Source organism: Paenibacillus sp. A14 (genome assembly GCF_036864815.1).
GTDB classification, from domain to species: domain Bacteria; phylum Bacillota; class Bacilli; order Paenibacillales; family Paenibacillaceae; genus Fontibacillus; species Fontibacillus sanfengchensis.
This window is the reverse complement of the sequence record NZ_JBAGJD010000018.1, coordinates 1-57,671: the sequence shown is the minus strand read 5'-3', so window position 1 is coordinate 57,671 and position 57,671 is coordinate 1. Positions and strand designations below refer to the sequence as shown.

Annotated in this window: 53 protein-coding genes, 1 rRNA gene, 1 other RNA gene and 2 riboswitches (1 of these 57 running past the window's edge); of the genes, 39 read left to right on the top strand and 16 right to left on the bottom strand. The window is 53.3% G+C overall.

Features of this window, described 5'->3' with window-relative positions; all coding sequences use genetic code 11:
* Positions 1-398, top strand: the final stretch of a protein-coding gene (locus tag V4U88_RS25405; RefSeq protein WP_334075991.1) for a DUF6612 family protein. Its footprint begins 676 nt before the window's first position; 398 of the gene's 1,074 nt are visible here — the last part of the coding sequence; its start codon lies beyond the left edge, outside the window; its stop codon occupies positions 396-398.
* 82 nt (positions 399-480) lie between these two features.
* Here the strand turns inward: V4U88_RS25405 and tadA are convergent, their stop codons facing one another.
* A complete protein-coding gene (tadA, locus tag V4U88_RS25400) occupies positions 481-996 on the bottom strand; it encodes a tRNA adenosine(34) deaminase TadA (RefSeq protein WP_334075990.1) in 516 nt (171 codons plus the stop codon).
* A 338-nt stretch (positions 997-1,334) separates the two neighbouring features.
* Between tadA and V4U88_RS25395 the strand changes: the two genes are divergently transcribed.
* Together V4U88_RS25395 and V4U88_RS25390 are read left to right on the top strand one after the other, a co-directional pair.
* Positions 1,335-3,224, top strand: coding sequence for an ATP-binding protein (locus V4U88_RS25395; protein WP_334076000.1), 1,890 nt, complete (start codon positions 1,335-1,337; stop codon positions 3,222-3,224).
* Between the two features lie 13 nt (positions 3,225-3,237).
* Positions 3,238-3,942 (top strand): pseudouridine synthase, encoded by a 705-nt coding sequence (locus V4U88_RS25390; protein ID WP_334075989.1) that lies wholly within the window; start codon positions 3,238-3,240, stop codon positions 3,940-3,942.
* An 87-nt stretch (positions 3,943-4,029) separates the two neighbouring features.
* Here the strand turns inward: V4U88_RS25390 and motB are convergent, their stop codons facing one another.
* A complete protein-coding gene (motB, locus tag V4U88_RS25385; protein ID WP_334075988.1) occupies positions 4,030-4,839 on the bottom strand; it encodes a flagellar motor protein MotB in 810 nt (269 codons plus the stop codon).
* Entirely contained in the window at positions 4,823-5,626 is an 804-nt protein-coding gene (motA, locus tag V4U88_RS25380; protein WP_334075987.1) for a flagellar motor stator protein MotA, read from the bottom strand. Before motA ends, motB begins: the two co-directional genes overlap by 17 nt.
* Before the next feature lie 191 nt (positions 5,627-5,817).
* Between motA and V4U88_RS25375 the strand changes: the two genes are divergently transcribed.
* Together V4U88_RS25375 and V4U88_RS25370 are read left to right on the top strand one after the other, a co-directional pair.
* Complete coding sequence (locus tag V4U88_RS25375) at positions 5,818-6,111, top strand: hypothetical protein (protein WP_334075986.1); 294 nt, start codon at positions 5,818-5,820, stop codon at positions 6,109-6,111.
* Positions 6,112-6,347: 236 nt separating this feature from the next.
* Positions 6,348-6,647, top strand: coding sequence for a 4a-hydroxytetrahydrobiopterin dehydratase (locus V4U88_RS25370; RefSeq protein ID WP_334075985.1), 300 nt, complete (start codon positions 6,348-6,350; stop codon positions 6,645-6,647).
* A gap of 94 nt (positions 6,648-6,741) precedes the next feature.
* Here V4U88_RS25370 and V4U88_RS25365 read toward each other — a convergent pair whose 3' ends face one another.
* From V4U88_RS25365 to V4U88_RS25340, 6 genes are all read right to left on the bottom strand, one after another.
* Positions 6,742-7,104 (bottom strand): c-type cytochrome, encoded by a 363-nt coding sequence (locus tag V4U88_RS25365; protein WP_334075984.1) that lies wholly within the window; start codon positions 7,102-7,104, stop codon positions 6,742-6,744.
* A gap of 157 nt (positions 7,105-7,261) precedes the next feature.
* A complete protein-coding gene (locus V4U88_RS25360) occupies positions 7,262-7,765 on the bottom strand; it encodes a GNAT family N-acetyltransferase (RefSeq protein ID WP_334075983.1) in 504 nt (167 codons plus the stop codon).
* A 362-nt stretch (positions 7,766-8,127) separates the two neighbouring features.
* Positions 8,128-8,604 (bottom strand): C40 family peptidase, encoded by a 477-nt coding sequence (locus V4U88_RS25355; RefSeq protein ID WP_334075982.1) that lies wholly within the window; start codon positions 8,602-8,604, stop codon positions 8,128-8,130.
* Between the two features lie 6 nt (positions 8,605-8,610).
* A riboswitch (cyclic di-AMP (ydaO/yuaA leader) is annotated at positions 8,611-8,748 on the bottom strand.
* A gap of 242 nt (positions 8,749-8,990) precedes the next feature.
* Positions 8,991-9,482 (bottom strand): C40 family peptidase, encoded by a 492-nt coding sequence (locus V4U88_RS25350; RefSeq protein ID WP_334075981.1) that lies wholly within the window; start codon positions 9,480-9,482, stop codon positions 8,991-8,993.
* 2 nt (positions 9,483-9,484) lie between these two features.
* Positions 9,485-9,619: riboswitch (cyclic di-AMP (ydaO/yuaA leader) on the bottom strand.
* Between the two features lie 221 nt (positions 9,620-9,840).
* Positions 9,841-10,671 (bottom strand): hypothetical protein, encoded by an 831-nt coding sequence (locus V4U88_RS25345; RefSeq protein WP_334075980.1) that lies wholly within the window; start codon positions 10,669-10,671, stop codon positions 9,841-9,843.
* 157 nt (positions 10,672-10,828) lie between these two features.
* Positions 10,829-12,832: a M1 family metallopeptidase gene (locus tag V4U88_RS25340; RefSeq protein ID WP_334075979.1), complete on the bottom strand. Its 2,004-nt coding sequence runs from the start codon at positions 12,830-12,832 to the stop codon at positions 10,829-10,831.
* Between the two features lie 165 nt (positions 12,833-12,997).
* Here V4U88_RS25340 and V4U88_RS25335 point away from each other — a divergent pair, with 165 nt between their 5' ends.
* The gene (locus V4U88_RS25335) at positions 12,998-13,519 is read left to right on the top strand and encodes a YwhD family protein (protein WP_334075978.1); all 522 of its coding nucleotides are present in this window, start codon (positions 12,998-13,000) and stop codon (positions 13,517-13,519) included.
* 62 nt (positions 13,520-13,581) lie between these two features.
* Here V4U88_RS25335 and V4U88_RS25330 read toward each other — a convergent pair whose 3' ends face one another.
* Positions 13,582-14,742: a copper amine oxidase N-terminal domain-containing protein gene (locus V4U88_RS25330; protein WP_334075977.1), complete on the bottom strand. Its 1,161-nt coding sequence runs from the start codon at positions 14,740-14,742 to the stop codon at positions 13,582-13,584.
* Between the two features lie 246 nt (positions 14,743-14,988).
* Here V4U88_RS25330 and V4U88_RS25325 point away from each other — a divergent pair, with 246 nt between their 5' ends.
* The 10 genes from V4U88_RS25325 (at position 14,989) to V4U88_RS25280 (ending at position 27,726) form a co-directional block, all read left to right on the top strand.
* The gene (locus tag V4U88_RS25325; RefSeq protein ID WP_334075976.1) at positions 14,989-17,742 is read left to right on the top strand and encodes a PAS domain S-box protein; all 2,754 of its coding nucleotides are present in this window, start codon (positions 14,989-14,991) and stop codon (positions 17,740-17,742) included.
* A gap of 29 nt (positions 17,743-17,771) precedes the next feature.
* Complete coding sequence (locus V4U88_RS25320; protein ID WP_334075975.1) at positions 17,772-18,440, top strand: response regulator transcription factor; 669 nt, start codon at positions 17,772-17,774, stop codon at positions 18,438-18,440.
* A 214-nt stretch (positions 18,441-18,654) separates the two neighbouring features.
* On the top strand, positions 18,655-19,107 hold the full coding sequence (locus V4U88_RS25315) for a chemotaxis protein CheX (RefSeq protein WP_334075974.1): 453 nt from the start codon (positions 18,655-18,657) through the stop codon (positions 19,105-19,107).
* 13 nt (positions 19,108-19,120) lie between these two features.
* The gene (locus V4U88_RS25310; protein WP_334075973.1) at positions 19,121-19,483 is read left to right on the top strand and encodes a response regulator; all 363 of its coding nucleotides are present in this window, start codon (positions 19,121-19,123) and stop codon (positions 19,481-19,483) included.
* 143 nt (positions 19,484-19,626) lie between these two features.
* On the top strand, positions 19,627-21,222 hold the full coding sequence (locus V4U88_RS25305) for a methyl-accepting chemotaxis protein (protein ID WP_334075972.1): 1,596 nt from the start codon (positions 19,627-19,629) through the stop codon (positions 21,220-21,222).
* A 15-nt stretch (positions 21,223-21,237) separates the two neighbouring features.
* A complete protein-coding gene (locus V4U88_RS25300; protein WP_334075971.1) occupies positions 21,238-23,223 on the top strand; it encodes a methyl-accepting chemotaxis protein in 1,986 nt (661 codons plus the stop codon).
* Positions 23,224-23,243: 20 nt separating this feature from the next.
* A complete protein-coding gene (locus tag V4U88_RS25295; RefSeq protein ID WP_334075970.1) occupies positions 23,244-23,672 on the top strand; it encodes a chemotaxis protein CheW in 429 nt (142 codons plus the stop codon).
* A gap of 14 nt (positions 23,673-23,686) precedes the next feature.
* Positions 23,687-25,834: a chemotaxis protein CheA gene (locus tag V4U88_RS25290; protein WP_334075969.1), complete on the top strand. Its 2,148-nt coding sequence runs from the start codon at positions 23,687-23,689 to the stop codon at positions 25,832-25,834.
* The gene (locus tag V4U88_RS25285) at positions 25,831-26,631 is read left to right on the top strand and encodes a CheR family methyltransferase (protein WP_334075968.1); all 801 of its coding nucleotides are present in this window, start codon (positions 25,831-25,833) and stop codon (positions 26,629-26,631) included. The genes V4U88_RS25290 and V4U88_RS25285 overlap by 4 nt, the downstream gene beginning before the upstream one ends.
* Before the next feature lie 30 nt (positions 26,632-26,661).
* Entirely contained in the window at positions 26,662-27,726 is a 1,065-nt protein-coding gene (locus tag V4U88_RS25280; RefSeq protein WP_334075967.1) for a protein-glutamate methylesterase/protein-glutamine glutaminase, read from the top strand.
* Positions 27,727-27,746: 20 nt separating this feature from the next.
* Here the strand turns inward: V4U88_RS25280 and V4U88_RS25275 are convergent, their stop codons facing one another.
* Positions 27,747-28,436 (bottom strand): DNA-3-methyladenine glycosylase, encoded by a 690-nt coding sequence (locus V4U88_RS25275; protein ID WP_334075966.1) that lies wholly within the window; start codon positions 28,434-28,436, stop codon positions 27,747-27,749.
* A 352-nt stretch (positions 28,437-28,788) separates the two neighbouring features.
* Complete coding sequence (locus V4U88_RS25270; RefSeq protein WP_334075999.1) at positions 28,789-30,894, bottom strand: transglycosylase domain-containing protein; 2,106 nt, start codon at positions 30,892-30,894, stop codon at positions 28,789-28,791.
* Positions 30,895-31,102: 208 nt separating this feature from the next.
* On the opposite strand from V4U88_RS25270, the gene speE reads away from it, so the two are divergent.
* From speE to imm47, 6 genes are all read left to right on the top strand, one after another.
* Entirely contained in the window at positions 31,103-31,930 is an 828-nt protein-coding gene (gene speE / locus V4U88_RS25265; protein WP_334075965.1) for a polyamine aminopropyltransferase, read from the top strand.
* Positions 31,931-31,945: 15 nt separating this feature from the next.
* The gene (gene speB, locus V4U88_RS25260; protein ID WP_334075964.1) at positions 31,946-32,815 is read left to right on the top strand and encodes an agmatinase; all 870 of its coding nucleotides are present in this window, start codon (positions 31,946-31,948) and stop codon (positions 32,813-32,815) included.
* 165 nt (positions 32,816-32,980) lie between these two features.
* A complete protein-coding gene (locus tag V4U88_RS25255) occupies positions 32,981-34,507 on the top strand; it encodes an ATP-binding protein (RefSeq protein WP_334075963.1) in 1,527 nt (508 codons plus the stop codon).
* Positions 34,507-35,229, top strand: coding sequence for a response regulator (locus tag V4U88_RS25250; protein ID WP_334075962.1), 723 nt, complete (start codon positions 34,507-34,509; stop codon positions 35,227-35,229). Before V4U88_RS25255 ends, V4U88_RS25250 begins: the two co-directional genes overlap by 1 nt.
* On the top strand, positions 35,223-35,534 hold the full coding sequence (locus V4U88_RS25245) for a pentapeptide repeat-containing protein (protein ID WP_334075961.1): 312 nt from the start codon (positions 35,223-35,225) through the stop codon (positions 35,532-35,534). Before V4U88_RS25250 ends, V4U88_RS25245 begins: the two co-directional genes overlap by 7 nt.
* Positions 35,535-35,591: 57 nt before the next feature.
* A complete protein-coding gene (gene imm47 / locus V4U88_RS25240; protein ID WP_334075960.1) occupies positions 35,592-36,383 on the top strand; it encodes an Imm47 family immunity protein in 792 nt (263 codons plus the stop codon).
* On the opposite strand, the gene V4U88_RS25235 is transcribed toward imm47, so the two are convergent.
* Positions 36,384-37,286, bottom strand: coding sequence for a hypothetical protein (locus V4U88_RS25235; protein ID WP_334075959.1), 903 nt, complete (start codon positions 37,284-37,286; stop codon positions 36,384-36,386).
* A 381-nt stretch (positions 37,287-37,667) separates the two neighbouring features.
* On the opposite strand from V4U88_RS25235, the gene V4U88_RS25230 reads away from it, so the two are divergent.
* On the top strand, positions 37,668-38,093 hold the full coding sequence (locus tag V4U88_RS25230; RefSeq protein ID WP_334075958.1) for a DUF1934 domain-containing protein: 426 nt from the start codon (positions 37,668-37,670) through the stop codon (positions 38,091-38,093).
* Complete coding sequence (gene argS, locus V4U88_RS25225; protein WP_334075957.1) at positions 38,090-39,769, top strand: arginine--tRNA ligase; 1,680 nt, start codon at positions 38,090-38,092, stop codon at positions 39,767-39,769. The genes V4U88_RS25230 and argS overlap by 4 nt, the downstream gene beginning before the upstream one ends.
* Before the next feature lie 49 nt (positions 39,770-39,818).
* Here argS and V4U88_RS25220 read toward each other — a convergent pair whose 3' ends face one another.
* Positions 39,819-40,973, bottom strand: coding sequence for a S8 family peptidase (locus tag V4U88_RS25220; RefSeq protein ID WP_334075956.1), 1,155 nt, complete (start codon positions 40,971-40,973; stop codon positions 39,819-39,821).
* Between the two features lie 428 nt (positions 40,974-41,401).
* On the opposite strand from V4U88_RS25220, the gene rpoE reads away from it, so the two are divergent.
* The 7 genes from rpoE (at position 41,402) to V4U88_RS25185 (ending at position 50,391) form a co-directional block, all read left to right on the top strand.
* Entirely contained in the window at positions 41,402-41,974 is a 573-nt protein-coding gene (gene rpoE / locus V4U88_RS25215) for a DNA-directed RNA polymerase subunit delta (protein WP_334075955.1), read from the top strand.
* A gap of 269 nt (positions 41,975-42,243) precedes the next feature.
* A complete protein-coding gene (locus tag V4U88_RS25210) occupies positions 42,244-43,845 on the top strand; it encodes a CTP synthase (RefSeq protein WP_334075954.1) in 1,602 nt (533 codons plus the stop codon).
* Between the two features lie 165 nt (positions 43,846-44,010).
* Positions 44,011-44,388 (top strand): response regulator, encoded by a 378-nt coding sequence (locus V4U88_RS25205; protein ID WP_334075953.1) that lies wholly within the window; start codon positions 44,011-44,013, stop codon positions 44,386-44,388.
* Positions 44,389-45,309: 921 nt separating this feature from the next.
* Positions 45,310-46,164: a class II fructose-bisphosphate aldolase gene (locus V4U88_RS25200; RefSeq protein WP_334075952.1), complete on the top strand. Its 855-nt coding sequence runs from the start codon at positions 45,310-45,312 to the stop codon at positions 46,162-46,164.
* Positions 46,165-46,339: 175 nt separating this feature from the next.
* The gene (locus V4U88_RS25195) at positions 46,340-47,593 is read left to right on the top strand and encodes a UDP-N-acetylglucosamine 1-carboxyvinyltransferase (protein ID WP_334075951.1); all 1,254 of its coding nucleotides are present in this window, start codon (positions 46,340-46,342) and stop codon (positions 47,591-47,593) included.
* 144 nt (positions 47,594-47,737) lie between these two features.
* Positions 47,738-49,084 (top strand): transcription termination factor Rho, encoded by a 1,347-nt coding sequence (gene rho, locus V4U88_RS25190; protein WP_334075950.1) that lies wholly within the window; start codon positions 47,738-47,740, stop codon positions 49,082-49,084.
* Between the two features lie 26 nt (positions 49,085-49,110).
* Entirely contained in the window at positions 49,111-50,391 is a 1,281-nt protein-coding gene (locus V4U88_RS25185; RefSeq protein ID WP_334075949.1) for a radical SAM protein, read from the top strand.
* Between the two features lie 64 nt (positions 50,392-50,455).
* Here the strand turns inward: V4U88_RS25185 and V4U88_RS25180 are convergent, their stop codons facing one another.
* Positions 50,456-51,358, bottom strand: coding sequence for an Rpn family recombination-promoting nuclease/putative transposase (locus tag V4U88_RS25180; RefSeq protein WP_334075948.1), 903 nt, complete (start codon positions 51,356-51,358; stop codon positions 50,456-50,458).
* Between the two features lie 279 nt (positions 51,359-51,637).
* On the opposite strand from V4U88_RS25180, the gene rpmE reads away from it, so the two are divergent.
* Positions 51,638-51,835, top strand: coding sequence for a 50S ribosomal protein L31 (rpmE, locus tag V4U88_RS25175; RefSeq protein WP_148454429.1), 198 nt, complete (start codon positions 51,638-51,640; stop codon positions 51,833-51,835).
* 87 nt (positions 51,836-51,922) lie between these two features.
* Here rpmE and V4U88_RS25170 read toward each other — a convergent pair whose 3' ends face one another.
* Positions 51,923-53,176: a stalk domain-containing protein gene (locus V4U88_RS25170; protein WP_334075947.1), complete on the bottom strand. Its 1,254-nt coding sequence runs from the start codon at positions 53,174-53,176 to the stop codon at positions 51,923-51,925.
* A gap of 156 nt (positions 53,177-53,332) precedes the next feature.
* Between V4U88_RS25170 and ffs the strand changes: the two genes are divergently transcribed.
* The 7 genes from ffs to V4U88_RS25135 all read left to right on the top strand — a co-directional run.
* Positions 53,333-53,600, top strand: an RNA gene (gene ffs, locus V4U88_RS25165) — signal recognition particle sRNA large type.
* A 145-nt stretch (positions 53,601-53,745) separates the two neighbouring features.
* Positions 53,746-55,500, top strand: a complete 1,755-nt coding sequence (gene dnaX / locus V4U88_RS25160) for a DNA polymerase III subunit gamma/tau (RefSeq protein ID WP_334075946.1) — start codon at positions 53,746-53,748, stop codon at positions 55,498-55,500.
* Positions 55,501-55,569: 69 nt separating this feature from the next.
* Positions 55,570-55,881: a YbaB/EbfC family nucleoid-associated protein gene (locus V4U88_RS25155; RefSeq protein WP_334075945.1), complete on the top strand. Its 312-nt coding sequence runs from the start codon at positions 55,570-55,572 to the stop codon at positions 55,879-55,881.
* A gap of 41 nt (positions 55,882-55,922) precedes the next feature.
* Positions 55,923-56,522: a recombination mediator RecR gene (gene recR, locus V4U88_RS25150; protein ID WP_334075944.1), complete on the top strand. Its 600-nt coding sequence runs from the start codon at positions 55,923-55,925 to the stop codon at positions 56,520-56,522.
* 136 nt (positions 56,523-56,658) lie between these two features.
* Positions 56,659-56,934 carry a DUF2508 domain-containing protein gene (locus V4U88_RS25145; protein WP_334075943.1) on the top strand — a complete coding sequence of 92 codons (276 nt, stop codon included), beginning with the start codon at positions 56,659-56,661 and terminating at the stop codon, positions 56,932-56,934.
* Between the two features lie 12 nt (positions 56,935-56,946).
* Entirely contained in the window at positions 56,947-57,210 is a 264-nt protein-coding gene (locus tag V4U88_RS25140; protein WP_334075942.1) for a pro-sigmaK processing inhibitor BofA family protein, read from the top strand.
* A gap of 273 nt (positions 57,211-57,483) precedes the next feature.
* Positions 57,484-57,671: ribosomal RNA gene (locus tag V4U88_RS25135) — 16S ribosomal RNA — on the top strand; the annotation flags it as partial.

Sequence of the window (57,671 nt, the reverse complement as noted above, 5' to 3'; positions counted from 1 at the left end):
ACAACGCGCTTCCGAAAGTGCTGGATATCGTGGGCAAAGAGGAATACCGTGCCATGTTCGATTTGAAGCCCGAGGATATCGAAGAAGCCAAAAAGGCGCTTAAGGAAGGCGACCAAGCTGAACTTGGCAAAGCGCTGGATGAAATGCAGAAGTATCTAAAAGTCAATAAATTCGTAGTCAATACGGCGATCGACAAGAAGGACTTTCCATCGCATTCCGACATGACTATGGATTTGGAAATCAACGATCCGGAATCCGATATGAAGGTGAAGCTGGCGCTGCAAGCGAAGAGCACGTTCAGCAAAATCAATGAGAAAGCTGCATTCTCGATCGGAATTCCGAAGGATACGATTACGTTGGATCAACTGGAACAAGAAATGGGCGGCATGGGTTATTAATCTATCGGATGCGGCCTACGCAAAAACCGTGCGAATCTTATGATTCGCACGGTTTTTTTAGATAGAAAGCCAGCACTTGATCTCATGGGGCGGATTCATCGCTAACCGGTTTCTTTCGAAGCTTCCGAAAGAAATCGCGCAGCAGCGAGCCGCACTCCTCCTCCAGCACGCCGGAAACCAACTCGGTCCGGTGATTGAACCTGGGCTCCTGGAGCAGGTTCATCAGCGTCCCGGCGCAGCCCGCCTTCGGGTCGGGAGCTCCGTACACGACCAGAGGCACGCGGCTCTGGACGATCGCACCGGCGCACATGGGGCAGGGCTCCAGCGTTACGTAAAGCCGGCAGTGCAGAAGCCGCCACGCCTTCAGGCGCTCGCTGGCTTGGCGGATCGCGATCATTTCGGCGTGAGCGGTGCCGTCATGCGTGCTCTCTCTTAAATTGTAGCCCCGGCCAATAATCTCATCGCCGTAAACAATGACGGCGCCGATAGGAACTTCGCCGAGCGCTTCGGCTTTGTGCGCCTCCTGAATCGCCTGCTCCATCCAGTATTCATGCGGTTGCGACGATGGGGGAGGCTCCGGAATCCACGGAAGTGGCATGGTATAAGTTCAGCTCCTTCAACGTAATTCGACATATTTTGTCCAGCGAACAGGTATTCGTTCTTAACATGTTGTGGACAAACTTGTGTATAACCTCCGTTTTATCCCCAATCTTATTCACATATTCCACTATAGCATTGTTTGTATGTTTATAATATGTGGATAACCACTCGAAATTATAAGGATATTCACAAGGGTGAGTAGGTATTTTTTCTTATTGTAGGGAAATCAACTGGGAAATTCAACGTCTTTGCAAATCTTGTCGTTACAGGTATGATGGGGATAGCAACAGCATGTGCCAATTATCACCATTTTCCGCCTGAGGGGTGAAGATTCTTTTGTCGATTAAAACCAAACTCGCCCTCATTATGACGGCTTTTACCGTGACTTTGCTTTCTATTAACATTGTACTCAGTTACCTTACGACCCAGGATAACTTACGCAGAGACCGCGAAGCGGATATGCTGCTGACCGCCAAACAGATTGCTTTGGCCGTAGAGCAGAGCCGCTCGGTTTATGAATATGTGAAGAATATGATCGACCCGAAGGCCAGCCGCGACTTTGTCGATGAAACGCTAAGAATGACGAGCCCGGAACGAATCGCCGATGAATCTTTGCGAGCGAACCGGCACTTGCTTGAGATTTCCGGCTTGCAGCCGGGGAGAAGCGATCAACAGCCTACGCTTTTGTTCGGCACTTATCAGTATCGAAAAGACCCGAATGTTGGCGATATGGCGCGAAATGCGCTGCTTAAAGGGACTAACCTGCTTCAGGAAACGGAAATCAACGGTCAGCGGGTGTTGGAGAGCTATATTCCGATTCAGCCGCACTATCAGGAGTCCTATGTGATCCGCATCATTTCCAGCTATCAGCCGATCTCCTCGGTCATTTACAAGCATATGGTTAGCCAAATATCGGTATCTATTGTGCTGTTGGTGGTGGTGATTATTGCCAGCAGTATTTTGGCGGGCCAGCTGATCCGGCCTATTCAGGATATTTTGGGAAGAGTCAGCCGACTTTCTTCCGGCGATTTTGATGCGCGAATCCAAATGAACCGGAGAGATGAGCTCGGACAGCTCGCCGGTCAAATCGATGCGATGGCGAATAGTTTGGGGCATTATATGACCGTTCTAAAGCAAAAGAGCGAAGAAAACCGCTTGATGAAGGAACATTTGGAATCGATTATTAATCAAACCGCCGATGCGATTCATGTCATCGATTTGGAAGGCAGAGTGCTGCGGGTTAACTCGGCCTTTGAAGAATTGTTCGGCTGGACTAGCGAGGAGATCATCGGCACCAAGCCGGAGTTCATTTCCCCCATTCTACTAAGTGAAGGGGAGAGTTCCAGGGAGACCCGGCGAGGAAAACCCTTTGTTTTGACGGAGACCGTTCGGCTGCGGAAGGATGGGAGCGAAGTCCACGTCAGCATCAGCGAATCTCCGATTTATGATGAGCACGGGCGGATTATAGCTTATATCAGCATCACACGCGATATGACCGAGCATAATAAAATGGAGGAGCTGCTGCGCCGATCGGAGAAATTAACCACGGTCGGCCAGTTGGCGGCCGGCGTCGCTCATGAGATTCGCAATCCCCTCACAACGTTGCGGGGATTTCTTCAGATGCAGCAGCGGACCAAGTCGATCAATCAATTGCATACCGATATTATGCTGTCCGAGCTTGACCGGATTAATTTGATTGTGAGTGAGTTTCTGATTCTCGCCAAACCGCAAGCCGTTCAGTTTGAAGTGAGGGATGTCCGCTTTACTTTGGGAGATGTGATTTCTCTGCTGGATAGCGAGGCGCATTTACATAATATTGAGTTCCACCCCCATTTCTCGGCGTCTCCGGTTCTGGTACACTGTGAAGAGAACCAACTTAAGCAGGTGTTTATCAATATTTTGAAAAATGCGATGGAGGCCATGCCGGGCGGCGGAGCAATCCGGCTGCAGCTTGCGGAAGAGAGCGGTGCCGCCGTCATCCGAGTAACCGATGAAGGGGAAGGCATCTCCAAGGAGCGGTTGGAGAAGCTGGGAGAGCCCTTTTATACCAATAAAGAAAAGGGAACCGGTCTCGGGCTGATGGTCACTCAACGAATTATTGAGGGGCATAAAGGCACAATGCGGATTGAAAGCGAGCTTGGCAAGGGAACCTGCGTAACCATTATTCTTCCAAGTGCCGATGCCAAGTCCGATACGGACAAGGGCGGGAAGCAGAGTTTAGCATGAAAGGTGACTAGGCGTGAGAATCAATAAATTTATCAGTGAGACAGGGTACTGCTCCCGGCGGGAGGCGGATAAGCTGATCGACGCGGGCAAGGTGACCATTAACGGTCAGACGGCCATGCTCGGCAGCCAGGCGGAAGAAGGCGACGATGTCCGGATTGACGGTAAGCCGATCCAGCAGAAGCGGAGCCGCCACGTATATATCGCTCTGAACAAGCCGCCGGGAATTACGAGTACCACAGAAAGCCATGTCCGGGGAAATATCGTCGATTTCGTCGGACACTCGGAGCGGATTTTTCCGATCGGCCGTCTGGACAAGGATTCCGAAGGACTGATTCTCTTGACTAGCGACGGAGATATCGTCAACAAGATCTTGCGGGCCGAAGGAAAGCATGAGAAGGAATATATCGTGACGGTGGATAAGCCGATCATCCCTTCCTTTTTGAAAGCGATGGGAGAAGGGGTCAAAATCCTGGGCGAGATGACGCTGCCGTGCAAGATCACACGGGTAACGGATCGGGTGTTCCGGATTATTTTGACGGAAGGAAAGAACCGGCAGATCCGCAGAATGTGCAGCGCGCTCGGCTATGAGGTGAGGAAGCTGCAGCGAATCCGCATTATGAATATTCATCTGGGCGATCAGAAGGTGGGAACCTGGAGGGAACTGACTCTCCAAGAAAAGCAGGAGCTCGGACAGGCCCTGAATTACGAACTCACCTAAACGCCCCGACTTAGATGCATGCTAACTGGGGGTCTTACACAAGAAAAAGCTGCCCAAGCGGGCAGCTTTCTTTGGTATACGTATGGTTTATTGTTCGTGCGTCGCCGGCATGCCGATTTGCTGATCCCCGTCCTGGTACTTCCGGATAATCGAAACCTCCACCCGCCGGTTCTGCGCCCGGCCGACATTGGTATCGTTACTGGCGACAGGATGGTATTCACCGTAACCGATCGCGCTGAATTTCTTCGGATCCAGGTTTTCGTTAAGCAGCAGAATTTTCATAAAATTCAAAGCCCGAACAGAGCTGAGGTCCCAGTTGGACGCGAACTCATGATTCGAAATCGGAACGTTATCGGTGTGCCCCGAGACGATGACTTCATAATCGGGGAATTTTTGCAGCATATTCGAAATCGCCTTGGCCAAGACACGGGCGTCCGGCTTCACCTGGGCTTCCCCCGAAGGGAAGAGGGCGTTATCGCTGATCGTTATCATCAGTTGGGATTGGTTCAGCTTGGTGTCCAACTGCGTGGTAAGCCCGTTATTCTTGATGTAGTTATCGAGCTGTTTCTTCAACGCCTCCAGGCTCTCCTGCTCTTTCCGCATCAGTTCCTTCTTCTGCTTCATCAGGTTGTCGGAAGTTTTGGAAATGTCCTCCGGATTCGGGGAGGTCTTGGTGTTGCTCTCCAGCGCGGTTTGATCCAGGACTCCCGCACCGCCGGTAAGCACGCTTTGAAAGGCTTCGCTCATTTCCTCAAATTTCTTGGCGTCCACGGTACTCATGCCGAACAAAACGATAAATAACGCGAGCAGAAGGGTCATCAAGTCCGAATAAGGCAGCAGCCAGCTCTCGTCCGAATGCTCCTCATGTTCCTGGTGCTTCTTATTCTTTTTGCTCACCTTCACCCGCCCCCTTTTCTAAAATTTGCGCACGCTCTGCAGGGGTTAAGAAAACGGCCAGCTTTTGTTGAATCGCAATTGTAGATACACCGGATTGAATGGAAAGTAAGCCTTCCACCATCATCAGCCGAACTTCCATCTCTTTCTTCGAGAGACGCTTCAGTTTATTGGCGATCGGGTGCCACATGACATAACCTGTGAAAATACCGAAAACTGTTGCGATAAAAGCACCGGAAATCGCGTGGGACAATTTGTCGATATCACTCATATCGGACAATGCGGCGATGAGTCCGACAACCGCCCCGAGTACCCCTAGGGTAGGCGCGTACATCCCGGCCTGGGAGAAGATTTGCGCCCCCGCCTTATGACGCTCTTCGGTGGCTGCGATATCTTCCGTAAGGACGTCTTGAACGAAATCCTGATCGTTACCGTCGATGATCATCCGCATCCCGCCGCGTAAAAAATCATCTTCAATTTCCTCCACCTTGGCTTCCAAAGCAAGCAGACCTTCACGGCGGGTAATGGTCGCCCATTCCATGAACAGGGTAATCAGCTCAGCCTTGCTGATCATTTTGGGCTTTGACATGGTGAGTTTGAGCAACACGGGGAATTTCTTGATGTCCGAAAGCGGAAATGCCACAAACAGCGTCGCTGCCGTCCCTACAAAGATAATGACAAAGGCCGCAGGGTTCGAGACCAAGCTTTCAATAGGTGCACCTTTCAGGAACATTCCTAAAATAAGCGCCACGAAACCGAGAATAAGTCCAATAATCGTTGAAATTTCCATTGCACACCTCGTCCTTGAGATAATTGTTTCCATTTTTCTGTCTCCCGCATCCTTGCTGGAGGCATTACAACCTTGTCCGAAAAACGGTTTATCTTTTTTATCGACAGAATTCCCTTTTTTTTTAAGGTGTTTTTTCCGGTATAATGAGAATACAGTCTGTATTAGACTACTAAGAAGGGAGCCATTAGGCGGTGGGAGTAAAGCACGGAAGAGATTATGAACATATTTTGGCAGATCTGACGGAAGCGGTTGGACGCATTCCGGATAGCTATGAATTTTTTGAAATGGAGGCTGCGGAGTGGGCGGACCTTTCCGGCGAAGAACGTTATGAGGTCCAAGAGGCATTGGCGGAAGATTTGTTCTTTGCGCTGGGGACCGAACCCGTGATTAGCGTGGGCAGCGCTGTGGTTATTCACGATGCTGAGGGCCACAGAATCAATGTGCTCATCGGCGAAGACGAGTTGACCTCCGTGGCTTTGATTTGACAGCGGGGCGTTTTTTTGGAATATTGTTCGGGAGCATGGTAAAATAAAGACTTAGAAGATCGACACGCTAGACCTGCTCGGACGGGCAGGGTAAATCAGGAAAAGCCTTCCGCGCATGAACAGCCGATCCATGGAATACAATAAATGGATGCTCATGCCGGGCTGGAGACGAAGAATAAAATCCTTCACTGCAGGATTACATACAGGGAAGTTTGAGGAAACGGGGAGGAAGAACAATGCCGTTTACGCCGCAAGAAGTAGAGGCGCATTTGGAAAGGCTGGAAGGTTGGGAGCTGGAGGAGGGACGCTGGATCGTCCGCAAATATACCTTCTCCAACTTTATGAAAGGGATTGCGTTTGTGGACGAGGTTGCCGCCATTTCGGAAGCGTTTAACCATCACCCCTTTATAACCATCGATCACAAAACGGTGACGCTTCGCCTGACCTCCTGGGAGGAAGGCGGCATCACGGCCGTGGATATCAAGGAAGCGCAGCAATATAATGAAGCATTCGAGAAGGCCCGTTCTGCCGGTTGAGAAACGAATGCAGGAAAGCAAGATAATCGAGGCTGCAGAAAAGCGCCCGCCGAAAACCTGGACCCAGGCCCCGGCGGGCGTATTGTTGTAAGCGTTATTTCTTTTCGGAAAGATAAAGCGCGACGTTGGCGATTTCCTCTTCCTTCAACTTATCCTTGAAGGAAGGCATCATGCCTCCGCCTTTCCCTTTGGTAATGATCCCAAACAACTGGTCAGCCGACAGCGCGGAACCTACTTTTTGCAGGTTCGGACCGGCTCCGCCTTTCAATTCATCACCATGACAGCTGATGCAGTTCGCCTTTATAACGGCCTCGGCTTGTTCCGCATTTAACGTGACTTCAGGCATCTGAGGCTTCTCTTCCTGAGCTACCTGTTCCCGGCCGGGCAATGTAAACATTAACACGGCTGCAAAGGCGCAAGCCACGACGAGTAATCCGCTCATGATCCACTTCTGCATTCCGATCGTCCCTCCTATGTAAGTTACCCCTTCCATTATAGCGGAACAGGCTCATTGATCATAGCGTTTGTGACAAAAAAAGTAACGAATTACTCCGGTTTTTTAAATATTTCCCCAAATGACGTGCCGTTTATCACAGACAACCTCGCAATATAGATTAAGGTGAGACTGGGGCACCTTTGTAAACCATACAGTAGTAAGGTTTGGAAATACCGCCCGGGGTCATTTTTTCGTACAAATCGGTAATGACGAAGCCGGCTTTTTGATAAGCGCGAATCGCCCGGGTGTTCCAGGTCAATACCTCCAGGTCGATGACATTCTGCGGTTTCCGCCGCCGGGCTTCCTCCACGATCGTCAGCACAAAGGTTTTACCCAGTCCCTGGCCGCATAAATCGGGCCGCATCCCGATGCCGAGCCGTGTCACCCCTTCCATCGGAAAGTACTGGGCAAATCCGGCGAGCTCATCATCAGGGGTCATTAATGAGACATATTGTTGCGCTCTTAAGGCCGGGTTCCCAAACTCCACGTCGAGCGCTTTCATTTGTTCCCAGGGGAGCCAGCTATAGATATCGTATGGGGAATCGTATTTCCAGGTACAGATAGCCGCGCCGTGGCTCTCCTCCATGGGAACGATCCGGAATGTAGTGACTGGTTTTTCCATGTTTGCGCCTCCTTTAAACAATGGGAATGGATATTATATCGCGGGGCTGTCTTTTCATCGATTAGAAAATTCCGTTTACCCTCACTCTAACGGGAAATGGGTTGCTTGTAAAGATAGGAAGACGTAGGTGTTTCGTCCTCGGTCAGAGGGGTAATGTGGAGTATGGGAAGATTTGGACAGTGGAGTCCGGGAGAGGAAACGGCGATCGTGAAAAAATAAATTTTGGCGGAAAGGCCATATTTGGAAACCTTTTTGAACGGACTTTCGTTATATGGTATATAGCGAAAAAAACGCAGTGGTTCCGGCAAGAACCACTGCGGTATTAACTAAGTTGAGGTGAGCGCCTCAATTTGGCGTAGGGGTCATGATTCTGCGGCATATGTGGAATAACCGGTTTTGCTGAGAATTCTTTTGGCCCCGACATATTTTGATTTATAGTAACTGCTGTTTAATTTATCCGTACGAATTCCTTTGGATGAAGAGGCGTGCGCAAATTTCCCCTCACCGATGTAAATGCCGACATGGGATACTTTATTCTTGCCCAAGGTATTGAAGAATACGAGATCCCCCGGCTTTAACTGGCTTTTGGCGACAGGCGTGCCTTGTTTGTACTGGGCTGAAGAGACCCGGGCGAGCTTGACCCCCATCTGCTTGAACACATATCTCGTAAATCCGGAGCAATCAAATCCGCTTGTGGAGACACCCCCGTATTTATAAGGCGTTCCGTAAACAGAGTTAACCACGCTGTTCAAGGTCGTGTCTTCGGCCGATACGCTCCCTGTCCCCAAGGTGAACAGAATCGCCAAACTTGTCGCTGCTGCTGCAAATGTCTTTCTCATGATGTAAAGTTCTCCTTCCAATGCCTGCGAGGTTAGCTTGAGGATTCGGTTGAAGGTTCCCTATGATTCCTATGTATCGGTAATCAATTCACCCAAAATGGTTCCCCCGTTTCCCGGGTGCCGGGAATTCGGCTAGTCTAGTTGAATGCACCCAAAGTTGTGACGTGGCGAACAATGTTTACAAAGTTGTTACTATTTACTTTGGTTATTGTACCAAGCCTAACTTGCTTTGGCAAGCTATTCTAGGGTTGCCGGATATTTTAATTCTATTGTCCTGTTTATGCCGGGGAGAGACGGGTAATTTCTCCTAAACGGGATTTCCCAAACAGCCATGAAAAAACCCGCAGTCTACGACTCGAAAGAATCGCTGCGGGCCTTTGCCGGAATTATTCTACATCGTCATGCTCTTGGGAGTCGGTGGTGACTTCTTCGTACTTATCGGTACTCAGAATCCGTTTCGCTCCGACATAACGCTGTACATAATACTTCTCACTCAGTTTGCTGATGACTACGCCCTTGGAAGAAGATGCGTGGGCAAACTTGCCATCACCAACATAAACGCCGACATGAGAAACGCCTTTACCGGAAGTGTTGAAGAACACGAGATCGCCGGCAATCAGCTCTTCCTTCTCTACGGCCGTTCCCATCTTGTATTGGGCACCGGATTGATGGGGCAGTTTAATACCGATCTTCGAAAAGACGTACATGGTAAATCCGGAACAATCGAAGCCGGACGTTGTAGTGCCGCCGGAAGAGTACTCCGTTCCCAAGGCCGTATCGATGACGCCGTCCAACGTGGAATCGGCGAAAGCGCTCCCAGTGCCAACGGAGAAAAGAATGGCCAGACTTACTGCTGCTGCGGTCAACTGTTTCTTCAAGAAAATGCTCCTTCCAATGCCTACGAGGTTAGCTTAAGGATTCGGTTGAAGGTCCCCTATGATCCCTCTCTTGCGAGATCAATTCACCCAAAGTGGTTCCCCCGTTCCCCGCCAAGGGAATTCGGCTGTAGTTTACATCCGATTTACTTACATATTCGACACCCGACATGATTCTCCTGCCAAGGTGACAAAAATAATTACAAAATCGTTACTGAATTGTGCTGTTGCTATTGTAACAAAGGCAAGTATATTTTGGCAACGGCTATTTAGCAAGATTCAGAGGCGAAAACACAGGGAAAAGCCCCCGCTTTTCCGCGGAGGCCTTGTGGTGCAAGGGATAGACAAAGATGAAAAAAATTTAACCTTTATGTAACTTGGTCTGCCAGAGTTCATATTGAGAGGATATACTCCAAATTTGAAATAGGCTGCGGATAAAAGGATAGGTTTGCTGTAAAACCATGGCGGCCAACCCGGTCCAGATCCAAGAGAAGGCCCCGCAGATGAGAAATAAGACGGCTCCGGCCGTGCCGAGGATGAGGGAGATGGCGATGCCGGGCAGCAGGTGTCTGAGGCTGATTAGAAGGGAGTTCCAAACTCCCGTCTTGAACAGATAGCCAAATTGGGAGAACAATAGGAGCTGGCGAATGAGCCAGCCGTAGGCCGCCCACCCCAAAAGCAGCCCGATGATCGCCAGCAGGGGGCCCAGACGGCCGCCCCCCGGGATGAGCCAAGGCCAGAGGGCCGCTAACTTCGGGATGATCCATAACCCCGGCAGGGCGAGCAGAATCAGCTCCAGCAGGAAAAAGAGAGTGACCGGCTTCCAGAATTCCTTCATGCCGCGGAAGAGCGGAAGCCCGGCCCCTTGCTCCTCCGGAGGTTTCATGCCGTAAAGAATACCGGCTTGAAACAACGGGGTCATCAGCAGACGCAGGGCAATCAGGCCGAACAGCATCCACAAATACTGGTGGATCGCCGGGCTCCGTCCGAGCTCGATTTGTCCCTCGATCAAGTAAAGAACCTGGCTCAACTCATTCGGTGGGGGATCGGGATACCGCGACAGCAAGGCGATCACGGCCGAGTGAATTAGCCGGTAGAAGAACAACCCCCAAAGCAGCTGGTACAGAAACAGGATGATCACAGAGGGAAATTGGCTTCGAACAAGCCCCCATCCATTCCGTACGTAGGTCATTATTTTCCCTCCTAAAAGTTTTGTGAGCGTTACATCTTAGAGATAGCTGCGTACAAAACTTACTTCGAAAGCATAGGCCTGGTTTTGTGAGCGTTACATCTTAGAGATAGCTGCGTACAAAACTTACTTCGAAAGCATAGGCCTGGTTTTGTGAGCCCTACCAGACGAGCGTCCCCAGCAGCGCTTCCAGCAGTTTTACGACGCCAAGCGTAGCCCGGGTGCCGGTTGGCTCGGCAATTTCGGCCCTCATGTAATTGTTGATGTGTTTGTTCTCGAGAACCAGCGAATAATCGGGATCGACCTGCACCCAGTCCAAAGGTTCTTTATACTGCAGCTTCATCTGAACGGTTCCACCTTCGCCGTTCCAGACTTTGCGGACCGTATGTCCGTCCTTGAAGCTGAAGAGAAGCGGAATTTTGGGGGCGTTTCCGCCCCGACGGCTTAAAGTAACCTTTGATTCATACAGGGGCGCCCCGTTCTTGTTGGCGATTTGATTGACTATGATACGGTCCACCGAGAAGTCGGCCATTTTACCATCGTACACATACTGGTTGAAATAAGCCTTCCAGCTGCGGCTGGTGGACTGCTCGACGACACGTTGGAAATCGGCGGTCGTCGGATGCTTGAAACGGTATTTTTGACTGTAACTGTAAAGAATCCGCTTCATGGCTTTGGCTCCGACCTGTCGCTCGATATCCAGCAGAATCAATTTGCCCCGGGAATATACGTTTTTGGCGTAAGCATCGCCGGAACCAAACTTCCAGGAGGCTTGTGTCAAAGAGGCCGGGGAGGAGATAAGCGCGGCCTGCAGCGGCAGATTGGGCGCAATCCCGAACTCCTGCTCCATCAATTTGTCCTCCGCGTAGGAGGCGAAGGCTTCGTCAAGCCAGGCTTCTTCAAACTCGTTATTGGCCACCATCCCATAAAAAAACTGATGGGCTACTTCATGAATCACAGTGCGCTCCAATTCGTCGTAACCCGGAGAGTCGCTCCCCGCGCCAAAGGCCGTGACCAAGGTCGGATATTCCATGCCGCCGGCACCGTTGCCCTGGATGGGCGGAACGACGACGGACAGGGTGGAGTACGGGTAGCGCCCATACCATTTGCTGAAGTTGGAGAGGGCTACTTTAGCCGCGTAAAAATACCGCTCCTTCAGATCCTTGTGCGCCGGATCGAGGTATAGCTTGATGCGGACTCCCGGGACTTCCGCCGAGGAAAACGGCTCTTCGGCGTAAACGAAGTGGGGGGAAGCCGACCAGGCAAAATCGTGGACATCGTCGGCATAGAATTGAACCGTCTTCCGGCCGTCTTTTCGAACCGCAGGCTTGGTCTGGAATCCGGTCGCGGCCACCGTGTACGTTTCGGGCACATTGATGCTGACGCTATATATGCCGAAATCGGAGTAGAATTCCGATTTTCCATGATATTGGTGCAGGTTCCAGCCCTCATTTTTGCGGCCACGCGTTCCGGCAGGCTCATATACGCTGACCTTGGGGAACCATTGGCCCGCCATGACAAAATCGCCGGCGGTGCCCATGCGGGCAAACACCTTGGGCAGCTTCACTTTAAATTTGATTTTCAGCGTCAGGTCTTCACCTCCGCGCACGGTGACGGGCAGACGGATTTTGGCCAATGTCTTGTCATGCGTATTTCCATCGTCGGGCTGAACGTACTGAAGGCGGTGAAGCAGGGAAATGCCGTCCGTAGTCCGGATCTCCGTCAATTCCATGCCGCCCCATCCGTCCTTGGGCATGACGTCCCCGCGCAGCTTCCCGCCGGATTCCTTCATAAACGTGGATTCCCCGGAGGCAAAGGCGTTGGGATACAGGTGGAGGAAAAGCTCATTCACGGCTTTATTGCCGGGATGTGTCCAGGTTAGCGTTTCGGTGCCGATCAGCGCATGGTTCTTTTCGTCGAGACGCACCTGGATGTGATATTCCGTAAGCCGGTTGCTAAGCACCTCCACCGTCGGTTTTTGTATGCTTTCGGTCAGAGGGAGCGCGGGAGCGGGCCCGTTTTTGGCCGAGTCCTGAGGCTTGGCCTTTTTGGGCGCAAAGGAAGAAAGGTGCGAAGGCTCCAGGCTCAGCGTGTACCGGATGGTACCGGCGATGAGGCACAGGGCAAGAAGAGAAATGCCGATGAATAAAGTACGTCGGGTCATACAATGGATACCTCCCGTTGACAAGCATCTACAGCATGTATATGTTTGCATTTGGGAGATTATTAGCTAAAATTAAATAAATGAATGAAACCCGCGCAAATGGCGGCTTCCCGCCGCTTGGCATAAACATCGGCCTTAGGAACAGGACTATTTGGGGAGGGAATTATGGAGAACAATTCGGAATCGCAGAAAACAGGCAAAAAGATCTTCGCGTTGAACATTATCAGCAATGAGGAAAAGAGCAAGCACAAAGGTTTCGGCGCAGGCTCGATCGACTTGAACAGCATGTCACCGGTGATCATCGACGGCAGTGAGGCTTACATCGATATCGGGGCGATGCATGCCAAGAGCAAGGTGGAGAAGGGGATCAAATTCTCCACCAACCGGGAGGACGTGCCGGCCGGCCGTCAGGTATGGATCGTGTGGGTCGCTGTGGACCGTTCGCCCGAGGGGCAATTTTACGGCGGGCTCACGGCCTGCGAAATGTGGATCGATTCGGAAGCCCGCCGCGGGTGGAAGATTCTTGCCGACCATGTCAACAAGATGGATTACGCATTGAAGCGCCGGATTATCCTGGACGGACTTTCGGCGGAGCAAAAGAGCACGCTCAAACAGCTATTGATCGATACGAATCAAGAGTGGTACGAACGCTCTTCCGACGAGCTGAAGGCGGCATTGGAAGCATAATAGAGAAAGAGGTTGGCCTCAAGTCATCGCGGATGACGGGGGCCAACCTCTTTTTTAATGTATCATTTGCCAAGCTCATAGGTTACGGTCTCGGCTCGTTTGCCGGAGCCGGGCAGAGCCCACTGGAAGCTGAGCCGATTGCCGTCCCGGCCGGTGTAAACCAGCCCGTCGCCGGAGCTCCAGTCACTGCTGTCGATCTTCCCGATGCTGGCTTGATCCAGCAGCTTTCGATAAAGCGGCGTGGACTTGCCGGTAGCGCGGTCGACGACGAGCAGAGCGCCCGTGGAGAACGGGCGGATCAGCAAAAAGTCGGGCTCGACGGCTTCCAGCCCGTATTCGTCGTCCGGCCCGCCGAGTTTCGCCAGATCGATCGTTTCGGCGACTTTGCCGTCCGGTGTGACGAGCTGCGCGGTTTGGCCTTCGTTCAGCACGATTCTTCCGTCGGCGGAAAGAGCGGCATTGTTCAAGCGGACCTGGGAGACGCCGCCCCCGTAGGACAAGCTCGACTGGGCAACGACCGAGCCGTCGTGGATGAGTGCCCGGTGAAGGCTGCTGAAAATATGCGGCTCCCCATAAGCGTTATCGATGTCGACGACATAGGCGGTGTCACCGACTTTGCGCGCACTCAGGTTTAGTGTATCGGGAAATTCGATGTTGACGGTGCCGAGCCGGGTGGGAAGCTGCCCGGTTTCGCCGCCATAAAGCACGCCCTGCTTGCGGTTTAACCAGAAAAGGGTACCGTCCGCCTGCGTCAGCCGGTATTTCGAAGAGTAGACATAGCTGATCTTCTGCGTTCCCGCGGCGCTCACCGGAATGCCGAACAGCTTGGAAAACAGGGAGGCCGGCACATAAGTTACGCCATATCTGATTTGAACGGGAGCGCCCAGGGAGACGGGAACGGCGTTCTTCCCCACGGCTTGGGCGCTTCCCGGTTGGAGTTTGGCGTACTGGGCGACCCCGGTAAGCTCCAAGGCTTTGGTCTGTGCGTTAAAAGTCAAATGCAAGTCGAACAGCGCGGCGGTATCCCGCAGCGGGACATACAGCTGCCCGGATTGCTTGAATACGGGATACTTGACGGGATAGACCACTTTTTGATTCGCTGTGACGGCGGCGGCCGCCGTTTGAGGCGAAGTCAAGCCGGGCAAGGCTCCGGCGGCCGTGGCGATACCAAGAGCCAAAGCCGCCAAGGCGGTTTTGGAGAGTGCCGTTCTCTTTTTCTTCATAAAGGAACCTCCTTTTCTACATACCTATAAAAACGCAAAAAGGCCGGTAAAGTTGTTCCCGTCAAATCCGGATTTGCATGTTCAGTACTCCCTCTCTCATATGCCCATAATTTTCTATAGTTATAATTCCGCGCCAGTCTTAGCAAAGCCGAGGCAATTGCCGATATAAAAATTAAAAGTAGTCACGAAAAGTTAGTAACCCCGTTGATAGGCAGTGGACATCAGGATGGCAAAGGGGAGACCGGGTTGTACAGTATAAGCTTGGAAATCGTCGTGTCGGTTGGCATCATCTTACTATTGACGTTGTTTGGGTTAGGGTATTCATACCGCAACCGGATCAGGGAGCTTGAATTCAAGCTGGAGCAAGCGGAGCAGAGGGCCCGGTTGATGGAAGATATGCTGAACAATATAGATGTGGGGACATGGTCTTACGACAACGAGACGGACAGCGTCTCGTTCGTTTCCAGAGCTTTTTTAGGGATTACCGGGTATGTACCGGAGAATTTTACGAGCAAAACGGCTTGGGAACGGATCGTTTATCCGGAAGATATGCATCGCCTCTCTACGCTGGCCGCTCAGGTCAAACAGGGTGAAACTGTCGTGGATTCGCACCGCATTGTTCACAGCGATGGCGAGGTCCGGTGGATTGAGCTAAGAATGATTCCGACGATGAATGAGTTCGGGCAAATCGTCCGGCTCGATGGCATTCTCACCGATATTACGGACAATAGAAGGATTGAGGAGGAACTGCAGGAAGTCGAGCAGCGATTCTACCGGTTTACCGAGCTCTCGCCCCATCCGATGGTCGTGCAGAAGGACGGGCGGCTGGTTTACGTCAACCCCGCGGGGCTGCGGATGATCGGGATGAAGAAGCTGGACGACATCGTCGGGGAGGAGATTTATTGCCTCCTGCCTTCGGGCGAGTGGGAGAAGGCCCGAAGGCGTATCAGCGCCATCGCGGAAGAGAAGTTTGGAGAAGCGGTGGAATACCAGATACTGGGGCCGGGCGGACGAATCATCCAAACCGAAGTCACCGGAGTTTATGACGCGCATACGGGAGCAACCGTGCATGTGTTTTATGATATTTCCGAGCGCAAAAAGATGGAGACGGCCCTAAAGGAAAGCATGGAGCGGTACCGAAGGCTGGTGGAGCTGTCTCCCGTAGCCATCGCCTTATGTCATGCCGGAATGATCGTCTATGTGAATCCCGCAGGGTTGCGGATTTTGGGAGCAACAAAACTGTCGGACGTCGTCGGAACGACGCCTTGGGACTGGGTCTGCCAAGAAGATCGGGCGTGGGCCAAGTCGCTTATCCAGGAGCTGGTCGCAAGCGGCTCTCTGCCTCCGGAAGAAATGACTCTGGTTCGGACGGACGGGGAGGAGCTGGAGGCATTGGTCGTCGGTATATATGACGCCGCTCATTCCTCCATCGAAATTGTTTTTGAAGACATTACATCCCGGAAGAAGGCGGAAAGAGCGCTTTTGGCCAGTGAAGAGCTAAATCGGCACCTGGTGGAGTTGTCTCCGCTCTCCATTATATTGCACCATAATTACCGGATCACCTATATCAACCCGGCCGGAATCGCTTTATACGGCGCCAAGGCTCCGGAGGAGATGCTGGGACTGAACCTGCTGGAACTGCTTGAACCGGAGGACGTCGATGAGGTCATGTGCTGGGTATCCGGGCAGTTGGAAAGCCAGGAGAACACGCCGCTAATCCAGCATCGGATGATCCGCCATGACGGCGGTATCCTTGAGGTAGAGTCGGTCACCACCGGCCTCCCCCATTTGGGGCAAGGGACAGCGATGACCTTGGTCTGGGATGTGACAACGCGGAAAAAGGCCGAAGAAGAGCGGCAAAATGCCGAGCGGAAGATTCGGGAAAGCGAAGACCGCTACTTCCGGCTGCAAATGAGTCTGGATCAGTTTTCTTCCGATCTTTTCGGCGTGGTCAAAGTGGAGGAATTAAACGGCCGGCTGGTGAGGGAAGCGCGGCAGGTATTGGATTCTTGCCGGGTCAGTTTGATGAAAATCGACCCGGGGGGCGGAGTGATTATCACCCATGGGGGGAAGGAAATTCCCGACGGCGTACTGCAAAGCATACGGGAGAGGGGGGCGGACCGGCTGCCTCTTTGCCAACTGTTCGACACCTTGGACGGACATTATGTGAAAATCGGGGAAGTGAACGGGGAGAGCCGGATCTTGTGCATAGGGGAAAGCTCGGCGCTGCTCCTCATTCAGGCAAAAAGAGTTTGGCTGGAAACGCTCTCCCGGTATGTGAATGTGTTATATGACAACTTCCGTGTAATAGAAGACTTAAGAAGAAATGTGGATCAACTGGCCTCCGGGCAAATGATGCCGCAATGGCTGCTGCGGTTCATGTTCCATTTGTCCGAAAATGAACGGAAGCGTCTCTCCCAGGATCTTCACGATGCGGCCCTTCAGGAACAGATCATTTGGTATCGCCGGTTGAATCAATTATCGGGGAATACCGACCTTCCGGCCCGGTACCGGGAACAGCTGGAGGAAATTGAGCAGGGGCTCCTGGATGTCGTGTACCAGATCCGGATTACCTGCAACGAGCTTCGTCCTCCGCTGCTTCAGGAGGAAGGACTGGAGCGGTCGTTGGAAACATTGTTTGAATTTACCCAGATGCGTACCGATTACGCCATTCAGTTTGATTATTCGGATCTCGGTTATGTGATCCACGATGATGTCATTATCGGGCTGTACCGGATTGTGCAGGAGATGCTGTCCAATGCGACCAAGCATTCGAGGGCAACCCGGGTCGTCATCAAATTATTTTCCAACAAGGACCGGATTTATTTGCATTATGAGGACAACGGCGTGGGGATGGATGTGGACAAGACGGCCAACACCTTTAACAGCATGGGCATCTATGGGATGAAAGAGCGGATTCGCAGTATGGAAGGATACATCGAATTCGATTCTCCGGCGGAGGGCGGATTATTTATTCGTATTTCCATTCCGGTCCGGTAGACAACAGGACAATCAAGGAGGTTGCGGAAATGATCGGAATTTTACTGGTGGACGACCATCCCGCCGTGATGGAGGGGACGAAAGTCTTGCTGGAGCAGGAAGGGGACATGGCGGTGACCCTTGCGGATGCGGTGGAGAAAGCGGTGGAGCTGGTCAGGCAGCAGCGGTATGATCTCATGCTAATCGATCTTCACATGCCGAATCTCAACGGGATCGATCTGGCCAAACAATTGCTGGCCATCGCCCCGGACACGGCTATTCTGATCTATACCGGATTTGAATTTACCAATCACTTTAATTTAATGGTAGAGGCCGGCATTTCGGGCTTCGTCCTCAAGACGGCAAATAAGGAGCAACTGGTGACCGCCGTTCGCTGTGCCTTGCGCGGGGAAGTCGTTCTGCCGTTGACGCTGGTGAAGCAGTTAAGGAGAATTTCCGTTCAAGAAGCGGAAGCGGCTGGCGGCGGCTCGGCGGCCGGGGTTATCTCGAATAAGGAATACGATATTTTAAAACAGATCGCAAGAGGGAAGAGCAACAAGGAAATCGCCGAGAATATGCTGGTGAGCCAGCGGTCGTTGGAATATACACTAACCAGCCTGTTTCAGAAGTTGGGCGTTAAATCCCGGATTGAAGCGGCTATGAAAGCTAAGAACCTGGGGTTGTTGTCCGATTCGGATTTTTCCGTTCCTCCCAAATAGCATAACTTTATATTAGTTCGGAAGTCCTGCTTGTAAGTCTGCGGGGCTTCTTTTTTTCGACATAAATCATCATATAATTACATTATTCCGCATTATTCCGCAATATTTTTGCGCGGTCACGCAATAAATTTTCGGTTACCGTGGCTTTTGACGCATGTATCATGATAATCAATTAGTCCTTAGGTCATTTATCACAGAAAGAAGGTATAACATAGTGCAAAAGTATGACGGGGCGACGGATTTGCTAAACAGCACGATAGAGTCGATGAAACATGTATTTTCTTGTCCACTGCAAGTGGGGGCGCCTCTTTTATTCGATCAATCCATGATCCAAAGCGATGTCGGCGTATTGGTCGGGATTGTGGGGGATTTGGAAGGCCGGTTGATTATCGAGGGGGAGAGCCGGATTTTCACCTACTTAAGCCAGAGTATGTTCGGCATGCCGCTGGAGGGAGAAATGCTGCACAGCTTCGTTGGGGAAATGGCAAACATGATTGCCGGTAACACATCCACTATGCTGGCCAACCTTGGAAAACGCATCGATATCACGCCGCCGACCGTAATGGTGGGGCAACTGCAAATGTACGGGTTTAGCCGGGGAATTAAAATCGCGGTAGAGCTTGAGGCTGTCGGACCGGTAAATACCATATTATTGCTTCAAGGCTAAGGGGGAAATTTTCGTGAAAAAAATATTGGTTGTCGATGACGCCGCATTTATGCGTTTGATGTTAAAAGGAATTTTGAGCAAAAACGGCTATGAGATTGTCGGCGAAGCCGAGAACGGCGAGGAAGCTGTTGAGAAGTACCGCAGCTTGGCTCCGGACCTGGTGACGATGGATATCACGATGCCGATCATGGAAGGCGTAGAGGCCGTGAGGCAAATCAAAAAACTGGATCCCAACGCAAAAATCATCATGTGCTCGGCGATGGGGCAGCAGACGATGGTTGTGGAGTCCCTCCAGGCGGGGGCCAAAGATTTCATAGTAAAACCGTTTCAGGAGGAACGGGTGCTGGAATCCATTCGCAAGACCCTGGGAGCTTAACAAGAGGCAAAGGCGGGTATCACTGTGAATTTTTTTCGTACTCATCATCACGAACAATTGTCGGGGGAAGATCTTGAGAAGATTTTGGAGCACCTGGAAGCCGAATTAGAGCAGGTCAAAGACGAGGATAGCGAGGGATAGAGATGGGATGGTACCGTAACTTGAAGATTGCAGCGAAGCTAAATCTGGGATTCTTGTTTATGTCTGTCATGCTGGTGTTTGTAGGGTATTTCGGTTTAAACAGCTTGAGCAAGATGAGCGTCAGCCTTTCGGGAATGTACGACAATAATCTGGTTCCCGTGAGAGATATGTCCGACTCATATGGGATGTACCAGCGTTTGCGCGTAAACATCCGCGACATGTGGCTGATATCGGAAACGCAAGCGGATCGGGACGAATACAGCAAAAAGATCGACAGCTTCATCAGCGAGATTGATCAAAACATCGCCCAGTACCAAGGTACCGTGATGACCCCCAAAGAAGTGGAGATGCTGGATTCGTTTGCTCCGGTTTGGGAGTCCTACAAAAAGCTTGTGGACCAGTCAAGGGAACTCATCAACGCGCAGAAGTCCGATGAATTCGTAGCCTTGCTGAAGGGAGACTTGGAAACGACCGGAGATGAAGTGATGACTCTCCTGCAGGATCTGGTGAAAATAAATGTCCAACTGGCCGAGGAACGTAACTTGGAAGGGGACTCTCTATATGCGGCCTCGAGAAACATCACCATCTTGGTCCTTGTTATATCCATTCTCCTGAGCATCTCTTTCGGTTTTATGCTCTCGCGGAGCATTTCCAGACCGCTGCGCCGGGTTGTGGACCTTGTCGAACGAGTATCGGAAGGGGATCTTCGGGACACGATCGATATTTCCGCAAAAGACGAGGTCGGACAGCTTGCCGCCGCTATGAACAACATGATTGGCGGGCTGCGTGCGATCGTCGGGGGCGTGGTCTCCTCGGCCGGGGGCGTATCGGCAGCCGCTCAGCAAATTTCCGCCAGCACCGAGGAAATTGCCGGGGGAAGCACCAGTCAGGCGCATGCCGCCCAAACCATCAACGAGCTGTTTAAAGAACTGACGACGGCGACCCACTCCGTGGCCCTGATTGCGGAGCAGGCGTCGGATATTTCCGCCGACACGATGGACATCGCCGCGCAGGGCGGCAAAGTGGTCCGTTCCTCGGTGGAAGGGATGAACGTCGTCAACGAACAAGTGGCCAAGCTGGAGGAAGATTCGAACCGGATCGGTGAAATTATCGAGGTGATCGATGACATTGCGGAGCAAACGAACTTGCTTGCCCTGAACGCGGCGATTGAAGCGGCCCGGGCTGGAGACCAGGGACGCGGCTTTGCGGTCGTGGCGGATGAAGTCCGGAAACTTGCGGAGCGAAGCGGCGAGGCCACCAAACAGATCACGGCCATCATCAAGGGCATGCAGGAAAATACGCGGCACAGCGTCAAGGCTACCCGGGATGGGGTGGCTTACTCCAAACAGACCGGTGAGGCGTTTGAATTGATCATCAACAAGATCAACGAGTCGGCGGGCAAAGTTACGGAAATTGCCGCGGCGAGCCAGCAGCAGGCCGCCCAATCGGCCGAGGTCATGGCGGCGGTCGAAAGTATTTCGGCCGCTACCGAGGAAGCCGCAGCAAGCTGTGAGGAGACCGCCTCCGCGGCGCAGTCCCTGGCGGGGCTGGCGGAGGAACTGGACCACACCATTTCCGTGTTTAAGATGAATTCATAAGAGGCGGTGTCTAGCGTGAAATTGAAGCAAGCAGCTTTTTCCATGAAACTCAGGGCTCGCATGTTGCTCACTATTCTCGGGTCCATTGTCCTCCTGCTCGCTTTCCTGGTGACCTTTGTTAGTGTCAGTACCCGAAACGACTCGATCGATGCGGCGATGTCCCTATCCGAAGCGTCGGGAGAAAAAATCGGGGTCGAAGTCCAGCAAGAGTTTGACAAGACGATCATTTCCGCCCGCAACTTGGCCGATGCATTCAAGAGTATGAAGCAGACGAATACGGCCAGCCGGGAAACGGTAAACGCGTTGCTTAAAAATATGCTTGAAAACAACCCCTCCTATATCGGGGCATGGACGGTTTGGGAACCGAATGCGTTCGACGGCAAGGATGAAGCATTTCGCAATAAGCCGGGATCGGATGAGACCGGAAGATTGCTGCCCTACTATCAAAGAACCGGAAGCGGCCCCAAGCTGACGGTAAGCGAGGATTATGAGGTTCAGGGGGTGGGGGACTACTACCTGCTCTCCAAAAACAGCGGCAAGGAAGTCATCCTGGATCCCTACAGTTTTAACATTGAAGGGAAGGATGTCATGATGACGTCCATCACTGTGCCGGTTAAAGAAGACGGCAAGGTCGTCGGGGTTGTCGGAGTAGATTTGGAGCTTGAATATCTTCAAAATATGATGAGCCAGTTTAAGCTGTACGACACCGGTTTTGCCCACATCTATTCCCATGAGGGAACCATCGTGACAAACCCCGACCGGGAAGCCGTCGGGAAGAAATTGGGGGAAGTTTTCCCTACAGCGGATGTACAAGACATTATGACCTCGATTCAAGGCGGCGACAGCTATTCGACGAACTGGGAAGGGTCCTATCTTCTGTATACGCCGATCTCGATCGGACAGACGGAAACGCCGTGGTCGGTGGCAACGGTTATCCCAATGAAGGAAATTACAGCTGATTCGGATCGGCTGCTAATAACGATTATCTTGGTCGGGGTGATTACCACGCTCGTCCTAGGCGCGGTTATCGTCTGGCTGACCGGCAGCATCGTAAAACCGCTCAACCGGACCGTGGAGGTCGGGGAATACATGGCCCGCGGCGATTTCACGAAGGAGCTGCCGGAAAGGCTGCTGCGCCGTGGCGATGAAATCGGCGTATTGGGCAGGGTATTTCATGAAATCACCCGGAGCATGGGAGCCATGCTGGGTCAGGTAAATCAAAATGCCGCCCAGGTCGCCGCCGCTTCCCAGCAAATCTCGGCCAGCGCGGAGGAGCTGGCGTCGGGCAGCGGGGATCAGGCGTACTCGGTGCAAACGATCAACGAGCTATTCAGAGAGCTCTCCAGTGCCATCAATGCCGTGGCGGTCAGCGCGGCGTCGGCGTCGGAGTTGACCAACAAAACGGCGGGTGTAGCCGGAGAAGGCGGGGCGGTAGTACAGCGCTCGATCGAAGAGATGAGTACGGTGAGCCGCCAGGTTCTCCGCCTCGAAGAGGACTCGACCCGGATCGGCGAAATCATCGAGGTCATCGACGATATCGCCGAACAGACCAACCTGCTTGCGCTGAATGCCGCGATCGAAGCGGCCCGGGCCGGAGAGCAGGGACGCGGGTTTGCCGTCGTCGCCGACGAGGTCCGGAAATTGGCGGAACGCAGCGGGGAGGCGACGAAGCAGATCGCAGGCATCATCAAGGGCATGCAGAACAATACGGCGGAAACCGTGAGAGCGGTGGAAGCCGGGGTAGTCTCCACCGGCAAATCCGGGGAAGCGTTCGATCATATCGCTGCGATGATCAGCGAATCGGCCAGCCGGGTGATGGAAATTGCCGCCGCAAGCGAGGAGCAGGCCGCCCAGGCGACCGATGTGGTGTCCGCGATCGAGAACATTTCGGCCGCGACGGAGGAAACGGCGGCAAGCAGCGAGGAAACGGCCTCGACGGCGGGAGCGCTGGCCGAACTGGCCGAGGAATTGAACCGCATGGTTGCGGCGTTCAAAATCTGATCATGCGGAGGTAGAAAAACATGCAGGCAAGCGGTCAGGAACAGTATGTCGAATTCGGAATCGAGCAGGAGCAATACGCGATCCGAATCGAGGACATCCACGAAATCATTAAAATTCAGGATATTACCGTGATTCCCAACGTCAAGGACTACGTTAAAGGCGTCATCAATCTGCGGGGACGCATTGTCCCCGTCATCAGCCTTCGGTGCTTCTTCGGGAGCGAGGAAGCCCCCTTCACGAAAAGCAGCAGAATCGTCGTCATTCATCATCAAGAGGAGGCGGTTGGCATCATCGTCGACCGTGTCAACAAGGTGACCACGTTTTCGGATATTCAGCCTCCGCCGGAACGGGTGGGGGGCATACAGGGGAGCTTTTTCACAGGAATCGGGCTTGCGGAGAGCGGACTGGTCGGGATTTTGCGGCTGGATGAAGTTCTTTTGCATGAATAAGGGGGCCAACCGGGGTGCTGTCTGAATATAGAGAGGTTTTCCTGGAGGAGCTGGAGGAACAGCTCCAACTGATGGATGAGGAAATTCTAAAGCTGGAGCAGGAAGAGGATTGCTCGCAGGTGGTCCAGAGTCTATTCCGGGCCGCTCATACCTTGAAGGGCTCCTCCGCTGCCATGGGCTATGATGTGATGAAGCACTTGACGCATGAAATGGAGCAGCTGCTGGATCTGGTCCGCAGCGGCAAACGGAGGGTCACCGGCAAACTGATTGACCGATTGTTTTATGCCCTGGACCATCTCAAGCTGCTGAAGCTGGATATCGTCGATGGCGGCGGCGGAACGGGAATCGACATCTCCGTGTGTGTCCGGCAACTGCAGAGCTATGCCAGCGGAGAAGAGGCGGACGAAGAAACTCCGGCAAAGGCGGTAGCGGAGATGGAGATGGAGGCGGAGGTCAGCGAACCGGCAGGAAATGAGGCCTCAAATGCTCGGCAGCCGGCTAACTCAAAACCTTCATTGCCGTTAAATGTTCGCTTGAAGGCAGGCGAGTGCCTGGATCAAGGGCTGCAAGCGCATTGGGTTTTCGTGCGGATTGCAGAGTCCTGTGCGATCAAAGGGGCCCGGGCTTTTGTTATTCAGTCCGGCTTGACCGAATGGGGCGAGGTGCTGTTTGCCTGTCCGGAAATGGAGGAGCTGCCGGAGCAGGGCGGGGAGTCGGCGGAGATCGTCTTCCTGCATGCCGGGGGGGAACGAAGCCGGGAAGAACTACAGGCGCTCGTAGCCAATATGATGGACGTTGCCGAGGTGAGGGTTGAGGCGGTTTTGCCCGAGGAGCTTGAATTGGTGCAGCCGCAGCTGTCCGCGGCGAATCCTTCGACCGAGCCGGCAGCGCCAGCCGCACAGGTTCTGCGGAACGAGGAGCGCGGGGCGGGAACCTCCGCCAAAGGCAAGGCCCAAACGATTCGGGTCAGCGTCGAGCGACTGGAGCATTTGATGAACCTCGTCGGCGAGCTGGTCATCGACCAGACCCGCATTCACGAGGTAGAGCGAGTCCAACGGAGACGTTTCAACGATTCCTCGGTGGAGGAACTGGGGCATATCTCCGATCATCTTTCGAGAATTATCGGCGATTTGCAGGAAAGCGTCATGAAGACGCGTATGCTGCCGATCGAACAGCTGTTCAATCGGTTCCCCCGCATGATCCGGGACTTGTCGCGCGATTTGGAAAAAGAGATCGAGCTGGTCATCGAGGGGAAAGACACCGAGCTGGACCGGACGCTCATTGAGGAGATTGCCGATCCCCTGATTCACCTGATCCGGAATGCGTTGGACCATGGCATCGAGAAGCCGGAAATTCGCGAGTCCAAAGGCAAGCCGGCCAAGGGGACGCTTACGATCCGGGCGGCCCATGAGGATAACCAGGTCGTCATTTATGTGATCGATGACGGGGCGGGCATCGACGCGCAAAAGGTACGCAGCTCGGCGATCGGCAAAGGGGTGCTTACCGAGGAGGAGGCCGCTTATTTATCGGAGCGCGAGTCCGTCGAATTGATTTTCCGGCCCGGGTTCTCGACCGCCGCGGTCGTCAGTGACGTATCCGGCCGGGGCGTCGGCATGGATATCGTAAGGAGCCATATCGAGAAGCTGAACGGCTTGATCGAGATTGAGACCGCCGTCGGGCAAGGGACCTGCTTCAAAATCAAGCTGCCTTTGACCCTGGCGATTATCGAAGGCTTGTTGGTGAAGTTGACCGGACAAACCTATATTATCCCGATGAGCAACATCGCGGAAATTGTTCGCGTGACGCCGGAGGACCTCAAAACGGTGCGGGGACAATCGGTTATTTTGCTGCGGAACCAGGTGATTCCGGTGGCCTGGATACATGAATATTTTCGTTTGCCGAAGCCGGAGGGCCACAAAAAGCATATTTCTCTGGTGATCGTCGGCTCTGCGGAAAAGCGGCTGGCGATGGTGGTGGACGAGTTGATCGGAAACCAGGAAATCGTGATCAAATCGCTCGGTTCTTACATCGGCAAAGTGGCGGGAATCGCCGGGGGGACGATTTTGGGGGACGGCAGTGTCTCGCTGATCATGGAAATCGCCGGCATTATCGGAAAAATCGGCGGAAAGGCGCCCTATCACAAGGAGGATCAAGTGGGATGAAAAGTTCAGTGCAGCCGGAACAGGATTTTGAGCGTTTTATTCAACTGGTAAAAGGCAAATCCGGGATCGATCTGGCTCTATACAAGGAGGCCCAGATGAAGCGGCGGCTGACCAGTCTCCGGGAACGCCGGGGATACAAGAGCTTCAGCGACTTTTTCCAGGCTTTTTCCGCGGATCCCGCTCTTTACGCCGAGTTTCTGGATCAGATGACCATAAACGTTTCCGAGTTTTACCGGAATCCGCAGAGATGGGATGTGCTGGCCAACAAGGTAATTCCGGAACTGCTCAGCCGCAGTCCCCGACTAAAATGCTGGAGCGCCGCCTGCTCCACGGGAGAGGAGCCGTATTCCATCGCAATGGTCCTGTCCCAGTTTATGGACCTGAAGGAGATTCAAGTGCTCGCCAGCGATTTGGATCAGAATGCGATCGAACGGGCCAAGATCGGTAACTATCAGGCTTCCGCGGTAAAAGACGTGCCGCAGGCGCATTTGAACAGCTTTTTTACCAAGCAAGGGGAACGTTATCTGGTCTCGGATTCCTTGAAACGCTGTGTGCAATACAAAAGGCAGAATTTATTGGCGGATGCTTACGATACGGGATTCGACTTGATCGTATGCCGGAATGTGCTCATTTATTTTACCGACGAAGCCAAGGAAACCGTATTCTCCAAATTCAGCCAGGCTTTAAAGCCGGGGGGCTATTTGTTTATCGGGGGGACCGAACAGATCTTCCAACCGCAGCAGTATGATTTGGAGGCGACGGAAACCTTTTTCTACAGAAAGCGTTTGGCCCGTTAACAGATCACATAACAAAGGAAGATACCAGTCATGGGAAAAATCAAGGTGCTCGTCGTAGACGATTCGCTGTTTATGCGAAGAATGATCGTTCGGCTGGTCGAAGAGGATGCGGATATTGAAGTAATCGGTACCGCGCGGAACGGGGCGGAAGGCGTGAGAATGGTCAAGGAGCTCCGGCCCGATGTGGTGACGATGGATATCGAAATGCCCGAAATGAACGGCATTGAAGCGTTGGGGAAAATCATGGAAGAGCTGCCGACGCGGGTGATCATGCTCAGCTCCCTTACCCGGGAAGGGGCCGAGGAGACGATTACGGCTTTGCAGAGCGGGGCGGTGGATTTTCTCCCGAAACCTTCGGGCACGGCAACCGCCGGACTGGCCGGGGTGAAGGAAGAGATTGTCGGCAAAATCAAGGCGGCCGCGCGCACGCCGTTATCGGTGTTGATCGCGGCGCGCCGGGGCGCTGCCCGGCAGACGTCTTGGGAGCCGAAGCGGGCCGCTTCGGAAGGGGCGAAGGAATTCCGGCAAATCGTCGCCATCGGTACCTCCACCGGAGGGCCGAAAGCGCTGGAGACGGTGTTGACCGGCCTGCCGGCGGATTTCCCGCACCCCGTGCTCGTCGTGCAGCATATGCCGGCGAAGTTTACGCTGTCTTTGGCGCAGCGGCTGAACAACCTGTGCCGCATCCGCGTGGTGGAGGCGGAGAACGGCCAGGTCGTTCAGGGAGGGACGGCCTACATTGCGCCCGGCGGCTATCATATGACCCTGGTCCGGAGGCAGCAGGAAGTCCGGATCGTCCTGAATCAGGAGCCGCCGCAAAACGGTCATCGTCCTTCCGTGGATACGATGTTCGAGTCGGTGTCAGCCTTGCCGGGGCTGAAAAAGCACTTTGTGCTTATGACCGGCATGGGCAGCGACGGGGCAAAAGCGATGGCGCAGGCCAAGCGGCAGGGCGCCGAATCGACGATGGCGGAAGCGCAGGAAACCTGCGTGGTCTTCGGGATGCCGCGGGCGGCGATCAACCTGGGATGCGTCGACCACGTCGTTCCCCTAACGGTGATTGCCGCGAAAATTCGGCAGTTGACCGGACATTAAACGATAGGGGCATTCCCGGGTTAGTAGGGAATGCCCCTATCGTTGTCGATGACCGAGACATAAGGATTGTCTCGGTAGTAAAACCGCCACGGCAGGTCGGCGTATTCCGCCGCGTAGGCGATGTTGATGCGCGGCGCCGCGATGATCGCGGGCGGTGGCGCGGCTTCGCCGCCGGGCCCGCCCGCTTCCAGGCGGAGCGGGCTGTCGCTGCGGTGCAGCAGCGCGCCGTTCAGCGACTTGTCGATCTCCAGGGCCCGGCACAGTTTGCCGGGACCCCCCGACAAGTCCACGGGCCGGCGCGCGCGGGAGCCGCGGCGGGCGCGCATGAGCGCCTCGTCGCCCGGCGTGAGCGGCTCCACCGCCCGGATCAGGACGGCCTGCGGATCGTCCGGCGGGCCGGTGACCACGTTCAGGCAGTGGTACATGCCGTAGATCAGGTAGATGTAAGCGGCCCCGCCCTCGCCGAACATGATCTCGGTGCGGGCGGTCCGGCGGCCGCCATAGGCGTGGCTGCCCTTGTCCTCGACGCCGCCGTAGCTTTCCGTCTCGACGATCCGGCAGCGGATCGCCCCTTCTTCGGTCTCCCGGACGAGGACTTGTCCGAGCAGCCGGGGCGCCGCCTCCAGGGCGGAGTCGGCGTAAAAAGAAAGCGGGAGCAGTTCTCCCGCGCGGAAACCTGCAGGTTCGGGCTTTCCGGGTTGGCTTATCATCGCAGCATCAACTCCCATTGGGTCTGGTAACATGAGCTCATGAACTCATGTTACTCAATCCGCCTCTTTACGCGCAAGTTGCTGCACGCTCTCCCTCATCGTTATGTAATCAGCGTCGTCAATTAGCGGGAAAAAGCGGAGCTAAATTCCGGGTAATTGCCCTCGCGGCTCAATTACCTGGAAAAACTCCCGCTAATCGCTCCCACCTTTCGGCAAATCTACCGATCGGGTGGGATTTAGCGGGAGTTTTTCCATCTAATCATTTATCCGGCTCGGCCAAGGGAAAAATAACGGGAGGAAATCCCGTTACTTTCTACGTCGGCGGCGACGCCAGCCCTTGCCGTCTTCTGCGCTAATCCATCCACCAGCGCTTCAGATCGCTCCACCAGGAGCGGCTTTCCTCCTTCTTCTGCACCGGGAGCGGCTTCGCGGGTTCCTCTCCGCCGCCGTGCTCGCCGCAGAACTCGGCGGGTTCCGTGCCCCGCACGAACACCTCCAGCTTTTTGGACGGGCAATCGGGGGTGGCCAGCTTGCCCGTAGCGGTATCGATATAGACGCTGACCACATCGTCCGGCATCGGAAAAATTTTCGGCGGCACCTTCTCCAGCGCCTTCTCCGTGAACTTGGCGAAGATCGGTGCCGCTTTGCGCGACTCGGCCGTGCCGAGCGTCTTGCCCTTGTCGTAACCGACCCAGACGGCCGTCGACAGCTCCGGCGTGAAGCCGACCAGCCAGGCGTCCGTGCTGGTCGTGCCGGTCTTGCCGGCGACCGGCCGCTTGATCTCGGCCGATACCCGGTTGCCGGTGCCGCCGGTTTCAAACACACTTTCCATCAACCGGGTCAGCACATAGGCGGCCGCCGGCTCCACGATTTTTCCCGGTTTAGGGGCGGGCGCCTCATACAAGATGTGCCCCTCGGAATCGGTGATTTTCTGTACGGCGAACGGCTTAACGCTGCGTCCATGGTTGCTTATTACCGCGAAGGCGGTCGCCATTTCGAACGGGCTAACCGGCGAGGTGCCGAGCGCCAGCGAGGGCACGGCCTGAAGCGGGCTCGTGATGCCCATTTTCCGCCCCAGCTCGATAACCTGCTCGGCTCCGACCTTCAGGATCGTGTTGACGGCGTAAATATTGTCCGAGGCCGCAATTGCCTGGCGCATGTCGATGTCGCCCAGATATTTGTCGCCGAAATTTCTCGGGCTGTAGGTTTTGCGGTTGTCATCGTAGTGGAACAAGGTCGGCTCGCTGCTGAACTTACTCGCGCTGGTCAGCTTGCCGGAGGCCAGCGCCGATAAATACATGATCGGCTTGAAGCTCGATCCCGGCTGCCGGGTTGTGGCGAATACGTGATTGTACTGGCTTTGCGTATAGTTGCGGCCGCCTACGAGCGCCTTGATCTCCCCGGTACGCGGGTCGATGGAGACGAGCGCCGCTTCCAGCTCCGGCGCGCCGGCGAGCTCGGAAGCGACCGCGGCTTCCGCCGCCTGCTGTGCGGTCATATCTAGCGTGGTGTGAATCCGAAGTCCGCCATGCTCCAGCAAGCTCTCGTCGATCCCCAGCTCGCCCACCACAATGCTCCGGACGTAATCGCGGAAATAGGGAGCCTGACTGGCTGTCGTCCGCTCCTCTCGGGAGCGGAAGGTCAGGAGCTCCGCGTAGGCTTTGTCCGCCTCGGACTGCGTGATGGCTCCCGTTTCGACCATGACCGAAAGGACGGTTTTTTGCCGGTCTTTTGCATTTTTCATATGGTTAAAGGGTGAGTAATACGTCGGTCCCTTAGGAACGCCCGCCAGCAGGGCGCTCTCCGCCAGGGTGAGTTCTTTGGCCGGTTTGCCGAAATACAGCTGCGATGCCGCCTCGATCCCGTAAGCTCCGTGCCCGTAATAGATTTCGTTCAAATACATCCTTAATATCTCGTCTTTGCTGTATTTCATCTCCAACTGCGTCGTATACATCGCTTCCCGAAGTTTCCGGGACCAGGTGCGCTCGTGGGTCAGATACAGATTCCGGGCGAGCTGCTGCGTCAATGTGCTGGCCCCCTGCAGCTTCCCCATCCCTTTCAGGTTGACAAGGGTCGCGCGGGCCATGCCCTTGAGGTCGAAGCCGAAATGCTCGTAGAACTGCCGGTCCTCGGTCGCCAGTGTAGCTTGAATCAGCCAGGGGGAAATCTCCGCCAGGGCGACGCTTTTCCGATTCCGCTGACCGTCCGAAAATACGGCGATCTCTTTGCCCTGGGCATCCAGCAGCACGGAGTTTTTGTCCGAATTCGCCAGCGGCAAATCGGCCTGAAACAAATACAAGAGCAGGGCTCCGGCCGCGCAGAGGCCGACCAGGCTTAGCGCTCCCAACCATTTCAGCCACAGCCAGCGGCTGCGGCGTCCCGGTTTGCTTTTGCCGCCGCTACGGGTAAGTCTTTGCAAGGGCGGGCGCCTCCTTCCAAACTTCTGGTGTGCTTCCATCTCGATCTTTTTACGATCAGTATGGGAAAGTTTGGGGCACCCCATTCATTTTAAAATGGTTGCATTTTCGGCCTGTTTTAATATAATACAATTTGTTTGGTACAATATAGGAAGTGGAAACTTTGCAAGAAGTGAAACTGGAACCCCGCGTTCGGTATGGGTTGATATGACGGCTAAACACTATTCTGGCGGAAAGAAGGGTTGTACGATGGAATTGTGGTTTACGGAGAAACAAACGCCCGTCTTTGGCATCACGGCAAAAATTCGGGAAACATTGGTAACGGAGAAGACGGATTTTCAGGACCTGGCGATGATCGATACCGAGGAGTTCGGGCGGATGCTCGTGCTGGACGGTATGGTGATGACGACCATCAAGGACGAGTTTGTTTATCATGAGATGGTGGCCCATCCGGCCCTGTTTACCCATCCGAATCCTAAGCATGTGCTCGTGGTCGGCGGCGGTGACGGTGGTGTAATCCGTGAGGTAATTAAGCACCCTGGCGTCGAAAAGGCGGTCCTGGTTGAAATTGACGGGAAAGTTATCGAATATTCGAAAAAATATCTGCCGGAAATCGCCGGTGAACTGGACAACCCTCGGGTTGAGGTTCAGGTGAACGACGGCTATATGCATATCATTGAGAGCAAGAACAAATACGACGTTATTATGGTCGATTCTACGGAACCGGTGGGTCCGGCGGCACCGCTGTTCGAGCGCGGCTTCTATCAAGGCATTTACGAGGCGCTGAAGGATGACGGCATTTTCGTGGCGCAAACGGACAACCCTTGGTTCAAGGCGGACTTGATCCAAAAGGTGAACAAAGACGTGAAGGAAATTTTCCCGATCGTTCGCGTATACGGCGCCAATATCCCTACTTATCCAAGCGGTCTGTGGACTTTCACCATGGGCAGCAAAACCTATGATCCGCTCGAAGTCGACGAGACGAAGATTCCGGAGCTGGATACGAAGTACTATACGCCACGCCTGCATAAAGCGGCCTTCGTGCTGCCGAAGTTCGTGGAAGATCTCGTAAAGTAGGGGGCGAACGATAGAATGAAATTGGACCAAGCTTATTCCGGCAATGTGTTTATTTGCAGTTCGGAGGACTATGCCTCTTCCAAGGCGGTCATCTATGGGATGCCGATGGACTTCACGGTCAGCTACCGTCCGGGCTCCCGGTTCGGCCCCGCCCGAATCCGCCAGGCTTCGGTCGGGCTGGAGGAGTACAGCCCCTACCTGGACAAAAGCATCCTGGACGCGAAATATTTCGATGCCGGGGATTTGCTGCTGCCGTTCGGCAACGCGGCCCGCAGCCTGGATGTGATCGGCGAGTATGTCCGCGGATTGCTGGCGGACGATAAGTTCCCGATCGGTCTTGGCGGCGAGCATCTGGTGTCCTGGCCGGTCATTCAGGCCGTGTACGAGAAGTATCCGGACCTTGCCCTGATTCATATCGATGCCCACGCCGATTTGCGTGAACAGTATGAAGGCGAGCCGCTGTCCCACTCGACGCCGGTCCGTAAAGCCGCTGAGCTGATGGGCGGCAAGAATATTTATCAATTCGGCATCCGTTCCGGCTCCAAAGAAGAGTTCCTGTACGGACGCGAAAATATCAATTTCTATCCGTTTGAGGTTGCGGCCCCGCTGAAGAGCGCGCTTCCGAAGATGGGGCAGCGCCCGGTCTACGTGACGATTGACATCGACGTACTCGATCCGTCCTGCGCACCGGGAACCGGTACGGCCGAAGCCGGCGGCATCACCTCCAAGGAATTGCTGGAAGCGGTCCATCTGATTGCCGGTTCCGACGTGAACGTCGTCGGGTGCGATTTGGTCGAAGTGGCCCCGATCTATGATCCGACCGAGCAAACGCAAATCGTGGCGGCAAAGCTGATTCGCGAGATGCTGCTTGGCTTTGTGAAATAATCTGCCGTATTCATCGCAACAGAAGCACCCTGTTCCCGAATATTTCGGAAGGGGTGCTTTTATATTTTTTTCGCCTTGCCCCCGATGAAAACCCCTTCCGGGCGGTTGCCTAAAAGACGGGGCTTCTATAAGATGAAGCTGTATAGACAATAGGATGTGACCTTTATGAAGCATAAAACCGCCTATTTTTGGATTACTGTCTCCATCATAGGCTTGACGCTGGTCTTAAAGAAGTTTGAGCTTGCCTTCGACCTGGTCAATATCGCTCTTATGTATCTACTGCCGGTGTTGTTTGCTTCGGTTTATGGAGGGAAGGGACCTTCTTTTTACGCGGCGGGGGTGGGCGTGCTGGCCTTTGACTTTTTCTTTGTCCCCCCGTTCCTGAGTTTTACGGTGAAGGACCTGCGGTATGTGCTCTCCTTGATCATTTTTCTGGCCGTTGCCGGCCTGACGGCCAGCTTGGCTACCCGGTTGAAAGAACAGCTTGAGTATTCAAGACAGAGGGAGATTCATACGGCATCCTTGTATGCTTTAAGCCGGGAACTGAGCCATTTTACGGACCTGCATGACCTGCTCGATAACATCTCCAAGCAGGTGTCCCAGACGTTGGGCGCCAAGTCGGCCTTTTACTTGCCCAATCACCGGAACGATTTGGAGTTGACGGCCCCCTCCGCGGTTTCCTCCGGGGAACCGCAAGGAGAGGACGAACGGGCGATCGCCAAATGGGTTTACCAACACGGGAAAACGGCGGGAACAGGAGCGGCCGCCTTCAGTCAATCCTTGAGCCGGTATATTCCCCTGCGGACCGAGGAAGGTATTCATGGCGTTCTGGCAGTCCATCTCGAGAATGTTTCGCTTACTTCCGACATGGAGCGTTTTCTGGAAGCTTTAGGGGGGCTTGCCGCAAGTGCCATCGCACGGGTCAAATTAAGCGAGGAAGCCAAGTTGGCGCATCTTACCGCGGAATCGGAGAAGCTTCGGACCGCGATTCTCGATTCCGTTTCCCACGAACTGCGGACTCCATTGGCCACGATTACTGGCTCCGCCACCGCCTTGATCGAAGGAGAAGGCCTTTTTACTCCGGAGGATCGAAAAGATCTGCTGACTACGATCCAAGACGGGGCTTCCCGGATGAATCGGCTGGTGGCCAATTTGTTGGGCATGGTCAAGCTGGAAAGCGGAATGCTCAGCCTTCGGCACAAATGGTGCGATATCGAGGATTTAATCGGGGTTGTTCTGAAGCAGGTCAAGGATTTCCAGCAGAACCGAAAGCTGCGTGTACGGTTGCCGGACGAGATGCCGCTCATCCGAGGAGATGAAATTCTCCTCGAGCAGGTTCTGGCCAACGTCGTAAGCAACGCCATTAAATATTCGCCGGATTTTAGCGAAGTGGATATTGACGTCCATGCGGAATCGGAGTCGCTGTTCGTCTCCGTCACCGATGCCGGCATCGGCATCCGGGAGGAGGAGAAGGAACGTATTTTTGATAAATTTTACCGGTCGGACCGGACCAAGCATGTGACGGGAACGGGACTGGGTCTGGCCATCTGCAAGGGGATCGTAGAACTTCACGGGGGAACGATCTCGGCGGAGCCTAGAGAGGGTCAGGGGACGGTGGTGACGATTTCTCTACCATTAGAAGCCCCGCATGACGACCCCACTTTTTTACTTCGGACGGGGAGCAGTGAATAATGAGTATGACGGAAAAAGGAGCGCGAATTTTGGTCATTGACGACGAGCCCCAAATTCGCAAGCTGCTCAAAGTAACTTTACAGGCCCATCACTATGAAATTCATGAGGCCGCCGCGGGAGAGGAAGGGGTTGCACAGGCCTCCGTCAATCCCCCCGATTTGATCATCCTGGACTTGGGGCTGCCGGATCTGAGCGGTCTGGAGGTACTGAAACGGATACGCGAATGGTCTCCGGTTCCGATCATCGTCCTCACCGCCAAAGATCGGGAAGAGGATAAGATTGTGGCACTGGATAGCGGGGCCGATGATTATGTGACGAAGCCTTTCGGCATGGGCGAACTGGTCGCAAGAATCCGCGTCGCACTCCGCCATGTGGCCAAAACCGCCCATGAACCGATTTTGAAGTTCGGCGAGCTGGTGATCGACCTGGCACAACGAAACGTGGAACTGGGCGGGGAACGGGTGAAATTAACCCCGACGGAATACGATCTGCTGAAGATTCTGGCCTCCAACGCGGGGAAGGTGGTCACGCAAAGGCAGCTACTGCAGCAGGTTTGGGGCAGTCATTACAACGAATCGGACAGTCACTATTTGCGGGTCTACATCGGGCATTTGCGCAAGAAGCTGGAGGAGGATTCGACCCGGCCCAAATATATTTTGACCGAGCCCGGGATTGGTTACCGGTTTATCGCGCAGGATGAAGGGGGAACGAGCGAATGCTGACGCAGCAAGCCCTGAATCAAATGGCTGAGGATCACGCCTTATGGATCTCTGTGAAGGCCTGTTTCGTATTCTCCACCCTAAGCAGCACAAAATTTATCAATTGTCGGTTAACCAGAGCCTCTTTCAAGAATTCCAGACTGCAAGATGTGGATTTTACCGGTGCCGACCTGTCGGATGCGGATTTCTCCAACGCACAGTTAAGCCGGGTTACTTTTAACGGGGCTTATTTTAATGAAAAAACGATATGGCCGGAGCATTTCAATCCAACCCAAGCCGGAATGATTCTTACTATGATGAAGAGCTGATGTGTTACTGGATCAAGGAGGATCGATCTACCGGCCGATAAGGAAGTGAAAACACCGATGTGGACCAACTATAGAAGCAGCGGCACGTGGTATGGACCCGTTTCGGACTGCGATATTCTACAAATTAAAGAGGGTATGGTACGCGCAAAAACGGAAAAAGAGCTTTTACGGCTCCTTTTGGAACTATTCAAGTGGGGTGATTTTTCGCAGAAGCCGCTTTTCATTGAACTGTTGAACCATACGGACGATGAAGTGGTGTTGCATTTGGGCATCAAGGTCTTTTGCTCCATCTGCACGCATGAGGATTTACGGGATCCGGACAACCTGTACTTCTTGGGAGATGCCGATGCCGAGGCGGTTCAGGTCTTTGCGTCGGCAGCCGTGTCCACGCTTTCCCTCGAGGTCATTCCCTATCTTTTGGCCTTACTTGAGCATTGGGATGAACGTGCCGATACTTCGAGGGAGCTCCGAGACACGATCGATACGTTTACGGATTGCCGAAAAGTCATAGGTAACCGGGCCACTGTCGATGAATTAGGGCAGGCCTATATCGACTACACCGAAGCGCTGGATATGCAAAAATATTACTATCGCACAAAACCGGCGTTTCCCGGGGATTTGACAAAGGTCCTCATGGAACGGGTCTTCATGGCGGCAAATCAGGGACACCCGCTCGGCATGGAACAAATCCCCGCCCTTCTGTCGATTTGGTCGGGTGAGAAGGTGCCCGGGGAATCACATACGGTGATTCACTCGGGCAACTATCAACACTTTGTAGCCTATGTACAAAGCCTGGCAAAGAAATCGTGGGAAAAAGGCGCCAAGTACTTTTACGGACATCAACTGTAATCAGTCCATAAACATGGTCGTAACGAGACGCGCTTCGATTAGAAGGGGAGCGCCCGCCTGAAATTTGAAAGTAGCCACCGCTTCATTCGTAAAATAGACAAGGAAGGTATAAGCCTCCTGGTTATGAAGCTCCCCTTCTCCCATCACGCCCCGAATTTGTTCCATAGAGATGTCGAAAGGCGCAGGCACGGTGATGGCATAAATATAGCCATCGCATAATTCCATCTGAAAGCTCCCGAAATCGCAGTGATCGCCCTCTATGGCAAGAGGAGACTTCGGACCGATGTTTCCTTGAATAAACGACGCAGCTTCTGCGCCAAGGGGAAATCCCCGGTAGATATGGTTTTGGACAGACTCGCGAATTTCTTCCATCCATGCTTGGAAGCCCAAGTCTTCCCCAAGCCGAATCGGCTCGTAACTCATAGCCCGTTCTATGATTTCCTCCGGCTCCAAGTCCTCCCAATAAACCAGGTCGGACACCCCCGGCATCGGTACGTTGGCCTCAAGCAGCTGCAGACAGAACATCGATTCTCCATGAGATATCTCGCTGTCTTGCAGCCGGCGCACGATCTCCACCAACTCTTCCCGGGTAATGTCGGGCACGCGCCGGGGTTCCGGGCTGCAGGCCTCCTCAACCAAGTCCTCCAGAGACATGGATCTCCAGTAGTTTGCAAAAACGTAAACATCATAATTCCTGCCCGTCGCCTCATTAAATGCGGCCATTTCTTTCCCGGCATCTTTTCCCTCATCAAGGATGGCTTCAATCTGTTCGATCTCTTGTTTCAATTTGGATTTAAACGCGGCATCCCGTTGCAGGGGGCGCAGGCATTCTCGCAATTCGATGGGGTTCACGTCCTTTGGGTTTAATCGGCCGACAATTTCCGGCTTTTTCTGAATAATCATACCATATAGTGGTATATTGGTCTCATAAGGGTCTCAATCGAACTCGGAAGAAATCTTCATGAGGCAGCCGTCAAACAATCACCTCACTTTAAGAGAAAAGTCTGCAAATCTGCAGGCATTTCTGTCTTCCCGAAGAGCTTTGGGCAAATAGATGCGATTGTGCAGGAATTTGAAAAGAAGCAGCTCCATATTTAAAAATACCTGCGGATTTGCACGTTTTCATAAATCAATGAAGCAGTAATCTAGACTGTGAAGCCCATCGTGTACCGTTCGTATCATCTGAGTATAGGCTTGTTCCGTATTGAATTGCGGAAATGAACTGGATATAGTAGTACAATAGGGTACAATGTATTAATGTATTAGAGAATGGAGAATCCAGACATGCCGGATCAAATCAGGGCCAAAATCGTGATGACGAGCCGCCAGGGCGGGGATGAGACCGTTCAGGAGCTGGCGGGCGAGGTGTTTGCCCGGGGAGATACGGCCTACATTCGCTACGAGGAGCCGGAACGGGGGCCGACAGGCGGGGCGACGCGGACCATGGTCAAAATCTCTGGCGGAACTTTGAAAATCATGCGCCACGGCGAGGTCGAATCGGAGCAGAATTTCCAGGTCGGGCGCAAGCTTCCGGGCTTTTACCGCTCGCCTTTTACGACATTTAACTTGTCCACGCATACGAAATCGCTGGAAACCCGTTTGAATGGAGCATTTGGGCATATCGCCTGGGAATATGATTTGTACGTGTTTGAAGAATTATCGGGACATTTCGCCATTAGTTTACATATACAGGAGGACATTTCAAGATGACAGTAAATCCATTGGAACAGATCAATCAGGCTTTAAAAGAAGCCATCCTTGACGCCATCGTCGGCGCGGGACTCGCACAACGCGAAGAAATTCCGGCCATCGTACTGGAGGTGCCGAAAGATAAGGCGCACGGCGACCTGGCTACCAACGCGGCCATGCAGTTGTCCCGAATCGCCAAGAAGAACCCGCGCCAGATTGCCGAAGAGATCGTCGGCCATTTGGACTACGCCAAGGCGGGCATCGAGAAGGCGGAGATTGCGGGCCCGGGCTTCATTAACTTCACGCTCGGCAAAAGCTACCTATATCCCGTGATCGGCGAAGTGCACCGTCAAGGCGAAAATTATGGCCGGGTCACCAAGGGGAGCGGACAGAAGGTTCAGGTGGAATTCGTGAGCGCCAACCCGACGGGAAGCCTGCACTTGGGACATGCCCGCGGGGCGGCCGTGGGCGACGTGCTCTGCAATGTGCTTGATTTTGCGGGCTACAAGGTTACCCGGGAGTACTATATTAATGATGCCGGAAATCAGGTCGTGAATCTGAGCAGGTCGATCGAGGCCCGTTATTTGCAGGAGTTGGGACAAGACGCCGAAATGCCGGAAGACGGCTACCACGGGGAAGACATCAAGGGCTTTGCCAAAGAACTCGTCGCGGAGAAGGGGGACGCCCTGCTGTCCATGCCTCCGGAGGAGCGGGCTGCCTTTTTACGGACCTATGGTCTGGAAAAAGAACTCGCCAAGATCAAACGCGATCTCGGCCGGTTCCGTGTCGGCTTTGATGTATGGTTCAGCGAAACCTCGCTGTACGAGAACGGACAGGTCGAAGCGTCCCTGAAGGAGCTTAGCGACAAAGGCCAAACCTATGAGCAGGACGATGCCGTTTGGCTGCGGACGACCGATTATGGCGACGACAAGGACCGCGTGCTTGTCAAAAACGACGGAACGTATACGTACCTGACGCCGGATATCGCCTACCACCGCAACAAATACGACCGCGGCTTCGATCGGATGATCAACATTTGGGGTGCCGATCACCACGGCTATATTCCGCGCGTCAAGGCCGCCATGCAGGCCATCGGCAACGACCCGGACAAGCTGACGGTGCTGATCGCCCAGATGGTCAGCCTGTTCCAGGACGGCGAAAAGGTAAAAATGTCGAAACGGACCGGCAAGGCCGTAACGATGGTCGATTTGATGGATGAAGTGGGCGTCGACGCCATCCGCTATTTCTTCACGATGCGGAGCATGGACTCGCATCTGGATTTCGATATGGATCTCGCGATTTCGACATCGAACGAGAACCCGGTTTACTACGTGCAGTACGCGCATGCGCGGATCTGCAGCATTTTCCGCCAGGCCGAGGAGCAGGGCGTTGCGATTCCTTCGTCGGAGCAGGCGAACCTGGGCAAGCTGACGGCGGAACACGAGTTCGACTTGCTGCGGAAAATGGGCGAGCTGCCGGAGGAAATCGCCGTAGCGGCCGAGAACTACGCTCCGCACCGCCTTGTGCGCTATGTGTACGAGCTGTCTGCCATGCTGCACAGCTACTACAGAGCGGAGCGGGTCATCACCGAGGACGCGGAGCAAACCGCCGCGCGCCTCGTGCTGCTCGGAGCCGTTCGCACCGTCATTGCGAACGTTTTGAAGCTCATCGGCGTGTCCGCGCCGGAGCGTATGTAGCAGGCAGCCCCCGGCCTAAGCCGCCGGGGCTGCCCGAAAGCCGTCAGGGTCAAGACTTCCCTGACGGCTTTTTGCCGGCTGCGGCGGGTCTGCCGCGCAGCAGCCGGGCAGCGTGCACTTCCCCGGGGCCGGATTTGGCCCCCGGGGAGGACAGCTTGCGCGCGGTGCGGCGCAGCCGCCGCTTGATCTCGCCCGGCGTGAGCCCCGGGCGGAGCGCCAGCAGCAGCGCGATCGACCCGCTGACGTGCGAGGTGGCCATCGAGGTCCCGTTCATTTCGCGGTACCCGCCGCCGAGCCAGCACGACTTGATCTTTTCGCCGGGCGCGTAAATGTCGATGCACGGCCCGTGGTTGCTGAACGGAGCGACGCGCCCGTCCCGGCCGGTCGCTCCGACGGAGATCGTGTGGGGGTACCGGGCGGGGTAGTCGGCACTGCGGCTTTTTTTATCGTTGCCCGAGGAGGCCACGACGACGATCCCCGCGTGGTAAGCCCGGCGGATTGTGTTCTGAAGCGACATGCTTTTGTTTTTCATCCCAAAGCTCATATTAATGATATGCATGCGGTTTTGGACGCACCAATCGATGCCGAGGATAATGTCGGATACGTAGGCGGACCCGTTGTGGTCGAACGCTTTGACCGGATAGATCAAGGAGCGGGGCGCTACGCCCATCATCCCCCGGGAGCCGCCGGAAGCGGCGATGGTTCCCGCGATATGCGTGCCATGGCCGTTATCGTCATAGGGGAGACTCATCTGGTTCAATAGATTGACGCCCCTGGCCAGGGAATGCCGAAGATCGGGATGGCTGAAATCGGCCCCCGTGTCGATGACTCCGATACGGATTTGATTGCCGGTGGAGACCGACCAGGCTTCGGGGGCGCCGATCCGCCGGACTCCCCAAGGAACCCCTGCGGCGGGATCCTTGCTAGGCGTGGCGGCGTGAACCGAGACCCGGATATCCTCCTCGACGAGAAGGCCGAACCGGTCCCGGATTCCTCCAGCCGGAGCCATAGGGCAAAACAGGGCTTGAAGCAAGGAGGAGCTTCGCACCCGCCGCAGAGCCGGATAGTGGCTCTTCCGCCTCCGCAGTTGGCGCGTCATTTCGGCAAAAATCGCCGGATGCGTAAAGCGGATGATATGTCGACCGCTTTTTCCGGAGGTGTCAATGTGGTCATTCAAATACCGCAGGAAGCTGGAGTAATCCATTCAAGGTAGCCCTCCTGACGAAGCGTGTTGCAGTATTGTATGACAGCACCCCACACTCGGAATGGGGAAGTGGCCCTTCTCCCGGCAAAATGGGCAGTTTCGGCATGGCGGAGGGAAGGGCTTCCCCCGGATTTGTAAAGTTGGGCCATCCCATACCGTGTCAAAGCGGGAAAATGGACATAGGATAAGGTGAAGGCCGCCTAAGGCTTTCACCATCTTCCGCGGGGGCGCAGGCATCCTCCGAAGTGGATACAGTCATGGGGTGAAGAGCTTCGGCTCTTCGCCTCTTCGCCATGAACGGACACGGTTTGGGCACAACTAAAAACTTGCTTTTTAATGACAAATAAGGTTTACTATTTTGTGATATGGATATGTTAGTTAGGAAATCAACCTTTTTGTGAAATTGCGTGAGAGGAAGTGTCCGTTTCGTGAGTACCCCGCTCAATTTGAAAATCGACCCGGAGAAAGTGCACGAAATCCCGATGGTCGACTTGGCCTTTATGATTTTGAAGGCGGCGAATACGCCGTATTATTACCGCGACCTGATGAACGAGGTGGCCAAACTCCGCGGCATGTCGGAGGAAGAAATCAACGAAGCGATCGCTCAGCTATACACCGAGATTAACATCGACGGCCGTTTCGCCTGTGTCGGCACTAATCTGTGGGGGCTGAAACGCTGGTACCCGATCGAGCGTTCGGAGGATCCGGTAGGGAACTCCAAGCGTCCGCGCATCATTAACGATGACGACGATGATTTGGATGATGATGTATTTGCCGAGGAAGAAGAGGATACCTTCGCTTCGGACGACGAAGATGACGATTTCGACGCGGTCGATGAGGACTCGGACGACGATTTGTTCTCCGATGACGACGATGAGGAAGTCGAGGAAGTCGAGGACGACGCTATTCTGGACGATGAAGATCTGGATGAGGACGATGATCTGGAGGAAGAAGCCGACGAAGAGGGCGACTTTGATGACAACGATGAACTGGATCGGTAAGGTGTGAAACCGGGCCCGCTCCTTCACCGTTTTGCCTTTTTACCTTCTCTTGACACAGGGTAAGGTAACGGGTAAACTATTGCATGGGCTTATGATTCAAACCTATAAAAGTATGTAAATAAAAAGTGCCCCGACCTGTTCGGGTGTCACTTTTTTGTTTTTTTATGCCTATTTTTGCTATGTTTTACAGCGGAATGGGTTACGCTACGCATATTGATCTACAAGTCGCCTGAAGGCAACCCGTAACTAATTTAGGAGGTTTTTGAACTGTGGCAAAATATATTTTCGTGACAGGCGGGGTCGTATCCTCCCTGGGTAAAGGGATTACGGCCGCGTCGCTCGGCAGGCTGCTTAAGAACAGGGGTCTGAAAGTAACGATTCAGAAGTTTGACCCTTACATCAACGTCGACCCGGGAACAATGAGCCCGTATCAGCATGGGGAAGTCTTCGTTACGGACGATGGGGCGGAAACCGACCTGGACCTCGGCCATTACGAGCGTTTTATCGACATCAACCTGTCCAAGAACAGCAACGTAACAACGGGCAAAGTCTATTCCTCCGTCATCGGCAAAGAACGCCGCGGGGAGTATTTGGGCGGAACGGTTCAAGTTATTCCGCATATCACCAATGAAATTAAGGAACGGGTATTCCGCGCCGGCCGCGAAGCGGGCTCCGATGTGGTTATTACGGAGATCGGCGGGACGGTCGGCGATATCGAGAGCCTTCCGTTTTTGGAAGCGATCCGCCAAATCAAGAGTGATATCGGACGAGAGAATGTGATGTACATTCACGTTACCTTGATTCCATATATTAAAGCTGCCGGCGAAGTCAAAACCAAGCCGACGCAACACAGCGTCAAAGAGCTCCGCAGCATCGGCATTCAGCCTAACGTCATTGTATGCCGGACGGAGCATGAGCTTTCGGACGACATGAAGGCGAAAATCGCCTTGTTCTGCGACATTGATCCGAACGCCGTCGTGGAATGCCGCGACGCCGACACGCTGTACGAGGTACCGCTGAACCTGCGCGACGAAGGTCTCGACGAAATCGTGGTGAACCATCTCAAATTGACGACGCCTGCGCCGGATATGACCGAGTGGGAAGGACTTGTGGAGCGGATCAACAAGCTGGAGAAGACCGTGGAAATCGCGATCGTCGGGAAATATGTCGCTCTTCATGACGCTTACCTGAGCGTCGTGGAGTCGCTCTCCCACGCCGGGTTCGATGCGAACGCCGATGTGAGAATCCGCTGGGTGAACGCGGAGGAAGTGACGGAGGAGAACGTACACGAGCAACTGAAGGGCGTCGGCGGCATTTTGGTGCCGGGCGGCTTCGGGGACCGCGGGATCGAGGGGAAAATTACGACGATCCGCTATGCGCGTGAGAACAACATCCCGTTCTTCGGCATTTGCTTAGGCATGCAGGTCGCCGTAATCGAGTACGCCCGCTCCATGGTCGGTTTGCAGGGAGCCAACAGCTCGGAGATCAATCCGTCCACCGAATATCCGGTCATCGACCTGCTTCCGGAGCAGAAGGATATCGAAGATCTGGGGGGAACGATGCGTCTCGGACTCTATCCGTGCAAATTGCAGCCGAATTCCCTGGCCATGCAGTGCTATGATGATGAGCTCGTATACGAAAGACATCGGCACCGGTATGAGTTTAACAACTCGTTCCGCGAAGCGATCGAATCGGCCGGGCTGCGCATTTCGGGGACTTCTCCGGACGGCCGCCTTGTCGAAATTGTCGAATTGCCGGGCCATCCGTGGTTCCTGGCGGTGCAATTCCATCCGGAATTCACCTCCCGGCCAACGCGTCCGCAGCCGCTATTCCGCGAGTTCGTCAAGGCTTCCATCGCCCACCAGTCCTAAGCCGGCGGGTGCTTTCCCGGCGCTCCCCCCGGTTCCACCTTTTGAGTAATACTTAGTCTTTATGTTTTTTAAGTCTCTTTTTTCCAGATTAGAAGGGAATTCCAAGACAAAGGCGAATTATTACATTACAAGATTAAAAGGGTGGACTTGTAGGAGGGTTACGACGTGGAAGAGAAAAAGGTGTTGATTGTCGACGATCAGAACGGAATCCGCATTTTGCTAATGGAAGTGTTCAGCAGCGAAGGGTATAAGACTTACCAGGCTGCCAACGGTAAGCTGGCCCTGGAAATTGTGCGCAGCGATGCGCCTGACCTGGTGCTTCTCGACATGAAGATCCCGGGTATGGACGGGCTGGAAATTCTCAAACACATCAAGGAAGTCAATCCCGAGATCAAAGTCATTATGATGACGGCTTACGGAGAGTTGGACATGATCAAGGAAGCTACGGAGCTGGGAGCGTTGATGCATTTTACCAAACCGTTTGATATCGATGAGATGCGTTCGGCGGTAAACATGCAGTTGAAGGGCGCCGCCCCTCTTTAGGCGGCATTGAAGTCAAAGCGAATAAGGCCTTCATTAGAAGGACGGTGTGAAGATCACCCGGACCTCTAAAGAAGGTCTCTTTTTTTATGGCCGGCTTGAATCAATGGGACAGACTGCAAACCTGCGTATGATTCTGAGCTATCAGTCGAATATATTAAAGTTTCAACTCCTAAAACAAATTATACTGTGCATCTTCGCGATAAAGTGAACCTGATGGGAAGTAAGTGAAACTTATCAGGATGGGGAGCTTCAAGATGAAATATTATAGGTTGTTGGTAAATGTGAAATGGTTTCGGCAAAAACGTTGCCAACATCCACAGTTGTAGATATAAAGCGTCACCGTCGGCGTCTAAAACACTAACGGGAAAACCTCCCGTTAATGCACCGCTCCTGGCCCTTGAGCCGGATTTAGCTGGAAAAGCTCCACTTATTTCGTGGCCCAATGGCCGATATACACAATTTCAGGCGGATTAGCGGGAGGTTTTCCAGCTAAATCGCCTCTGCAGCCGTATAGGCACCGAATTAACGGGAAGAATTCCCTTTAATTTGAACCAAACTATGAGCTGTAGGCCAAGATTGTGAAAAGAACCCCTCACCCGCTGTCTAAAAGGCAAATCAATAGTTCAACCTATACGGTTGTGTCTGAGGGTGGAAGAGAGTAAGTTCTATTGGGAGATCATACAACTGGAAAACTGCAGGATAACCCTAATTAAGCGAAAGAAGGACCTTAATTCAACCGTAACTTGGGAATTAAGGCTCTTTTGTTTTTAGTAATTCAACTTTGGGTACAATTTAGTACAAATCCGTTCACAACCCCCAGGAAAGCATGAATAGTAATTTTCACAGGTTGTGGTATAATAAAACATGTGTGAATGTCGGCTAATAAAAGATAATCCAACATCCTTAGGAGGATTGAAACCCATGCCATTAGTATCTATGACAGACATGTTGAACAAAGCGCTTGAGGGGAAATACGCAGTAGGTCAATACAACATCAACAACCTTGAGTGGACGCAAGCGATTCTGGCTGCAGCGGAAGAGGAGAAATCTCCGGTCATTCTCGGGGTATCCGAAGGTGCTGCACGCCATATGGGCGGCTTCTATACTGTAGTTAAAATGGTTGAAGGTCTTTTGCATGACATGAAGATTACCGTTCCTGTCGCAATTCATCTCGACCACGGTTCCAGCTTCGACAAATGTAAAGAAGCGATCGACGCAGGCTTTACTTCCGTTATGATCGATGGTTCCCACCATCCGATCGACGAGAACATCGCCATGACGAAGAAAGTCGTAGAGTACGCTCATGCCAAAGGCGTTTCCGTTGAAGCTGAAGTAGGTACCGTTGGCGGACAAGAAGACGACGTCATCGGTGGCATTCAATATGCCGACCTGCAAGAATGCATCCGGATCGTAAACGAAACCGGAATCGACACGCTGGCTCCAGCCCTGGGTTCCGTTCATGGCCCTTACAAAGGCGAACCGAACCTTGGTTTCAAAGAGATGGAACAAATTCGTGATGCCGTGAAGCTTCCGCTGGTTCTTCATGGGGGTACAGGCATTCCAACGCACGACATTCAAAAATCCATTTCCCTCGGTACTTCGAAAATCAACGTAAATACCGAAAACCAAATCGCTTTCACCAAAGCGGTTCGTGAAGTATTGGCTGCAAAACCGGAAGCATATGATCCTCGTAAATACATCGTGCCTGGCCGCGATGCGATCAAAGCGACGGTAGTCGGCAAAATCCGCGAATTTGGTTCCAACAACAAAGCATAATTTAAATTACTGGGTTAACCAGTTAAATAGGAAATTCATGGAAAGCACACCGCTTAGACGGTGTCTTTCCCTTTTTCATAGCAAAAAATTTGAATATATGATCCGACTTGTGGATAATGGAAGAGTTAGAAGCCGGTCTTCCGGCTGCATTATACGTAGGGGGACCCTTGAGCTTATGGAAAAACTAATGATTAGCGGCGGACGTCCGCTGCGCGGTACCGTATCCATCAGCGGTGCGAAAAATAGTGCGATAGCGCTTATACCTGCCGCGATTCTGGCCGAATCCGAAGTTGTGCTGGATAATTTGCCGCACTTGAGCGACGTTGCTGTGTACTCGGAGATTTTGGAAGAGCTGGGTGCCCGCGTATTTTGGGAAGGCAGTCAGATGCGAATCGACCCTTCCGAGGTGATATCCATCCCGATGCCGAACGGGCCCGTTAAGAAGCTCCGGGCTTCTTATTATATGATGGGGGCGCTGTTGGGACGTTTTAAAGAAGCGACGATCGGACTGCCGGGCGGATGCAATTTCGAGCCTCGGCCAATTGACCAGCATATTAAAGGTTTTGAAGCTTTGGGTGCGACGGTAACGAATGAGCATGGCTCTATTCACCTGCATGCCAAGGAACTGCGCGGCGCCAAGATCTATCTGGATGTCAGCAGTGTGGGTGCAACCATCAACATTATGCTGGCGGCCACCCGTGCCAAAGGCTCCACAATTATCGAAAATGCGGCCAAAGAGCCTGAGATTATAGATGTAGCAACACTTTTAAATGCCATGGGCGCAAGCATCAAGGGTGCCGGTACCGAGACGATCCGGATCGAAGGCGTATCCGAGCTGAAGGGCTGCCGTCACTCAATTATTCCCGACCGGATTCAGGCGGGAACCTATATGATCGCAGCAGCGGCTACTCGCGGCGATGTCGTGATCGATGGCGTAATCCCGAAACACCTGGAGGCCCTGACGGCGAAATTGCTGGAAATGGGTGTCGGTGTCGAGGAACTGGATGAATCGATTCGGGTTATCGGGGCGGCGAAGTATAACCATGTTGATGTAAAAGCTTTGGTTTATCCCGGTTTTCCGACCGACATGCAATCGCCGATGACCAGCTTGCTCACGCAGGCCGGAGGGGTCAGTGTACTGAGTGATTTTGTTTATAGCAACCGGTTTAAGCATGTTCCCGAATTGGTCCGAATGGGGGCCAAAATTCGCGTCGAGGGACGCTCCGCCATTATCGAGGGGGCGCCTTTGAATGCGGCGAAGGTGAAGGCCGCCGATTTGCGCGCCGGGGCCGCGCTGGTCATCGCCGGCTTGACGGTGGATGGCGGCATTACCGAGGTGTCCGGCGTGGAATTGATCGACCGGGGCTATGACAACCTGGTCACCAATCTTCGCGCTCTGGGGGCCGATGTATGGCGCCAGGAAGAATAACTGAACGCATTCCGGCATAAGTTGTCCGGGAACGGGTATACTAGTAAATAAGTCTAGCAATCATCCGGGATTTCATAGATTCATTTGCCCGAGTGAAAGGTTATTGTATTATTTGAACGATAAAATTGAATAGGTGGTTTTTACATGGATCTGCAAATTGCCGATTTGGAAGGGATGAAGCTGACCGAGCTGTACAAGCTCGCGAAGCAGCATCAAATTCCTTATTACGGTCAGTTAAAAAAGAAAGAACTGATTTTTGCCATTCTGCGAGCTCAGGCCGAACAAAGCGGCCTGATGTTCATGGAAGGGGTTCTGGAAATCCTGCCGGAAGGCTACGGTTTCCTACGACCGATCAACTATTTGCCGAGCACGGAGGACATTTATATCTCCGCTTCGCAAATTCGTAAATTCGATCTCCGCACCGGAGACCTGGTCTCCGGGAAATGCCGGACGCCGAAGGAAAACGAACGGTATTTCGGGCTGCTGCAGGTCAACGCGGTTAATGGAGAGAACCCGGCCATCGCTGCCGAACGGCTCCATTTTCCGGCTTTGACTCCGCTCTACCCGCAGGAAAAGCTAGTGCTTGAAACATCTCCAACCCACTTATCCACCCGCATTATGGATGTGCTTGCCCCCGTAGGCTTAGGACAGCGCGGTTTGATCGTGGCGCCTCCGAAAGCCGGGAAGACCCTGCTGCTTAAAGAAATCGCCCACAGTATCTCCACCAACCATCCCGACATCGAGTTATTCGTGCTGCTGATCGATGAACGCCCTGAAGAAGTGACCGATATGCAGCGCTCCGTCAAAGGCGAAGTCATCGCTTCGACGTTTGATGAGCTGCCGGAAAATCACATCAAAGTGGCGGAGCTCGTCCTGCAGCGCGCGTTGCGGCTGGTTGAGCACAAGAAAGATGTCGTCATTTTGCTGGACAGCATCACGCGGCTTGCCCGGGCATACAACCTGGTGGTGCCTCCGTCCGGGCGTACGCTTAGCGGGGGGATTGATCCGGCGGCATTCCACCGTCCGAAGCGGTTTTTTGGCTCGGCCCGAAATGTGGAAGAGGGCGGTAGCTTGACGATTCTGGCCACGGCGCTGGTGGATACGGGCTCCCGGATGGATGATATTATTTACGAAGAGTTTAAGGGAACGGGGAACATGGAGCTGCACCTGGATCGGAAGCTGGCGGAGCGCCGTATTTTCCCGGCCATCGATATCCGCCGTTCCGGTACGCGCCGGGAAGAGGTGCTGTTGACGAAGGAAGAGCTCGATACGATTTGGGCGATCCGCAAAAATATGAACGATTCCTACGACTTCGTGGAAAGCTTCTTGAAGAAGCTGCGTGACAGCAAGACGAATGCCGAGTTTCTGGCTTCGTTCGATGCGGCCGGCAATGCGCCATCGGGCAGCGGCTCCGGAACGCGGAGAACGACGCGGACGACGGCCTCGTCCGGAGCCGGCCATAGCTCAGGAGCAGGCTCGAGTTCATCCTAAGGCCAACAACAGAAGAGGGGAACAAGATGTACTTAGTATATGCTGACCAGCAAGGACAAGTGTATGATCATCCGGAACTGTACGGGCTGGCCCGCAGCGCCGATATGATTGTCGAAATACTGGAAGACGAACTGATCCCCCTGCCGGAAGGGGCAACGCTCGTGGGTCTGCCCTCGACGCGTCCGGTCGGCATGAATCCGGATACAGGCGAGATGCAGCCGCTGCCGGGGGATGTCCAAGCGGTTGGCGCTTTGCTGCCGCAGGGCTACACCAGGCTCTGCCTGCCAGGCTATGTCAAAACCGACAAGGACTATAAGCTGCCGTTGTTCGGTTATTCCGCGGTGGTCTGGAAGGACGGTCAGTTCTACGTGACCGCCCGTATGTCCGACGACCCTGAGAAGTGGAATCCGCTGAACTGCGATCCGCTGGAGCTCAAGAGCCAGGTCAAGACGTTGAAGTCGCGGTACCCGGACAATCGGCTTTACGAGCATTTGTCCAATTGTGCGCTCGGCTACGAATGCCTGACTGCTTCGAATACCTTCCTGAACCGCTGGGAGGGGGCTGTTCCGGTGTCATACTCCTGCAACGCCGGGTGCTTCGGCTGCATTTCGGAACAGCCGGATGACAGCGGCTTTGTTTCGCCCCAGACGCGGATGAATTTCCGCCCGCGGGTGGAGGAGCTCGTCGAAGTGATGCTGGAGCATCTGAAGACGCCCGAATCGATCATTAGCTTCGGCCAAGGTTGCGAGGGTGAGCCTTCGACCCAGGCCAAGCTGATTATTGAGGCGATTCGAGAGGTGCGCCGGCAGACGGATATGGGATATATCAATATCAATACCAACGCCGGTCTGAGCGATCATATCCGCGGTATTGTCGATGCCGGGCTTGATTTGATGCGGGTCAGCACCATCAGCGCCTTGGATGACCACTATAACGCATACTACAAGCCGCGCGGGTATACGCTGGCAAACGTGGAGAAATCGCTGAAATATGCGGCCGATCAAGGCGTATATACTTCGATTAACTATCTGATCTTCCCGGGGGTAACGGATCGGGAAGAGGAGGTCGAAGCGATGATCGAATTCGCCCGCCGTACGAACTTGCGGTTGATACAGCTGCGCAATTTGAATATCGATCCCGAAAGCTATCTGGAACTCATTCCGAAAGCCCAAGGAGAGATTCTCGGCATGAAGCAAGCCATTGAAATCTTTCAAGAGGAATTGCCCAATGTGGTGATCGGGTCTTATACGCATGTGCCTCCGGCCGAATTGGCGAGAGTGAAGGTGCGTGGCGGATTACTGTCGTAGAAAAAGGAAAAGCCCTCAATGTATGGCCTTCGCCATGGTTGAGGGCTTTATTTATTCTTGTAATTTATTTAATCAACTTTCTTACCTTTTCGGTGGGAAGTTCAAGAGTTTCGCCGATTTCTTCAAGGGAGAAGCCTTTTTCAAACAGCTTTTGGGCAACTTTGAGTCGAGCCTCTTCTATCCCTTTCTGCACGCCCTTCTCCATACCCTCTACTAAACCTTCCTCGTAGCCCCAGCGCTTCCAAGCAGGCATCAGCTCCATAATGTGTTCACCTTCTTCCGGAAAATGTTGAGTTAATTCCAGTAATATGGATTCATCCTGTTGTCGATCAGGTTGGAAATACATGTCCGCGATAGACATTATAAGTGCGATTCTCGCATCATCAAGTTTTTTTCTAAGGCCAAGCATCATACGTAAAAAAGAAAAGCGGATCTCCCGTTCTTCTCCTTTATTATATCCCATCTTGGCCAAAAGGGCAGCAGCTACGGGGTTATTCGAATGGATAAAGTTCCTCCAATGATTGCTGTAAAGTTCCACCTTGAGAAATTGAAACTTTAGAATGACGTGTCCTGGAATGGACATAGAGAACGTATCCTTTTGATCGGTGAGGGAGGGTTCGGTGAAGATCGCTATCGGTATGATCAGTTTATGCTCTTTGCGGTGCCTTTCATACAGGCGGCTGAAGTAAATAAACATTCGTTGATGAAAGTCGCTTTCCCGATAGGACTGAGGTTCCAGATGAATTATAATGTACGCATTTAGTGACTTGTATTTGGTTTCCAGCAGCAGATCCAGAGTTCGTCTTTCTTCCCCGACAATATCAACCAACTGTTCTTGCATAAGGAAACGGGTATGCCGATGATCGAGCTGCTTATCCAGCTCCGGAAAGAACAAGGCGATAAATTCCGCAAAAAACGTATATAACAGCTTTTTAAAGGCTTCGTCATGCGCGGTGGAAGTTTTCATTTTATTGCTCCTCTCATCATTTTAATCAACGCAAAAAAGCACACAGGCGGGCAAAGATTGCTTCGCGAGTGTGCTTCACTACGGATTTTTGTGATTTGCTTTTGATTATACGCCTTGGCTCCCATCTTCGCAAACAAAGCTGTAAATAACCGAGAGTACAAGGCGAAATTATTCCTTCAGCTGGTAATTGCGCCGTGAGGGTACACGTGCTATAATGCTTTTATGTGTCATTATAACTCTGTGCACGCATGAGGCTCAGGGCGGAAAGAGGTGAAAGTCATGAAAGAAGCCATTCAACCCAAATATCACGTGACTACAGTAACTTGCGCTTGCGGAAATACGTTCGAAACGGGTTCCGTTAAACAAGAACTGCGCGTTGAAATTTGCTCCAACTGCCATCCTTTCTTCACTGGGAAACAGAAGTTCCTGGATGCTGGTGGTCGTGTGGATCGATTCAAAAAGAAATACGGCATCTAATGAGACGAGCTGTTTGACAGCTACTCTAATAAATGCGAAATTTAAATCCCCCGCGACCCACGGGGGATTTTTTTCGTCCAGGCTGTTTCAGGGTTTGAGCTCGATGGTCTGATCCAAGCCGCTCCATTCTGCCGCGCTTATGATTCCAAGGCGCCAGAGGGCGATCCCTTTCAAGTCGTAGCGCTTTGCCAGACCGATTAGCGTAGGTATCGATTTTTCGTTTTCGTTATCCAGATTAAGGCCCAGAACCAGTTTGCTCTTATCGGTTTCCTGCAAAGCCAGCCTAATCGCTTCATCCACTTTGGCGGCGGGGTCCGGTTGCTTCTTGGCTCCGTAATTATAAGCCATAATGACGATTTCGTCGGATAGCTCGCCCAGGGCCTTATAGTCATAGCCTTGGTAAGAAGAGTTCAGCGGATGCAGGGCAAGCCCGAGTTTTAAGCCCGCCGCTTTCGTTTGCGTTCTCACTTCTTTCACGAAAGCCGTGAAGGCGGCCTGGGTCGATTTTTTCTCGGTGGTGAGACCAAGTCCTTCAAAATCAAGCATGATTCCTTGGAATGGATGCTCGGTAGCGGCCGCGATCATATCGGAGATCGCCTGTTTGCGAAATTCCGCATTTTCGATCACCTTGGTTAATTCCCCTTTGGCATCGCTGGAGTAGACCATCAAGTAAGGTGTCGTGCCCGCGGCGGAGGCATCCGTTACCAGACTCTCGGACGTTACATCCCCGGCGGCTTGCGGCCAGTTGAAGTCTCTCCCCGTGCGGGTGAATTTCCCGTTCTCATCGATCCGGCTCCAGCCGAAGGAAACGGCGTCCAGGCTCGCGATTTTAGGCGCATCGGAGAAAGCGCGGATGGCGTAAAAGCCCAGCGTATACATCTTCTCTTTCGGCGATGTGACGGAGACCGTCCGGGAGGCTTGATTCCACTCTACTTTAGCGCCAAACTGCTGGCTGAAAAAGCTCAGGGGAATCAGCGTGTTTCCGCCCGCCGATCGGGGAGCCTCGGCAAGTTGAACCGTGGTGCCGTTGACGGTGGCTTGCTTGCGGTTCAGGGTGAGCTGAACACGGACTTCTCCGTTTGTATCATTTTTTACGGCGGTAATTGTCCGCGCCTTGGCGTTCCAGGTGACCGGGATGCCCAAAGCTTCTGAAATGGAACGGAAAGGAACCAGGGTGGTTCCGTTGATGACGGTCGGCTCTGCGGATGCGTTCAACGGATACCCGTCCAAAAGAATTTGGACCGCCGGAGCGGCTTCGGTCCGGCTGGGCTGTATTCCCCAAAGCCCGCTCGCCGCGATCACGGCGGACAGCAGGATTTTGGTGAGACTCTTTCGATTCATATCTCTATTTCTCCTCTCAAGGGTTCTGCTAATTTACCAATATTTCTATCAATATAGCAGAAAAAAATAGATTTTGCATGCCGGTTGCGAGAGGTAGAGGAGCCAAGTTCTGCCGCGGGTTGCATTTTGGACGGGCATAGGCTATACTTAACTTCACCGTGCTAGATGGGGAGGTAGCGGTGCCCTGTAACTCGCAATCCGCTGTAGCGAGGTTGAAGTCCTGTTAGCGGTCTTGCCGATGTGAGGTCCGGTCTTTACGGCAGACGTTGACGGACGGGTCCTCCGCAATGAGTAATTGTGAACCTGGTCAGGTCCGGAAGGAAGCAGCCATAAGCAGTCCCACTCTTGTGCCGGAGGGGAGCCTGTCCCGAGTTGCGCCGTAGAGGTGCCGCTTGGATCGCAATGATCAATAACAGGTGCACGGTATTCTAATGCATAGGAACGCATCTTTGTCATTTGGCAAGGGTGCTTTTTTATTTCCCGAGATATGAGTTTTTATGGCCTGGCGAGTGTAGTATAATAAGAAAGCGGCGTATGGCCGCGGATGGAAAGAAAGAAGGTGCCGCAAAATGGAGCATATTGCACTGTACCGTGCTTGGCGGCCGCAGTCGTTTCAGGACATGGTAGGGCAGCAGCATATCATTCGTACGCTGCAAAATGCGATTCGCGAACAGCGGCTGTCGCATGCGTACCTTTTTAGCGGTCCCCGGGGGACGGGGAAGACGACCGCGGCCAAGGTTCTGGCCAAGGCGGTCAACTGCGAGAAGGGGCCCGCACCGGAGCCATGCAATGAGTGCGATGCCTGCCGGCGGATTACCGCGGGCGCTGTCATGGACGTGCTTGAAATTGACGCCGCTTCCAACCGGGGGGTCGAGGAAATCCGCGATCTCCGCGAGAAAGTGAAGTATGCCCCTACGGAAGTGCGGCAAAAAGTGTATATTATCGACGAAGTTCATATGCTGACCACCGAGGCGTTTAACGCACTGCTAAAAACACTGGAGGAACCGCCGCCGCATGTGATGTTCATCCTGGCGACGACGGAACCGCACCGCCTCCCGGCGACGGTGATATCCCGGTGCCAACGCTTTGATTTTCGGCGGGTGTCTTTAGAAGAGCAGAGCCAGCGCTTGCGGACGATCTGCGAGCAGGAAGGGATATCGGCGGAGGACGAAGCGATTGAGTATATCGCGAGGCTGTCCGATGGCGGGATGCGCGACGCGCTCAGCATCTTGGACCAGATTTCTTCTTTTTCGGACGGCAAGGTTTCCTATCAGCAGGTCTTGGACATGACGGGCGGGATTCCTTCCCGGCAGTTTGCGGAACTCGCCAAAACCATCCTGGAGGATGATGTCGGCGTTATGCTGCAAATGATTGAAGGCTTTATGCAGGAGGGCAAGAGCGCCGATAAATGCATGGAGAACCTGCTGTACTATTTCCGCGATCTGCTGATGATCAAAATGGTTCCGGAAGCGGACAAGCTGACGGAGCGCGTCCTGGATGCCCGGGATTTTCGGGAGATGGCCTCCGCTTTTTCGCGCTCGCATTTATTCCGGATTATCGACACGCTGAATCACTATCAATCGGAAATGAAGTATGCCGCGCAGCCGCAGACGCTGTTTGAAGTAGCGCTTTTAAAGCTGTGCAGCCTGCCTAAGGGCGACGACTCGGTGAGGGAAGCGGCCGACCAACAAGCCGCCGCTCCGAGCGCCGCCGCATCGGAGGTGCAGCAGCTGAAGAGGCAGCTTGCGGAACTGGAACGCAAGCTGGAGCAAGCGCTGCAGGGCGGATTGGCCGGCGGCGCAGGCGGCGGTGGCGAACGTTCGGCCACGCGGCCACCGGCCAGAAGCAGCGCGCCGCGGTTGTCTTCCCCGGCCAAGCTGCCTTCCGGCCTCGACAGGTATGTCGCTCAGCGCAACAGTCCGGAGTTTATGGCCGTCCAAGGCAAATGGAACCAGATTCTGCAGGCCGTGAAGGACGAGAAGGTCACTATCCACGCCTGGTTTGTTAATGGTGAGCCCGTCTCGATGGTGGATCACGCCGTGTTGGTCGCCTTTAAGAATGATATTCACCGCGAAACCACGGAGAAACCCGCTAACAAGCAGCTTATCGAACAAGTCATGGAGCGCCAGCTCGGGCATCCTTGCCGCCTGGTGACCATGATGCTGAAGGATTGGAATGAAGCGATTCAGGGGACGAATGCGGCGCCAAGCGAACCTTTTGAATTGGAGCCGCCTCCCGAAGAAGGCGGCGGAGGCAGCAAGCAGCCTTGGGTGGATGAAGCGCTGCAGCTCTTTGGCGAGGAACTTGTCGTTATTAAGGAATAGCCTGGTTTTTGATTTTAGGAGCTACCCATTATAATAGATGCTGATACCTATGAAGGAGATGTGAGCCCAGTGAACAATATGAACCAAATGATGAAGCAAGTGAAAAAAATGCAGGAACAAATGCTGAAAGCCCAAGAAGAGCTTGCCGGCAAAACGGTTGAGGGCAGTGCGGGCGGCGGTGTCGTAACTGTCCAAGTTAACGGCCATAAAAAAATATTGTCCCTGAACATCAAACCGGAAGCGGTAGACCCGGACGATGTTGAAATGCTGCAGGACCTTGTGTTGACGGCCGTCAACGATGCGTTGAACAAAGCGGAAGAGCTGGCTAACCAGGACATGGGCAAATTTACGGGCGGAATGAAAATTCCAGGCTTGTTCTAATCTGTTAATTACCGAATTCAGACTGAAGGAGATTACTCCCATTGTACTATCCCGAACCGATCGCGAAGCTGATTGATGCGTTTACCCGCCTGCCCGGTATCGGTCCGAAGACAGCCGCAAGGCTGGCGTTTCATGTGCTGCGCATGAAAGAGGATGATGTCATCGATTTTGCCAAGGCTTTGGTCAGCGTGAAGCGGAATCTTCATTACTGTTCCATTTGCTGCAATATTACGGATACCGATCCCTGCCGGATCTGTCAGGATAAGACGCGCGATCATTCCGTAATTTGTGTGGTGCAGGAGTCCAAAGACCTGGTCGCCATGGAGCGGACCAAGGAATTCGATGGTTATTATCATGTGCTGCAGGGAGCGATTTCTCCCATGGAAGGTCTTGGTCCGGACGATATCCGGCTGAAAGAATTGCTGAACCGTTTGAGTGATGAACGGGTAAAAGAACTAATCTTGGCCACGAACCCAAATATTGAGGGAGAGGCAACGGCCATGTATATTTCGCGGCTGGTTAAGCCGTTCGATCTGCGCGTGACCCGTATCGCTCACGGGCTCCCGGTTGGCGGAGACTTGGAATATGCGGATGAAGTTACGCTCTCTAAGGCTTTGGAGGGTCGGCGTGAACTGCATTAATTCACTTACTGGAAGGAACCCTGATTTGCTTCGGCAAAATCGGGGTTCTTTTGTTTTTTCTGTTCTGCAGGTTCTAAGTTTGTCCTTCTTTCGATACATATGGAATAGATCGAATGGAAGGGAAGGAGCGAGGAGTTTGGAGTTGTGGAAATCCGGACTGGGTCGGTTGGGTGGGGCGCCGAAATTGAATCAAGAGATGGATTATAAAGAACATCTGTACCGAGAGGTATGCAGGGCGAGGGATGAATGGCGCAGAGCGTGTTGGGCTTTTGAAGAGGCACAGGGGGAAGAGGAAGTGGACGTAGCGATTTATTTGCTCGAAGCTGCGGAACGAAGATATCAAATCCAATTGAAGTTGGCCAAACAGGCCAAACTGGACTGGGATGCGTTTAGAAGAGGGGCCTTTTTTTAAGGAGGGAACAGGATGAAAATTATACTGACCGGAATTTTAGTATTATCCCTAATTTCGTTGCTTTATATTACAATCTCAAAACGGTTGGGACTTGCCTGGTTGACGAGATTAGGCTTACATGTTGTCCTTGCAGCCCTGGGGCTTTATTTTGTTAATTTTTCAGGAATCATAACAGAAGCCTATATACCTTTAAATCCGGTAACTGTTACTACAGTGCTGGTACTTGGGCTTCCCGGCGTAGGTCTGTTGCTTGGCTTAAAACTAACCATGATATGACAGTTGACGGAGATTGATGATCTATGGTACATTATAAATCGCTTCTGAAGTGGACAAGCGCTTACAGATTTACAGAAACAACTAGAATCCAAAAAAAGTTCTTGACTTTATAGAAGCGGTCATGATATATTATAAAAGTCGCCGCTGAAACACAGCGATGACGAAAAATGAAGTTGATCTTTGAAAACTGAACAACGAGTGAGTATTAAAATGAGAATTAGTTTTCTCGTCAGATTCAAAATGAGCTATCAGCTTATTCAATAAGTTTCAACTTTATTGGAGAGTTTGATCCTGGCTCAGGACGAACGCTGGCGGCGTGCCTAATACATGCAAGTCGAGCGGACTTGATGGAGTGCTTGCACTTCTGATGGTTAGCGGCGGACGGGTGAGTAACACGTAGGCAACCTGCCCGTAAGACTGGGATAACTACCGGAAACGGTAGCTAATACCGGATAATTTAT

Bases quoted from the DNA above. Each gene is read 5' to 3' on its own strand.
- speE (WP_334075965.1), top strand. From the start codon at position 31,103: ATGGAATTGTGGTTTACGGAGAAACAAACGCCCGTCTTTGGCATCACG.
- rho (WP_334075950.1), top strand. From the start codon at position 47,738: ATGGATCTGCAAATTGCCGATTTGGAAGGGATGAAGCTGACCGAGCTG.
- V4U88_RS25250 (WP_334075962.1), top strand. From the start codon at position 34,507: ATGAGTATGACGGAAAAAGGAGCGCGAATTTTGGTCATTGACGACGAG.
- V4U88_RS25340 (WP_334075979.1), bottom strand. From the start codon at position 12,832: ATGACCCGACGTACTTTATTCATCGGCATTTCTCTTCTTGCCCTGTGC.
- speB (WP_334075964.1), top strand. From the start codon at position 31,946: ATGAAATTGGACCAAGCTTATTCCGGCAATGTGTTTATTTGCAGTTCG.
- V4U88_RS25365 (WP_334075984.1), bottom strand. From the start codon at position 7,104: ATGCAGAAGTGGATCATGAGCGGATTACTCGTCGTGGCTTGCGCCTTT.
- V4U88_RS25200 (WP_334075952.1), top strand. From the start codon at position 45,310: ATGCCATTAGTATCTATGACAGACATGTTGAACAAAGCGCTTGAGGGG.
- V4U88_RS25230 (WP_334075958.1), top strand. From the start codon at position 37,668: ATGCCGGATCAAATCAGGGCCAAAATCGTGATGACGAGCCGCCAGGGC.
- V4U88_RS25345 (WP_334075980.1), bottom strand. From the start codon at position 10,671: ATGACCTACGTACGGAATGGATGGGGGCTTGTTCGAAGCCAATTTCCC.
- imm47 (WP_334075960.1), top strand. From the start codon at position 35,592: ATGTGGACCAACTATAGAAGCAGCGGCACGTGGTATGGACCCGTTTCG.
- dnaX (WP_334075946.1), top strand. From the start codon at position 53,746: ATGGAGCATATTGCACTGTACCGTGCTTGGCGGCCGCAGTCGTTTCAG.
- V4U88_RS25255 (WP_334075963.1), top strand. From the start codon at position 32,981: ATGAAGCATAAAACCGCCTATTTTTGGATTACTGTCTCCATCATAGGC.
- V4U88_RS25270 (WP_334075999.1), bottom strand. From the start codon at position 30,894: ATGGAAGCACACCAGAAGTTTGGAAGGAGGCGCCCGCCCTTGCAAAGA.
- V4U88_RS25335 (WP_334075978.1), top strand. From the start codon at position 12,998: ATGGAGAACAATTCGGAATCGCAGAAAACAGGCAAAAAGATCTTCGCG.
- V4U88_RS25285 (WP_334075968.1), top strand. From the start codon at position 25,831: ATGAAAAGTTCAGTGCAGCCGGAACAGGATTTTGAGCGTTTTATTCAA.
- V4U88_RS25220 (WP_334075956.1), bottom strand. From the start codon at position 40,973: ATGGATTACTCCAGCTTCCTGCGGTATTTGAATGACCACATTGACACC.
- V4U88_RS25275 (WP_334075966.1), bottom strand. From the start codon at position 28,436: ATGATAAGCCAACCCGGAAAGCCCGAACCTGCAGGTTTCCGCGCGGGA.
- V4U88_RS25245 (WP_334075961.1), top strand. From the start codon at position 35,223: ATGCTGACGCAGCAAGCCCTGAATCAAATGGCTGAGGATCACGCCTTA.
- V4U88_RS25280 (WP_334075967.1), top strand. From the start codon at position 26,662: ATGGGAAAAATCAAGGTGCTCGTCGTAGACGATTCGCTGTTTATGCGA.
- tadA (WP_334075990.1), bottom strand. From the start codon at position 996: ATGCCACTTCCGTGGATTCCGGAGCCTCCCCCATCGTCGCAACCGCAT.
- V4U88_RS25180 (WP_334075948.1), bottom strand. From the start codon at position 51,358: ATGAAAACTTCCACCGCGCATGACGAAGCCTTTAAAAAGCTGTTATAT.
- V4U88_RS25305 (WP_334075972.1), top strand. From the start codon at position 19,627: ATGGGATGGTACCGTAACTTGAAGATTGCAGCGAAGCTAAATCTGGGA.
- V4U88_RS25235 (WP_334075959.1), bottom strand. From the start codon at position 37,286: ATGATTATTCAGAAAAAGCCGGAAATTGTCGGCCGATTAAACCCAAAG.
- V4U88_RS25330 (WP_334075977.1), bottom strand. From the start codon at position 14,742: ATGAAGAAAAAGAGAACGGCACTCTCCAAAACCGCCTTGGCGGCTTTG.
- V4U88_RS25370 (WP_334075985.1), top strand. From the start codon at position 6,348: ATGCCGTTTACGCCGCAAGAAGTAGAGGCGCATTTGGAAAGGCTGGAA.
- V4U88_RS25195 (WP_334075951.1), top strand. From the start codon at position 46,340: ATGGAAAAACTAATGATTAGCGGCGGACGTCCGCTGCGCGGTACCGTA.
- argS (WP_334075957.1), top strand. From the start codon at position 38,090: ATGACAGTAAATCCATTGGAACAGATCAATCAGGCTTTAAAAGAAGCC.
- V4U88_RS25295 (WP_334075970.1), top strand. From the start codon at position 23,244: ATGCAGGCAAGCGGTCAGGAACAGTATGTCGAATTCGGAATCGAGCAG.
- V4U88_RS25170 (WP_334075947.1), bottom strand. From the start codon at position 53,176: ATGAATCGAAAGAGTCTCACCAAAATCCTGCTGTCCGCCGTGATCGCG.
- V4U88_RS25320 (WP_334075975.1), top strand. From the start codon at position 17,772: ATGATCGGAATTTTACTGGTGGACGACCATCCCGCCGTGATGGAGGGG.
- V4U88_RS25140 (WP_334075942.1), top strand. From the start codon at position 56,947: ATGAAAATTATACTGACCGGAATTTTAGTATTATCCCTAATTTCGTTG.
- V4U88_RS25360 (WP_334075983.1), bottom strand. From the start codon at position 7,765: ATGGAAAAACCAGTCACTACATTCCGGATCGTTCCCATGGAGGAGAGC.
- rpmE (WP_148454429.1), top strand. From the start codon at position 51,638: ATGAAAGAAGCCATTCAACCCAAATATCACGTGACTACAGTAACTTGC.
- motA (WP_334075987.1), bottom strand. From the start codon at position 5,626: ATGGAAATTTCAACGATTATTGGACTTATTCTCGGTTTCGTGGCGCTT.
- V4U88_RS25355 (WP_334075982.1), bottom strand. From the start codon at position 8,604: ATGAGAAAGACATTTGCAGCAGCAGCGACAAGTTTGGCGATTCTGTTC.
- V4U88_RS25185 (WP_334075949.1), top strand. From the start codon at position 49,111: ATGTACTTAGTATATGCTGACCAGCAAGGACAAGTGTATGATCATCCG.